The organism is Candidatus Stoquefichus massiliensis AP9 (genome assembly GCF_000455285.1).
GTDB lineage: Bacteria > Bacillota_I > Bacilli_A > Erysipelotrichales > Coprobacillaceae > Stoquefichus > Stoquefichus massiliensis.
In genome coordinates this window covers 13395-71065 of record NZ_HG005288.1, presented here as the reverse complement: position 1 = coordinate 71065, position 57671 = coordinate 13395, and the positions used below count along the sequence as shown (strand labels likewise).

Below are 57671 nucleotides of genomic sequence, written 5' to 3'. Positions count from 1 at the left end.
TGCATAAAAGTTTAAAAATTTAATAAGAAGTGATATAAATCTTGACCATGGTAATGATAATACATTCTTTCTATTGTGGTTTATCACTTATAATTATAAGGTGTATTACTTTTTTGTATAGAAAATCATGTCAGGTTATATATCCGTTCCTAGGGAGAGATTGATAAAAATATAGATAGTATAAGAGCTTCTAATGAAATTATCATTAAAATAATTAATTGTTTTTGACACTACCATATAGTCGAAGGAGGAGATAAAAATGTATGACTTAGTATCAGTGATAGTTCCTATATACAACGCAGAAAAAACTTTAGAGTTATGTGTAGAGAGTATTATTAATCAAACTTATAGAAAATTGGAAATAATTTTAGTTAATGATGGTTCATTAGATAACTCATTAAATATTTGCAATAGTTATAAGAAAGTTGATAGAAGAATTATTGTCATAAATCAAATTAATAAGGGTGAAGGTGCTGCAAGAAACGCGGGATTGGAGGTGTGTTCAGGAAAGTATGTTACATTTTTAGATAGTGATGATGAATTACCAAGTAACTCAATAGCGACACTTACAGAGAATTTTGATTGCCAATTAGTTATAGGAGGATTAAAGAAAAGAACAAAGAAATCAGAAAAAATATATTATCCATACCCAAAAAAGGTCAAAGGAAAAATTGAAATATCTAATGTAATAACTGACCCGAAATATATATATTTTATAAATTGTATTGCATCTAAATTGTTTTTAAATGATGTAATTATAACAAATAAGTTACAGTTTACAAGAAAAAAATATGGTGCAGATACGCATTTTATATATTCATATTTAAAATGTATTAATGATGTCAAATTTATAGATAGTATTGTATATATTGTAAATTCTGTAGAAAATTCTATATCTAATAGAATTGTTGTAGATTCGTGGAAAGAAATGGTCGAATTATATGAGTTAGGAGTTGAGGTAATAAATAACGAATGTAAAAAAAGTAAGTATTTATTACTACTTAGAAGTATAAAAACATCATTATTTTTAGAATATAAAATATCCTACTCTAGCTTTAAAAAAACTTGTAATTTAATTAATCAATACTTGTTACAAAACAACTTAAATAAATTAAAAAGGGAAGGGAATAAGTATGATAATTATATTTATTTTATGATAACACATAAATTATATATATTTATATATGCTATATTAATATTTAGAAATTATATTAGAAAGTGATGGTAACATAAATGCATTCACATAAAGCAATAAAAAATGTAGTAATTTCTTTAATTTATCAGTTTATAAATTTATTATTTGGTTTTTTTGTGCCTAGAGCCCTGATTTTTACTTATGGATCTGATGTAAATGGATTAACTTCTACAATGACACAAATATTAAATTTAGTTAGTTTACTTCAAACTGGAATGGTTGGAGCTTCAATATTTGAAATGTATAAACCTATAATTAATAACGATTTAGAAATTGAGGCATCAATATACAATTCTTCAAAAAAATATTTTAAAAAAATGAGTTTGTGGTTTTTATTAGTATTATCACTTATGATACCTTATTTATTATTGACTAATAGTTCTAAGATTACTTCATATGAAATTATTGTATCAGTTTTATTTTTAACCTGTAATTCATATATTAATTTCAGATTTTATACTTGTTTTGATATTGTTTTTTCTGCACATGAAGATAAATATTTAATTATTTATTCTCAAGTAATTGAAAGGGTTACATATTATTTTTTTATTATTTTATCTATTTCATTGAAATTAAACTTTATATTTATTTATTTTGGAATGTTAAGTGGAGGAGTGCTTAAGACGATATATTGTCATATACATTTTAATAAGACATATAAAGATAGATATAGAAAAATAATTCCAAAAGAATATAAGATAAAAAACCAATATTATTTATTTTGTAATCAAATTGTTCAGCAAGTATTGGAAAGTATACCTATAATACTTATTACAGGTATATATGATCTTTCTCATTCAAGCATTTATTCTATATATTTAATGATAATGAATGTAATTAAATTATGTATAAATACAATACTAAATGCATTGTCAGCAAGTTTTGGACAGAAAACTGTAGAGTTAGATATTGATGGAATTAGTGAGGTATATGATTTTTTGAATTTCATAATTTTCTTGATTACTGTTGTTTCATTACCGCTTTTTTCTGCATTAATAAATGGATTTATACAAATTTATACTTCTGGATTAAATCATATAAATTATATAAATACTACCATTTCGTTATTATGTATTTTTTATTTGATATCGTATGTCTTTTATTCTATTTCCGATTTTGTTGTTGTGAATTTAGGATTGTTTAAAAAGACATTTAAATCAACTGTATTTGTTGGAAGTATATCAGTACTTATTACTTTTATTTTTACAATTATTGACTTTTCTTGTACCTTTATTGGGTTAATTGTATTTTATATTATATTATCAGTATTAAGATTCCGAATAACAAGCTATAAATTAAATTATAAGTATAGATTAATATTAGGTAGAGCGGTACTTATTATTGTAATGTCTTTGATTTTTTACAGAATTTCATATTTAATTTTAATAAATTCATTAAAAATGTTTATATGTGTAGGAATGGTATCTTTAATCTTAATTCTTTTATGTACTATGATTTACTGTGTGTTATTTGAAAAAAGAAATTTGAAATTAGTAATATTTTTCTTGAAAAATAATTTTTATAGGAGGAATTGAAAAATGAAGTATGTATTTATTGCAAGTGATAGGGATATTGATAGAATTCTATTTAATGATGTAATCAATAAAGAGAATGTTCATTATACATATTTAACAGAAGAATTTACGAAATTGGAAATGTTTTTTTACAGGATACATTTCTCAAAAAAAATCAATTCATTATTTAATATTCCATTTAAAAAGATTTGGAATAAAAGATATAGATTTGTATCTTTATACAATAAATCTGATAGTTTAATTTTTATATATTTTATAGACACTTTTGAGGCTGTAAAACATGGACTAGTTGATTCTTTAAAAAAGAAATATACAAGTTCCAAACATATATCATATAGTCTTGATATACATGCATTTAGAAATAGTTGTTTTGAAATTATTAAAGATAAATTTGACAAATCATATATTTTTGATGAAAGTGAAGCCAAACGTTGTAAAATAGGCTATTACCCAATACCATATTCAAAAATTGAAATTAACAATCAGTATTCTGATATTAAGCAAGCTGATTTGTTTTTTGTTGGATATGGAAAAAGTAGATTTAATGAACTTATTAAGATTTATGAATTTTGTAAGAATAATAAAATAAGCACAAATTTTTATATACTTGGAATTGATGAGAAAGATCAAGTATACTCTGATGATATTAATTATTGCAATAATATTCCATATGAAAAAACCATTGCAATTTTAAATATGTCTAATTGTGGATTGGAACTTAAAGTATCTGATTGTGACTCATATTCTCAAAGAGTCTTTGAAACTCTTTTTTATAATAAAAAATTATTGACAAATAATTATTCTGTTTATAAATCAAAGTATTTTGATAAACAATCAATGATGTTTTTTCGTAATATAGATGAAATAAATGTAGATTTTGTTAAAATTCAAAAAGCATCCACAACAGAAAAATTAGCTATATGCAATGAATTGTCGCCAATAAAATTTTTGGATTTTATTAGTAATGATTAATTTTCATAGGTAATAATAACTGTAAATATTTTTTTGATTGAGTCTTAGATATATATAGTAAAATATAGTTATAAAGATTTCTGAAAAAAATTTCTTCAATGAGACTTATTGTATTTAGGTAATTTTTAATAAAAATTATGCCATAATGGTATTTATTAAAAAGCAGAAAAGAGGGAAATTAATATGTATGATTATATAGTTGTTGGTGCAGGCTTTGCTGGATCGGTATGTGCTAGGGAACTTGCCGAAAGAGGAAAAAAAGTTTTATTATTAGAAAAAAGGAGACATATTGCTGGTAACATGTATGATTATTTTGATAATAATCATTTGCTTATACATAAGTATGGACCACATGTTATTATGACTAATAACGATGAAGTTTTAAATTATATTGAAAAATATGACAATATTGTCAATATTGATGTGAAAATGGAAGTAAATATTGGTAGAGCAATAGTTCCATTACCAATTAATTTGAATTCAATTAAGTTAATGTATGATGAAAAAATAGCTAATGAAATAATAAAAAGGTTAGTTAATAAATATGGGTTAGAATCAGAAATAAATATTATAGATTTATTAAATACTGATGATTTATTTTTAAAAGAGATAGGACAAGATATTTATCAAAAGGTATTTATTGGCTATAATGCAAAGATGTGGGGTAAAAAGCCAGAAGAAATAGATAAAAATATTGTTGGTAGAGCACCAGTCAGAGTATCTTACAATAATATAAGAAGTAAGAAAAAATATAATTTTGTTCCTAAAAATGGATATACAAAAATGTTTGAAAATATATTAACACATAAAAATATTGTTTTAAAAACGAATTGTAATGGTTCTAGATGTATAAAAATTATAAAAAATAAAATCTTTTATAATGGCTCAGAATTTAATGGCAAACTTATATACACTGCTCCGTTAGATGAGTTTTTTAATTATAAATATGGTTGTCTTCCATATAGATCAGTTTTTTTTAAAAAAACAATTATAAAAAACAATACTTACTTTAATGGATTGGCTCTTACTTTTCCACTGAAATATAAAAAATTTAGGACTTCTGATATGAGTAGAGTAACGGGCGTTTATAAAGAAAATAAAGTTGCATTACTTTCAGAATACTCAGAGAACTATAATAGAGATAAAAAGTACAACATACCATCATATCCATTAATTAATGAATGTAATCTTGAGCTATTTAATAAATATAAATTGTTAGCTGATAAAGTTAATGATTTTTTTTATTTAGGAAGACTTGCAGAATTTAAATATTATGATATGTCACAGGTTATAGAAAAAGCTTTTGAGTTAGTCAATAGATTGGAGGATTAAAGATGACTCAATTTAGAGATAAGATATTAATGATTACTGGTGGAACAGGATCATTTGGGAATGCGGTTTTAAACCGCTTTTTAAATACAGATATAAAGGAAATAAGAATATTCAGTAGAGATGAATTAAAGCAGGATAATATGCGTCATGAATATCAGGCAAAATATCCCGAAGTCTCTGATAAGATTAAATTCTATATTGGTGATGTAAGAGATATAAATTCGGTAAGAAATGCGATGAATGGGGTAGATTACATATTTCATGCTGCAGCACTAAAACAGGTTCCTAGTTGTGAATTCTTTCCTATTGAAGCAGTTAAGACAAATGTTTTAGGAACAGAAAATGTATTAACTGCAGCCATAGAATGTGGCGTTAAAAGGGTAGTATGCTTATCTACAGATAAAGCTGCCTATCCTGTGAATGCAATGGGAACATCTAAGGCAATGATGGAAAAGGTCATTGTTGCGAAAAGCAGAACAGTTGATTCTCAAAAAACTAGTATTATGTGTACAAGATATGGAAATGTTATGTGTTCAAGAGGTTCAGTTATACCTCTTTTTATTAATCAAATTAAAGAGAATAAGCCACTAACATTAACTGATCCAAACATGACAAGATTTATCATGTCATTAGACGAAGCGGTAGATCTTGTTTTATTTGCATTTGAGCACGGAACAAGTGGAGACATTTTGGTTCAAAAAGCATCTGCAACGACTGTTGAAGTTTTGGCAGAGGCAATTAAGAAACTATTTAAATATGAGGTTGAAAATAAAATTATTGGAATTCGTCATGGTGAGAAAACATATGAAACTCTTTTAACTAATGAAGAATGTTCAAAGGCTATAGATATGGGAGACTTCTACAGAGTTCCAGCAGATAGAAGAGACTTAAACTATGATAACTATTTATCTAAAGGTACCAATAGAAATGGGTTAACTGAATTTAATAGCAATAACACTGAATTATTAAATATTGATCAAACTGTGGAAAAACTTTTAACTTTAAAAGAAATACGAGAAGAAGTATTAAAATGGGAGAATAAATTAAAATGAAATATTTAGTTTTAGGTGCTGCAGGAATGGCAGGACATTTAATAGCATGTTATCTGAAAGAACAGGGTGAAGAAGTAGAAGGAATAGACTTGCATGAGTCACCTTGTTGTTATACACATGTTATGGATATATGTGAATTTAATGATTTAGAAGAAATTATTAAGAAAAATAATTATGATGTCATTATAAATTGTGTAGGTATTCTTAATCAGGCTGCTGATGAACATAAGGAATTGGCAGTACTTCTTAATTCCTATCTTCCTCACTTTTTAGCAAAAGTGACAAAAACAATGAAAACAATGGTTATACAAATGAGTACAGATTGTGTATTTTCTGGAAAGGAAGGGAATTATTCAGAAAATGATGTACCTGATGGAGAAACATTTTATGATCGTTCAAAAGCTCTAGGTGAATTAAATGACAACAAGAATTTAACTTTTAGAAATTCTATTATTGGACCAGATATTAATGTAAAAGGGATAGGACTGTTTAACTGGTTTATGAAACAGTCAGGAGAAATAAATGGATATGATAAATCCTTGTGGACAGGAGTTACAACATTGACGCTTGCCAAGGCAATGCATAAAGCAAGTTATGATAATCTTACAGGCTTATACAATCTTGTCAATAACAAGAAAATAAGCAAATACAACCTTGTTAAACTATTTAATAAATATTCATGTAAGAATCTAAAAATTCAGAAGGTGGATGGTATAGTTCATGATAAATCATTATATTGTACAAGAAATGACTTTGACTTTATAGTACCTGATTATGAAACACAGGTATATGAGATGTTTGATTGGGTAAAAAATCACAAATACTTATACAATTATTTAAATGACGATAATATCAAAATTGCCGGGGGGGGGGGTACTAAGTAGATTTATATACAATGCATATAGACCCTTAGTTATTGGGGGAACAGTAGCATGAAACTTCTAATAACAGGTTCAAGTGGTTTTGTAGGAAGAAATCTTATAGAAGCCTTAAAGACTATTAGAGATGATAAATGTAGTATCTATGATTTGACTAAAGATATTAATATACATAAATATGATTTAGATTCATCATTGGATGATCTAAAAAAGTATACAAAAAACTGTGATGTTATTGTTCATCTTGCAGGTGTTAATAGACCTAAAGATGTCAATGAATTCTATGATGGAAATTATGGATTCACTGAAACATTATGTCAACTATTAAAAGAAAACAATAATCAATGTCCTATTATTGTCTCTTCAAGCATTCAGGCTGAAAGAGATAATGATTATGGCAAGTCAAAGAAACAGGGGGAGGATTATCTTTTGCAGTTTGGTAAAGATAATGGAAATCCTGTTTTTATATACAGATTTGCCAATCTCTTTGGCAAGTGGTGTAGGCCAAACTACAATAGTGTTGTTGCAACATGGTGCTATAACATTGCTCATGATATGGATATACAGATTAATAATCCCAATGCAGTTATTCCTCTATGCTATATAGATGATGTTATAGAGGAAATCATTCACTGTATTATGGGTCATCCATCAATGAAGGCTGATGGATATTATATGATGGAACCTATATATAATGTTTCTCTTAAGAAATTAAGTGAACTGTTATATTCATTCAAGGATTCAAGAAAGAATCTTAATATTCCTGATCAGAGCGATGACTTTACAAGAAAATTATACGCAACTTATTTGAGCTATCTTCCAGAAGATAGTTTTTCATATCCACTGAAAATGAACGCTGATGAAAGAGGATCATTTACGGAGTTCATCAGAACAGAGGAGCATGGACAGGTTTCTATTAATATATCAAAACCAGGCATTACAAAAGGACAGCACTGGCATCATACCAAGAATGAGAAGTTTCTGGTTGTCAGTGGAGAAGGGCTTATTCAGTTTAGAAGAATAGGTGATGACAAAATTATTGAATATAAGGTATCAGGAGATAAGCTGGAAGTCATAGATATCCCAACTGGATATACACATAACATCATTAATACTGGAGAAACAGATATGGTGACAGTTATGTGGGCTAATGAACCATTTAATCCAGACAAGCCTGATACATATTTTGAAAAGGTAGAAAAATAGACGAAATGTCTGTCTAATGTTTTTTAGATGGGAACAGAAATTAAATTAATATGTCTAAATTGAAGTAGAAGGTTATTGTAAATTTTAGGGAGGTAATATTCTTTGTATATTGATACTAAATCAGAAGAGACAATAAGAAAATCATTAAATGTATTGTTAAATGTGAGTAACAATGAAATAGATGGTTTGTTAGAAAATTGTTATAAAAAGCTTCAAATGAATCATCAATTTTTAGATATGGACAATCTTTATGAATATTTTGCATTGTTTGTAAAAGAACATCTATGTAACAATGTAGATGAAGTAATGCTTATTCATTTATCAAGAAGATTGAATAATGATACTAATAACGATGGTTATAATTTAATTGATGTATTAACAAAAGATTCATCGTTATCTCATTTTCTTAAAAGTTATGGGTTAACATTTCAATATGACCAATATATTAAAATGTATATTAAAGATAGAGAAATTGATATATCAGATAGTTTATATCTAAAAGATAGATTTGGATATAGATTTCAGGATTATTCTATAGGTGGATATGCATTTATGGATCATATAGAGGATAGTGATTATTATAATATTGCTTGTGGAGGACCTGAATTCTTTGGATATCTATATCCTTATGATATAGATATAGATGCTATTATTGATGATTTTATTGCTAATAGTACATTTTATCAGTTTAAATATGTTTTACCTTTGAAAGATATTGAGTTTGAATCTTATGAAGAGTTAGATGAAGATGAAAAAATGTATCATATCATTATTAGAACATTACAACGTTTATATTTTGATAAATATGATCCTCTATTTAATAAACAAGATAATACAATTATGAAAATGAAAGGTGACAGAGTTCTTTCAAGTCAATACTTAATCAATAAAATTGAACTTAATAACAAATAAGACACTTTATATTATGATCAGTCATATGAAGTGTCTTTTATTGTTTTTGATGAATTTAATTATTATTTTAGCAACTGAAAATCTATTAACTAGATAGTTATAAAAATGATTTTGTTATGCAGAATATGACAAAAATAACGCATATACAAACTATCAAATTTAGAGTATAATTATTTTATAGGAATCTAGGAAATGGACATGGGGTGAAAATGATAAATGACTTCAATATAAATGATATGGCTGGGAAAATTACTTTATAAGTAAGAAGTCATGAAAGAACAGAGTGCATTATTATTGAATAATAAATGCCAACTTGTACTTGGCATAACAGAATAGATATATCATGAAAAGTTAGGAGGATTGACAATGAGCGTTTATTTAAATCCAGGAAACGAAATGTTTTTACAAGCACTAAGGAATCAGATTTATGTAGATAAATCATTACTTATAGAAAAAACAAATGAATTAATTGGCAGAGGAGAATGTAAGATATGTGTCTCAAGACCAAGAAGATTTGGTAAATCTACAGATGCCAATATGTTGGTTGCCTATTATTCAAAAGGCTGCGATTCATTTGCTATGTTTAGTCCTTTGAAAATCAGTCAAAATGCTTGTTATGAGAATCATTTAAATAAGTATAATGTCATTCATTTGAATATGCAGGATTTTTTAAGCAAGACACATCATATTGGACAGATGCTAGAACTCATAACAAAACTCATTTTTAGAGAAGTCAAGAAACAATATGTTGATATAGATTATTTTGATATTAATAATTTGGTACAGATTTTTGAAGATATTCATAGTGAAACGAAAGAGAAATTTATCTTTATTATAGATGAATGGGATTGTGTTTTTAGAAGTACAGCCAAAGAAGACTATGAGAAATATCTTGATTTTCTAAGAAATCTTTTAAAAGATAAACCTTATGTAGACCTTGCCTATATGACAGGAATATTGCCAATTAAGAAATATGGAACACATAGTGCTTTGAATATGTTTAAAGAAATCTCTATGATAGAGCCGTTTGAGTATTCTAAATTCATGGGATTTACTGAACAGGAAGTCAAAGAATTATGTGAACAGTATCAGATGAATTTTAAAGATATGCAGACATGGTACAATGGCTATCAGTTAGCAGACAATATATCAGTTTATAATCCACGCTCAGTTGTCTATGCCATAGAATCCAAGAAATATGGAAACTACTGGACAAGCACAGAGACATATGAAGCATTGAGCAAATATATCAATATGAATTATGATGGCTTAAAGGATATGATAGTGAGATTATTGGCTAATGAACAGATATCTGTAGATACAGGTTCATTTCTTAATGATATGACAAATTTTAAATCAGTAGATGACATATTAACATTGCTTATCCATTTAGGGTATTTAGGATATCATGAAGGTAAGGCATATATTCCTAATCAGGAAGTTGTAGATTCATTTGTACAGTCTGTTAAGACAAGTCATTGGGATCATGTAAGTGAATCATTAATGGATTCACAGGAACTGTTAGAAGCTATATGGAATAAAGATGAAAAAAGAGTGGCAGCTATCATTCAAAAGAATCACTATATATCAAGCGTCTTAGAATACAATAACGAAAAAGCACTGGCATTTACAATCCTGTTTTCTCTCTACACAGCAAGAAATCATTATACAATCATAAGAGAATGTCCAGTAGGAAAAGGTTTTGCAGATATTGCTTATATACCATTGGGAGATAAGCCGGCAATGATTGTTGAACTGAAATGGGATCAGAGTGCCTTAACTGCAATCAATCAAATGAAAAATAATGAATATCCAGAAGTCTTAAAGAATTATAAAGATAATTTATTAATTGTAGGAATTAACTATGATAAAGAAACAAAGGAACATATTTGTTGTATTGAATAGTATTTCATGAAAAGTGACAAATCGAATGATTTGTCACTTGTTCTTTATTTCACAAGAGTGATAAAATAAAGTCAGGAAAGAAATAAAGGAGATTAGAAATATGGCAAACAGATTTATTTTAAATGAAACAAGTTATCATGGAAGTGGAGCAATCAATGAAATTCCTACTGAAGTAAAAGCAAGAGGATTTCAAAAAGCAATGGTTTGTTCTGATCCAGATTTGATTAAATTCGGAGTGACTAAAAAAGTGACTGATTTATTAGATGAAGCAGGATTAGAATATGTGATTTATTCTGATATTAAAGCTAATCCAACAATTGAAAATGTTCAAAAAGGTGTGAAGGCGTTACAAGATGCAAAAGCTGATTATATTATTGCAATTGGTGGAGGATCATCAATGGATACTGCTAAAGGTATTGGTATTATAGATAGAAACCCTGAATTTGCTGATGTGAGAAGTTTAGAAGGAGTTGCTGATACAAAGAATCCTTGTACACCTATTTTAGCAGTGCCTACGACAGCAGGAACAGCAGCAGAGGTCACTATTAACTATGTTATTACAGATGCCCAGAAAGACCGTAAAATGGTATGTGTAGACCCTCATGACTTACCAATCGTTGCATTCGTTGATCCTGATATGATGTCAAGTATGCCTAAAGGTTTAACTGCAGCTACAGGAATGGATGCATTAACTCATGCGATAGAAGGATATATTACTGCTGGAGCATGGGAAATGAGTGATATGTTCCATATCAAAGCAATTGAATTAATTGCAAAACATTTACGTGGAGCTGTTGAAAACACACCTGAAGGTAGAGAAGGTATGGCTTTAGGACAATATATTGCTGGTATGGGATTTTCTAATGTAGGGTTAGGTATTGTTCATTCAATGGCTCATCCATTAGGAGCTTTGTATGATACCCCTCATGGTGTTGCAAATGCAATTATCTTACCAACAGTTATGGAATATAATGCTCCTGCAACAGGTACAAAATATAAAGATATTGCAGAAGCAATGGGTGTAGATACAACTGGTATGTCACAAGAAGAATATAGAAAAGCAGCGATTGATGCTGTTAAGAAATTATCACAAGATGTTGGTATTCCTACTGACTTAAAAGACATTGTTAAAACAGAAGATTTAGATTTCTTATCTGAATCAGCATATGCTGATGCTTGCAGACCAGGTAACCCAAGAGAAACAAGTGTTGCGGAAATCAAAGAATTATATCAATCATTATTATAAAAGGCTATTAGCCTTTTTTCTTTCGTTTGATTATGGTAAAATATAAAAATGGATTACTACTTTTTAGTATATGATAAATAATGTTATTTAGTTTACTGTATGGGGAGAATAATCATGAAATTTAAAATTTGTATGTATAATGTTTGGTTTGGCGACTGTTTTAAAATCGAAAGTGATAGTACAAAATTAATTGTAGATTTTGGAATACATCGAAATTCATATATTAATAACTGTTGTAAAAGGATTTATAGTAGAAATGATGCTCATCAAGTTATTTCTAAATATATTTTATCTTTAAATTCACCAGATCTATTAATTACACATTATCATGAAGATCATATATCTGGATTGAAGTATATGAAAATGCATAAAAGTAAGCTTTCATTAATCCCATCAAAAAAGTTGTTTAGAAAAGTATATATTCCAGATATCTGGAATGCAACTCATGCAAGTAAAATTGTAGCTATTCATTTGTTAAGAGATTTATTGGATAAATCTTATCTATCATCAGGTAAAAGAAGTATGAGTTTACTAGATTTAGTTGAATTTTTATGTAATGATGTTAAGAACGTTACACTTGTTAAAAGAGGAACTGTGTTTGAAAAAGACAAATATATTGCATTATGGCCAGATCCTAATATGGTTGGTGCTGAAGCTGTTTTGCTATTGAATAATTTACAACTTCCAACAGCTTTTTTTAATGAATTATTGGAAATATCAAGAAAATTATGCGATTTAATTAATGGTTTCGATGATTTGAAAAATAATAGTAATTTTATACAAGATATTTTAGGTGATATACGCTCTCGTATGAATATACTTTCTGAATACAAAGGTGTTATTGATGAAATTAAAAAAATAACTACCATAGATGACGATTTAGATAGCAATTATCTTAATAGTTTTGGTAATCGAATAAGCATTGTTTTTCACAATTTGAATAATGATATTGAAAATAATATATTGTTTACTGGTGGATTTGGAAGCAAAATATTTAGAAAAAATAAAAAATAACTATGATGGTAAATATAAAATGCACGATACATATATTGTTATAAAAATACCTCATCATGGCACTAAAGGAATGAATATGGAACACTATTTTGATTTCACGTCATTTCATCCAAAAACTTATTTAATTCCCAATGGAATGTGTGGGAAAAACTGGAAAATATATTCCAAATACTGTAATGATATCAAAGATAACAAAATTAAAGTATATTGTTCAAATTCTAATTTTTGTGAAATGAATACTAAAAAAATTTTTTCAAAATGTAAATGCAAAGATAAAGTAATTGTGTTTCCAAATATATCAAAAGAAGTTAAATATTAAAACGATTAAATTATTTGTTTGTTTTTAATAGTAATAAGAAGTAGTAATGTTAAGGAGTTGAAAAGTATGGAACTGATTAATCAAACATTAATTATGGCTTTTTTAGGAATCATTGCAACATGCAGTGTTGTTTTTCCAATCTTGTTTTTGGTGCAAAGACATAAACAACATAAAGCTATAATAGAAATATTAGCACATGATAAAGACTCCAATCAGTAATTGGAGTCTTTATTTGCAGTTATAAAATGAATCATCATATCTAGAAATTGCTTTTGATGCAGAGAATCCATTCTTTCAGGATGCCATTGCACTGCAATTATTTGATGATTTTCTATTCCTTCAATGAAACCATCTTCACTTATTGCACTGATATGCAAGAGGGAAGATACTTCCTTAATATTTTGATGATGAAATGAATTGACTTTCATTTGAGATGGAAAGTATTGCTGGATAAGAGAATTTGGCATTAAGTTAACGAAATGTTCCTTTTGATGATTAATTGTTGTTTGAGATTGTGTTGGAATATCTTGATAAAGTGTTCCTTTAAAAAAGACATTAATGACCTGAATACCACGGCATATGCCAATAATAGGTTTATGTGCATGATAAAACTGTTGTAACAATGCAAAATCCATAGTTTCAATCAATTGATCTTCTTGAATGTTTGAAATATGGGAAGTCTGGTGATAATAATTAGGGTTAATATCATTGCCTCCACAAATCAGCAATGCATCATTATTTTGAACAATATCGAGGTATTGATGATCTAATTTTGGAACAACAAGTTGGATATCAAAATAAGGACAAAGAAATTGATAATAGGTTTCATTCATAAAAAAAGTCATATGATCATCTTTTTTTCTTAAAGTTATGGCAATTTTTAACATATTTCCCCCTAAATGCATTTTATTTATTGATAATTCATAAAAATTGATTATACTATAATATATGTAATTATCAGAAGAATTTGACAATTCTTTTGAATTATATTACTATTGAATAAATTTAATCATAAGGAGATTTATAATAGATGGACCCGAGTCAGATAGTGATGATTTTCATGTTTATTTTATTAATAGCAATGTCAGCCCTTTTTTCAATGAGTGAGACAGCATTTATGGCTGTTAATAAAATAAGAGTAAGAACTTTAGCAGAAGAAGATGATAATAAGAAAGCAAAGATTGTAGATAGTTTATTGGAAAACCAAGACCGTTTATTAAGCTCTATATTGGTTGGTAATAATCTTGTCAATATTGCTGCATCTTCATTAACAACTTCATTTGTCATTTCGATATTTGGAAATGAAGGGACGGGTGTTGCGATTGCAACAGGTGTTGTTACATTAATGATTTTAATCTTTGGTGAGATTACTCCCAAATCATTAGCAACTAAGAATGCTGAATCTATCTCATTTGCAATATGTCGTTTTATTAAGTTTATTACAATTATCTTTTCACCTGTTGTTGTTATATTAAATGTTATTTCCAGTGTTTTTATTCATTTGCTTGGTGGAGATATGGAAAGTGGACCAACTATGACAGAAGAAGATTTAAAGACAATCGTAACTGTTTCTCATGAAGAAGGCGTCTTGGAAGATGAAGAGAAAGAAATGATTCATAATGTTTTTGAATTTGGTGAAACCGAAATCAAAGAAATTATGACACCAAGAATTCATGTTGTGAGTGTTGCTGATGATGTTTCTTATAATGATTTGATGAAAATCTTTAAAGAAAGTCAATTTTCTAGAATTCCTGTTCATTCTGATTCATATGATGAAATTATAGGAGTTTTGCATATTAAAGATTTGATGTTATCTAAAGTTGTGAAATCTAAATTTGATGTGAAAGATTTTATGCGTGAAACTTTTGTAGTGTATGAGTTTAATCATATATCAGATGTTTTTGAATCAATGCGTAAGGAACATGTTTCTTTGGCGATTGTTCTTGATGAATATGGTGTTATGAGTGGGATTGTAACATTAGAAGATATTGTTGAAGAAATTGTTGGTGAGATTGATGATGAGTATGATGAAGTTGAAAATTCTATTGTGAATTTAGGTAATGGTATTTATTTAATTGATGGTAGTTTAAATATTGATGAAGTTAATGATACTTGTGGGACTATATTTGATTCAGATGATTTTGAGTCTATTGGTGGACTTGTTTTGGGACAATGTAATGGTAGTCCTGAATTAAATCAAGTATTGAAAATAGATAATGTCTTATTAACGATTAAAGAAATTGATAAGAATAGAATTGTTTTGTTACAATTAGAACTTCTCAATGAAGAAGAAAGTGAAGAAAATGAAGAGGAGGAAAAGCATGATTAATGTTTTTCCTTTCTTAATCAATGGAGGGAGACATCATGATGGCTTTTTATGAACGTTGTGTTAAAATATATGATGATTATCGTGAAGCAGTACCACCATATGCAGCTGCGGCATTATCATTTTATTTGCTTTTAATCCTCATTCCAGCATTTTCACTACTGGCTGTTGGAACATCACTTTTAAATATAGATATGAGTTTAATAGAAACACTTATTCAGCGTATTGTGATGCCAGATTATTCTCAGATGCTCATTGATATTTTAGAGTCACGTTCTTTAAATACTGTTGCCTTAGTGACAATGATTATTTCAATCTATACTGTATCAAGAGGAATTGGAAATATATATGAGATTTCTAAGAATATGTATCATCAGCATATTGAAGAAACAATTATTGGTTATTATATTTATACATTTAAAGTGACTATCTTTTTGTTATTGTTGTTTATAGGAATTATTGCTATTTTAGCTTTAGGTCCTTTGGCATATATTTTTAATTTTTTATATAAATATTTCGGAATTAGACATATTGTCCTCTATTTTTTAATGGTTTTTTGTTTAATGAGTATTTATTTGATTGTCCCTCGTATTCGAATTCATTATAGTGATGCTTTTCAAGGTGCTTTAGTCGCAAGTGCACTGATGCTTGTATTGTATTATGGATTAAATATTTATTTTCAATTTGCCGATTTTCAATCTGTTTATGGGCCATTAGCATCCATTGTTGTTATATTGTTTGTTTTTGATTGGGCAGCAGAAATCTTTTATATCGGTATGTATATTACAAATATTTTATATTTAAGGAGAGAAAAATGAGAAAAGAAGAAGTAGAAATTAAGAAGTTGGGTATTAATGGAGAAGGAATAGGATATATTAATAAGAAGATATGTTTTGTTGAAAATGCTATGCCTGAAGAAATTGTTGAGGTAGAAATTATAGCAGAAAATCCTAAGTTTTTAAAAGGACGTGTTTTACAATATCTTCAAAAATCAAAAGATCGTGTAGAAACGATATGTCAAGAAGATCGTCATTGTCAAGGATGTTCTTTAACATCATTAGCATATGCGAAGCATCTTCCTTATAAAAAAGGAGTTTTAAAAGATGCATTAAAAAAATATACAAATTTTGATGTTGATAAGTTACCTATTAAGGCAACGTATCCTTCACCAGTAGAAAAAGGATATCGTCATGTTGTTTCTTTACCATTAACATATTTTAAAGGGAAGGTTCATGCTGGAATTTATCAAAGAGAAACAAAGTATTTAACATTAATGAATGGATGTGGAATGCAAGATCCACTTATTAATGAATGTTTAGTTGAGATTGAAAATATTATTAATAAACATAAAGCAAGAGATTATAATGATAAAATAAAAAAAGGTTTGCGTTTTATACGATTAAAGAATATAGATGGAAAAATACAAATTTTATTTGTGACTGGAGAAGATGGCTTAAAACAGGAAATTATTAACGATTTAAGTCAGATAGATGCTATTAAGAGTATTTGGTTTACTATCAATACAACAAGACATCAGGAATTTGAATTACAAGGATATAAGAAAGTGTATGGATTATCAACATTACCATTTCAATATGCAAATCAACAATATTTATATTCAGTTAAATCAGATTTTCCAGTGAATCCTGTGATGGAAAAAGTGAAGTTAGATATGATTCGTTCATTTATACCAGAAGATGCATTAGTGTTGTCACTTAATTGTGGAATAGGATTATTAGAATTATCAATGAATAATGAAATTGTAGTCATTGATGAAAAGAATTATCATATTAAAGATGCAAAAGAGAATGCAAAATTCTTACATAAAGATAATGTTGAATTTTTATGTAAAAATATTAACGAAGGAACAATTTCACAATGTAAAAAGAAGTCATTTGATTATATTATTGTGAGAAGTGAAGAATTAAGTCCTGCCATGAAACAAAGTTTTGTTTTATCTAAATCTAAGAATGTTATTTATGTAAGTGATCATCCTTCGTCATTGGCTAAAGATATTGAGGAGTTGAGTCAATACTTTAAAGTAGAATCAATCATACCTTTAGATACATATCCATATACAGCTAAGATGGAAACAATTGTTAAGTTAAAAAGAAAATAAGAAACTGTTTTTAGGTGGTCTTCCATAAAGAGTATCGTTATAATGAACGCATAGTCAGTTTTGACTATGCTGTTTTGTTGTCTTAATAAATTAAGCACACCGACATAGTTATAGATGATTTCTACAAACTCATTGAATGGAGGTTTCCCTTTTAGATATTCATTCACTTATGCTTGTTTATTGATGAACTAACACTTTTTTGTGGCTCAGCCTGTATATTCAAATGGCTGGAAAATGTGATTAAATACACAATGTATATATGCTGTTAGATTTGTATTAAAATGAAAGTAACAAAATAGGAAATGAGGAGGATAGATTCTATATTCAACGAATCAGGAAATTATAGGAGTATTACTTTTGTAGAACTACCAATTGAAAAGTTTGATATTCCAACCCTTTCAATATTAAAATTTTCACTATGATGATGTTATTTAGGACAATCATTTGCGATTCTGGAAGGTAATCACCAGGTTGGCGAAGGGAAAATTCTTTCGATTGAAAAATAAAAAGTACACGCATTTGCTGTAAACTGTATTTAATATTATTTTCATGAGGCATTCAGGACAGCATAACTTTAACAATCCAACGACGACTTAAAACCTGTGTGAAACGCGGACAGTTTACAGAGCAGCTCCATCTTTCTAAGGTAACGTTGGGCAGCGATGAAGTGGATAACTTCAAGGACAGAAATCATCTCTATACAAAAGACGGACTATCATTAATAAACTGATAGTCCGTCTTTTGTTATAATTCTGATGATTGCACAGCCCGAATGTTTCTCAATAATTCTTTATTGAGTGTTAGTCTTAAGACAGTTTCTTTTCTAATGGGAATGAACATGAAGTTCATTTTTGTTGAGTTCTTTTCCGCATTTTTTACATACATAGATTATTTCAATATCACCATCGCAGTTTTGATGGTGCAAGCATTTATAACTTTTTTCTAGATGTTTATCTCCCCAAATAATTAGTGCATTATAAATATCATCAAGATCTGCACTTTTTTCAGTGAGATTGTATTGATATCGTGGAGGATGTTGTGAATAAAGTTCACATTCAAGTAAATCATCTTCACATAACGATTTTAAACGATTAGATAAGAGATTTGTAGGAATACCTGGGAGATTCTCCTGAAGATCTTTATATGTCTGATAACCACTTTTTACAGCGTGTAAAATAAGCAGTGTCCATTTATCACCTATCAGATTTAATGTTTGAGCAATATTACATTCAATATCATATTGTTTTTTCACAATCAATTACCTCACTTTTCTTTGACCTCTTTAATCATTGATTCCATAATTTCTAAGTTCAATTGTCCAATGGCATAGCCATATGGTTTTCCATTTTCATCAATCATAAATGTTGTTGGGAGACTAGAGACTTGAAAATAACTTGATAATTCGCCAGAATCAAAGAGGACAGGCATATTATAACCTTTTTCATTTAAGAATTCTATAATCTCTGTTTGATTTTTTTCTCTACCACCAGGATGAACGACAGTCAATATGGCAACATCTTGACTATTTTTATATTTTTCATACAATTTTTGAATCTCAGGAAGTTCTGCTTGACATGGAGGACACCATGTTGCCCAGAAGTTTAAGAAAATGACTTTCCCTTTGAAATCTGCAAAAGAAATATCTTGATTATGTTGATCTTTTAATGTATAGGGTAAAGGAAATTGTTCTTTTTCAACAGTTTCTTTTTGAGAGGCAGTAGGTGTTGAGATTTGGCCCATATAACTAGAAATATCATTCATTTGACCAGTTATCATCGTTATACCAATAATAATAAGTAATGTAGCTCCAGCTTTCACAGCAATATTCATCCATTTTTTACGTTTATTTAACCATTCTAATGCTTGATCAGTGAATAACCCTACAATAAAGAATGGTAAAGTTAAACCAATTGCATAAATGATGACTAATAAATTACTTACTAAGAAACTGCCCGAACTGCTACCAAGAATTAAAATTGAGGCAAGTGCTGGACCAATACATGGTGTCCATGCAAAACCAAAAGTAAAACCAAGGATAAAAGCAAATAGAAATTGGGAAGGAAAATGTTTGTTAAAAGAGAAACGCTTGGTTTGACTTAATTTATTTGATTTTAATATACCAAATTGATAGAGTCCAAGTAATATAATGAGGACACCACCCATTCTTGTTATAAGAGTCATATGCTCTTTAAAGAAAGAACTAATGAATTGAACTGAAACATTCAATAAAAATATAGCTATAAAAATACCAATAATAAAACAAGTTGTGAGAAAAAATAATTTTTTTCGTGTTGGTTTTTCTTCATTGTGATTCTGACCAGATAAATAACCAACATATAAGGGAATCAGTGGAAGGACACAGGGAGAGAAAAAAGAGAAAAGTCCTTCAAAGAATACTAAAATAAAATTCACAAATTAATCTCCTAGCATCTTTTCTAAAGCAGGATATGGTATAAATCCTAATTGTCTTTGTGTTATATTCCCTTTTTTCACCACAAATAAACTAGGAATAGATTGTACATGAAATTTTGCTGCTAGCTGTGGATATTGATCGACATCAACCTTGATAACAGTGACTTCGGGATGTTCATTGGCTAATCTATCAATATTAGGAGCAAGCATTTTGCATGGTCCACACCACCCTGCAAAGAAATCTATAAATAATAAATCACTATTTTGATATAATTCTAAAAACTCTTTTTCATTAGGATGTAATACTTTTGACATAATAATCTTCCTTTCTATTGGAATGTACTAAACAAATCATTAAGAGCTTCACTCATTGATGGATGAGTAAAAATGTGATTAGCAATATCTTGATATTTTAAGTTTTGGTTCATAGCCAATTGAACAAAGTTAATCATTTCTTCACTACGCTCACATAACAAAACACAGCCTAAAATAGAATCAGTCTTTGCATCAATAATGGCTTTTAAAATACCTTCAGGTTTTCCATCAACATTTGCACGTGGAATTGCGGCAGTTGGTAACTTAGCAACTTTGACATCATAACCTTGTTGTATAGCTTCTTGTTCGCTTAATCCAACACGAGAAAAAGTTGGTGAAATGAAAACAGAATAAGGGATATAACCACGATTATGAATTGTTCTTTGTTTATTTCCAAATAAATGATCTTTGACAATACGATAATCATCTAAAGAAATATATGTGAATTGAAGTCCACCTTTGACATCACCCATAGCATAAATATGAGATACAGTTGTCTGTAAGTATTCATTGACAATGACTTGTCCTCTTTGATCTAATTTTACATCAGTATTTTCTAAACCAAGATCAGCAGTATTCGCTTTTCTACCAGTTGCTAATAAGACAGCATCAAAGTGTTCAGATAAATCAGAATTTTCTTTTTGATATTGAATAATCACTTCTTCACCTTGATTAGATAAATTTTGAACTTGACTGTTAAAATGGAATGTAACACCTTGATTCTCAAGAATATGCTGAATTTCTAAAGCAATGTCTTCATCTTCACGACCAACTAAGCGTTGATTATATTCAAATACTGTTACTTGACTACCATAGCGGGCATACATACTCGCAAATTCTAAACCAATATATCCACCACCAATAATAGCAAGTTTTTTTGGTAATTGTGTTTCTTTCATCATTGAAGCACTTGTATAAATATGTTTTGTTTCTTTTAATCCTTGAATTGGTGGGATAATCGATTGTGATCCTGTATTGATAAAGATATAATCAGCCGTGAATTTTTCTTGGCCAATCACTTCTATTGTTTGATTGTCAATAAATTTTGCAGTACCATCGATAATATCAATATTATCTAATTGTGCTAATTTATCATAATTTTTTTGACGTAATTTTGTAATTAAGTTTTCCTTTTGAACAATTGCATCAGCATAGGCTCTCGTCCCAGCTTGGACAATTAACGATTTTGATGGAATACATCCTTCGTTAATACATGTTCCACCATACATTTCTTTTGATTTTTCAATCAATGCAACAGTTTTTCCCTGTTTTGCAAGTTCTCCTGCTAAAGTTTTTCCGCCTTTTCCAAAGCCAATAATAATTGTATCATAATGTTTCATAACCTAAATCCTCCTTGTTGATATCTTCACTTTATCATAGTTACTTTAAAATATCAAGTTATATGATTAAATAAAGTATTAAAAGTTTTTAATGTCTATATTTATATAGATTTATTAGATAAATTTGATAAAATGAAAATAGGAGGATGACGCATGATTGTATCTACATGATTAATGTATTTAAGTAAGAAAATAGGCAAAGCTTTAAGGTTTATTTTTTGTGGATGTTTCAGTATATTTATCTTGAATGTTAGTAAGTATAGAGAGTCAGCTTTTGGCTATTTGAGAGTGATATGGAATGAGTAGCTAATGCAATGTTTTTAAAAGTTGAAGAGAATGTATGATGATTATTTTGGCTTTACCTTATTATAAGCAACGTTAGTTGATTGATATTTGGTAGAAATGTTGATGATAGCATTCAAGAGTCAAAAGAACAATTAAAGAAAAAAACTTTAAAATTTGGTGTCAATGCTGTTTTAAGTGTCAGCATGATTATGACAGAGACATTGTGTGGGATGTTATGAGGCTGTTATTAACTGAGGAAGAATAAAATCGGGATTTGTAAATATATAAAAGATAGTGACAGAGAATCAATAATTGGAAAATATTGTTGATTCTTTTTCAATATCTTGCTTAATAATTATTTATCGTATAAAAAAAGTCTTCTTTTGGTTTTCTAAATAAGAAATTGCGTCTTGAAAAGGTTCCCAAAATGAAAAGTTGATGTTATAATGAATAAGTAAAAAGATATGGAGGGATACAATGTCGATTTTATCTGGAAAAGGAAAAGTCAAATTAGATGGACAAAAAGGTTTGACAAAAGATAAACCTATTTTGTCGATTGAAGCACCTGACGTTGTTTATATTCCCCTTGTTTTAGGAGTCGCTACTGATTTTGACGTTCATGTCAAAGAAGGCGATCATGTATGTATAGGAACAAAAATTGCTACTCGTAAGAGTATGTATGTACCTATTTATTCATCTGTTTCTGGAACAGTTAAGGGAATTGAAAAACGTATGCATGCTTCAAAACGATTACAGCAACATATTGTTATTGAAAATGACCATAAAAATGAGAGAGTAAAAGCTTATGTTGTGAATGATCCTGATCATATGAGTCAGGAGGATGTCTTCAATGCCATCAAGGAATTAGGAATTGTTGGTTTAGGTGGGTCAGGATTCCCAACTTATATCAAATATTCTCATCCTGAAAATATTGAAACAATCTTAATTAATGGTGTAGAATGTGAACCATTCTTAACAAGTGATCATCTAGCAATGAAAAGAGATATCAAAGCATTGTTTGATGGGACACATTATTTAATCAAGGCTGCTGGTGCTAAAAAAGGAATTATTGCGATTAAAGAGCATAAGCCTGATTTAATGGAGTTATTAGTTGAAGAAGCAAAAAATTATGACAACATTGAGCCAAGAGAAGTCCCAGATCGTTATCCAATGGGTTGGGAAAGGGTTTTAGTAGAAACAGTATTTAAGAAAGAATATGATAAGTTACCTGCTGAAATTGGTGTCATTGTTAATAACTCATCAACTGCAATTGCTTTATCTAAAGGAATTAGAAAAGGTGAACCAATTACTCATCGTGTTGTAACATTCTCTGGTAATGGGTTGAAAAATCCACAAAATGTAGATGTCGCAATTGGAACACCAGTCAACTATATTGTTGAAAAAATTGGTGGATATATTGATGAAGATTGTGATGGATTCTTAGTTGGTGGTGGGCCTATGATGGGAAAATCAGTCATGAATGATACATTTGTGATTTATTCTCATAACAATGCCATTACAGTTATGAAAAAAGAAGATATCAAACCTTTACCATGTTTAAAATGTGGTGAATGTACTTTACATTGTCCTGCTCATTTACAGCCTGTACGTATTATGCAAGGTGAAAAAGCAGCTAATGTGGAATTAATCGAAAAATTAGAAGCTGATCGTTGTGTTGAATGTGGTATGTGTACTTATATTTGTCCAAGTAAGATTGAAGTGACAGATATGGTGGCTAAGGCTAAACGTCGCCTACAATTGGCTCAAAAAAGAAAGAATGCGTAGGGAGGATGCTATAGATGAAGATTACTTTACAAAGAACATCACCAAATTATAAACAAAAACTCTCTACACATCGAATTATGAGAGATTTAACAATCGGATTATTGGTGATTGTTGCTTATTCATTATACAATTTATATTATAACTATACATCTAATGAACCATTGATTACTGCTATATTGATTTATGCTGTATCAATTGTGGTAGGTTTGGTAACTGAAGCTGTATGGGGGCTTGTACACAAGACAAATGTTTTAGAACAAATAAAAAATGGATTTCCTTGGGTAACATCAATTATTTTTGCTTTAACATTACCTATAGGAACACCACTATATGTTGTTGCGATTGGATCATTTATTTCTATTTTCTTAGGAAAATTAGTTTTTGGTGGTTTTGGTCATAACATTTTCAATCCTGCCTTAGTAGGGCGTGTGATTGTTCACTTATCATTTGGTGATAAATTATTACCTTATATAGAAGCTATGAAAGGTGCTGGTGGAGCAATTGATATTACAACATCTGCAACACCTGCAGCAATGTTAGCAAGTACAAATTGGATGGGTGGAGATGGATTTAGTTATACACTCACTGATTTGTTATTAGGTAATCATGGTGGAACACTGGGTGAAACATGTATTTGGCTAATTTTATTGGTTGGAGTTATTTTAGTATTGAGACGTGTTTTTGATGCGAGAATTCCACTTGCCTATTTAGGAACAATTCTTGTTTTAAGTGAAATCTTTGCACTTGTCTGTGGGTTAGATCCTTTAACTTATCCATTGATTCATTTATGCTTAGGTGGAGCTGTTTTTGGAGCTGTCTTTATGGCGACAGATCCGGTGACATCACCAACGAGTCCACTTGGTAAAATTATCTATGGTATTTGTTTAGGATTCTTAACAATGATTATTCGTTTAAAAGCAAATTATCCTGAAGGTGTTTTATTCTCAATCTTGATTATGAATATGTTAACACCATTAATTGATTCATTTATTCTTGGTAGAACAAACACAAGAATTGCAAAACAATGGATTTCTGTTGGTCTTTGCTTAGCAATCGGTGCTGGATGTGTTGCTGGTATTGGTAATGGAATCCAAAATGATATTGCAGCCGCTGAGGCAAAAGCCGCAGAAGATGCAAAGAAAAAAGAAGAAGCTGAAAAGAAAAAAGCTGAAGAAGAAGCTGCTGCTTTCAACTTTAAAGTGTTAGAAGAAATTGCTGGTGGTTATATTATGGAAACAACAGGATATACTGCTGACAAACCAATGAAGATTGAAGTAAAGATTTCTGGTGATACTGTTCAATCTGTTAAAGTTTTAGAAGCTCCTGGTGAAACGGAATACTACGGTGCTGAACTTGTTCATGGAACAAATAAGATGTCTACTGAGGCAAAAGCTTTCTATGACAAATATTTAGCTGCAGAATTTAAGACAAGTGATCTTGATGGTGTAGATACAAAAACTGGTGCAACTATGACAACAAAAGGTATTGTGAATGCTATTAAAGGTGCTATTGTGATGTCACAAATGGAACGTGAAGTCAAAGGGGATACTTATGTTTATACTATTAGTGAAACAGGATATAGTACAGATAAACCGATGAAAATGAAAATCACAATTGATAAAGCAAAAGAAACAGTTACAAAGATTGAATTTATAGATGCATCTGGTGAAACTGAATACTATGGCGCTGAACTTGTTCATGGTACTGATAAAGCTTCAGTAAAAGCTAAGGCATTCTATGATAAATATTTAGCTCAGCCATTCAAATATGCTGATATTGATGGTGTTGATACATCAACAGGAGCAACAATGACAACGAAAGGAATCGTCACTGCAATTAGAAAAGCAATTGCAGCTACGAAATAGGTGAATAATTTATGAAAAAAATTATAACATTGGCTCTTTTCCTTGCAGTTGTTGCTGGACTTTCTGGTGCAGCTTTGTCGTTCGTTTATGAAATGACTGATCCTATTATTCAGGAAGCAAAAATTGCAAGCGAGAAAGAGAATCTTGTCAAAATCTATACAGCTGGCGAAGAATTTAAAGCTGTTGAAACAAACTTGGCAGATTATCCTGCAATAGAAGGCGTTTACGAAGCAAGTAGTGGTGGGTCAGCAAAAGGTTATGTTTATAAATGTAGCGTTGTAGGATATGGTGGAGCAGGTACTCCAATCAAATTTTTAATTGCTTTAGATCAAGATGGAACTTATAAAGGTTTTGAAACGCTTGATATAAGTGGAGAAACTCCAAACTTTGGTTCTAAAGTAGGAGATCCAGAATTTAAGAGTGGTATTGTTGGAAAAAATATTGGTGATGGAATTGATACAATTTCTGGTGCAACAATTTCATCAAGTGCAGTTGTAGATGGAATTTCTCAGGCAGTTGCACATTATGAAGCAAATTTTAAATAGGAGGGAACATAGATGAAAAAATTTGATATTTTCAAAAAAGGTTTATTTGTTGAAAACCCAATCTTTGTCTTATTGTTAGGTCTATGTTCAGCTCTAGCAATTACGACAACACTTACCAATGCAATTGGTATGGGGATGGCTGTTATTTGTGTCTTAATTATGAGTAATGTGATTATTTCATTATTAAGAAAGATTATTCCAAGTGAAATCAGAATTCCTGTTTTCATTGTGATTATTGCAACATTGGTTAAATGTGTGCAAATGTTAATGAATGCTTATACACCTGCTTTATATGAATCATTAGGTGTTTTCATTCCATTAATTGTTGTGAATTGTATTATTCTTGGAAGAGCAGAAAGTTTTGCTTCTAAGAATGGTGTCATTGATTCATTATTGGATGCGATTGGAATGGGGTTAGGATATACTTTTGCAGTTGTTGTGATTTCATTCTTTAGAGAATTAATTGGTACTGGAGGTTTATCTTTATATAATCCTTTTGATGCTAGTCAAGTAATTTTTGATTTAAAGATTTTTAGTGATTATGCAATCTCATTATTTACACAACCTGCAGGTGCATTTATCACTTTAGGTTGTATCCTTGCTTTTATTCAATTCTTAAGAGTAAGAAAAGAAAACAAAGCAAAGAAAGCGGAGGTAAAATAGTATGGAATTAGTCAGTTTATTTATTGGATTAACATTTGTGAATAACGTTGTATTAAGTAAATTCTATGCTGTTTGTCCATTATTAGGTGTTTCTAAGAAACCTAAAAATGCTTTGAACATGGGATATGCTGTTACATTTGTTATCTTTGTTGCATCAATTGTAACTTGGTGCTTATACAATTTTGTATTAGAACCACTAGAAATTACTTATTTAGATTTGATTACATTTATTTTGGTTATTGCTTCTTTGGTTCAATTTGTTGAAATGTTCTTAAAGAAGACAAGTCCAGAAATTTATAAATCAATGGGTGTTTATTTACCATTAATTACAACAAACTGTGCAGTATTAGGTGTTGCTTTGGATAATATCAGCGCTGGATACAATCTTATGCAAGCAGCAGTTGCTGGTTTGGCTGTACCTATTGGATTTACAATTGTTATTTATGTTTTTGCAACAATTAGAGAAAGATTAGAAATTGCAAATGTTCCTGAAAGTTTTAAAGGAACACCAATTGCATTAATTACTGCTGGTCTTATGGCATGTGCTCTTGCCGGAATCGCAGGTCTTGTTTAATGAATATTTGGGCTTTTATTTGGATGGGACTATTGGTTGCTGTCTTTATTGGAACATATTTATTAAATAAAAACACGCCTAAACCTGAGGGGTGTGAGGATTTGAGTGAGTGTGGTGGGTGCAATAATATTGCTTGTTCTCACAACTCTGCTCATCATAAGGAGGAAGACTAATATGAATATAAATGCTATTTTATCATTGTTAGCCATTGGTGCGGTTTTGGGTGCGATTTTAGGTATTGCTAATAAGTATCTCATTGTTGAAGAAGATAATCGTATTGGTGAAGTTATGGAAATGCTTCCTGGTGCAAACTGTGGTGGATGTGGATATCCTGGTTGCTCTGGGTTTGCGAATGCTCTTGTTGAAGGAGAAGCAAAAAAAGTCTCTGCTTGTGTTGTAAGTAATCAAGAAACAAGAGAAAAAATTTCGACTTATTTAAATGAAACACCTGGACCAGATGGTCAACCTGTTAAGGTTACAGTTTAATAAGAAAGAGAGAACTGTGAATCAAATTCATGGTTCTTTTTTGTTTTATAAACTTTAGAATGATCTAATATTTTATGAAATATATGTGACTTATTGCATAGTCAAGTCATTATTGATAAAGAAAATATAAAGTGAAGACAAAATGAATATGTTTGTATAAGTCATATATATGACTGATTTAAATAACAAGAAATTGATAAGATATTATGGTTATAAAAGAAATAGAAAAACAATTTTCATTATTTTATTCTTGTTGAGCAAATCTTTTGATATTGGGTATACTAAAGTGTAGAATAGTTAGCGAGGTGAGTAGAAATGAATGTAACTGATTCAATAAAATATATTGGTGTTTATGATAAGGATTTAGATTTGTTTGAGGGACAGTATCCACTATCCCATGGTGTAACCTATAATTCATATATGATTATGGATGAAAAGATTGCCATTATGGATACAGTAGATAGAAGAGGAAAAGATGCTTGGCTTGCAAACCTAGAAAAAGCATTGGCAGGAAGAAATCCTGATTATTTAATTGTATCACATATGGAACCAGATCATGGCGCTTGTGTACAGATTGCTGCCAAAAAGTATCCACATATGAAAATTGTGGGAAATGTGAAAACATTTACAATGATTGATGAATATTTTGAACTTAATGATCAAACAAAGCGTGTTTTGGTTAAAGAGGGTGATACATTGGAACTTGGAAAACATATTTTGCAGTTTATGATGGCTCCGATGGTTCATTGGCCAGAAGTCATGATGACATATGATCAAACGGAAAATATTTTATTTTCAGCTGATGCTTTTGGTACGTTTTATGACGATACTCACCCATGGATCAATGAAGCAAGAAGATATTATACAAATATAGTTGGAAAATATGGGCTACAAGTTAAAAATGTTTTAAAGAAAGCTCAAAAATTGAAGATAGATATGATTTGTCCATTGCATGGTCCAGTCTTAAAAGAAGATATTGCTCAATATATAAGATATTATGAATTATGGAGTACATATACACCAGAAGAGAGTGGTATTCTTATTGCTTGTGCTTCTATACATGGACATACAATGGAAGCAGCACAGATCTTAGCTTCTTTGTTAGAAGAACAAGGTGAGAAAGTTATATTACGTGATTTGTCACGTACGGATGTGTCTTATGTGATTGCCGATGCATTTATGTATGATCGTATTGTTTTAGCAGCATCAAGTTATGATGGTGGTGTGTTCTGTCCAATGGAACAGTTCATTCATCATTTGAAGAGCAAGAATTTTCAAAATAGATCTATTGCTTTTATTGAGAATGGAACATGGGCTCCGAGTGCAAATAAAGCAATGAAAGAAGTTCTTGATTGTTTGAAAGGATTGGATTATATGGAACCATCAATAACTATTCGAGGTGCTTTAAAGGAAGAAAGCGTAGAGGAACTAAAGTCTCTCGCAAAAATAATTATGGAAGGTGGATGTATTGATGAAGTATGTGTGTGATGTATGTGGATATATTTATGATGAAGCATTAGGAGATCCAGATCAAGGTGTAGAACCAGGTACAAAGTTTGAAGATATACCTGATGAATGGGTATGTCCATTATGTGGTTTAGGGACTGATGTTTTTTCTAAAATTGAAGAATAATTAATAAAATTGCCAAGTCTATTAATCTTGGCTTTTTTGTATAATAATAAATGAAATTATTATAAATAGATTGAAAGTTATGCTTTACAATTATGAATTGTTGTGATAGTATATGTTCGTAACCGAACAATAGGAAGTGAGACAATGTATCGAGATCCAGTAGGACACAGAATTAAAACATTAAATAATTTATTGAAAAGAAATATGGATAAACATTTTGGTCATCGTCCAGATCATGCCACATTAATGCATACATGGATTATTGGCTTTTTACAGGATCGTGAGGATTTAGGTATTGATACATTTCAAAAAGATATTGAAGCAGAGTTTTCAATTAATCGTTCAACCACTTCTGAAATGTTAAAATTAATGTGTAAAAAAGGAATGATTCAAAGAGTTGCTGTTTCACATGATGCAAGATTAAAGAAAATTGTTTTAACAGAACAAAGTCGTCATTTTAATGCAATGATGAGTCAGGAAATGAGAAAATTACATGAAATATTAGTTGATGGATTAACGGGTGAGGAAATTGATATGTTTGTTCACTTATCTGATAAATTAATTGAAAATGTTAAAAAGAATTTATAAATCAGGAAATTCCTGATTTTTATTCAATTATATAGTTCGTTAGCGAATAGTTTGGTTGCGTACTAAAAAAGAAAGGATGATCATATGATTAAAACTTTAATGAAACAAATTAAAGAATATAAAAAGGATTCATTTTTAACAATGTTCTATGCAGTTGTGGAAGTTATACTTGAAATTACGATTCCATTACTGATGGCTGCATTGATTGACAGAGGTATTGAAGCACAGAATATGAATGCTGTGACAAGATATGGTATCATGATGTTTGTGATTGCGATTGGGACATTATTACTTGGATTTTTAGCTGGTAAATATGCTGCTAGAGCATCAACTGGATTTGCAGCGAATTTAAGAGATGCAATGTTTACCCATATTCAGACTTTTGCATTTTCCAATATTGATAAATACAGTACAGCAGGACTCGTAACACGTTTAACAACGGATGTAACCAATGTTCAAATTGCTTATCAGATGTTAATACGTATGTGTATACGTGCTCCAATGAGTATGCTTTCAGCACTTGCAATGGCATTGATGATTAATGTTGAACTGAGTATGATATTTGTTTTTGCAATTATCTTTTTGATTATTGTATTAGGTTTTATTATGTATAAAGCTATGCGTTATTTTAATGAAGTTTTTCCAAAATATGATGACTTAAATGAAAGTGTTCAGGAAAATGTTGTTGGCATTCGCGTTGTCAAATCTTTTGTGCGTGAAAAACATGAAAATGTAAAATTTCAAAAAGCTGCACAAAACATTTACAAGATGTTTGTTAAAGCAGAGGGAATCTTAGCATTCAATAACCCTGCCATGATGCTTGCTGTTTATGGTTGTATACTTTTATTATCATGGTTGGGAGCACAAAGCGTTGTAGCCGGAAACTTAACAACAGGAGAACTGACAAGTTTATTTAGTTATACGATGAATATTTTAATGTCGTTAATGATGTTATCTATGGTATTTGTCATGATAACAATGTCTCTTGCTTCAGCTAGACGTATTGCTGAAGTCATTAATGAACAATCTGATTTGGTATCACCAGAAAAAGCATTAACATCTGTTAAAGATGGATCTATTGATTTCAACATGGTTAGTTTTTCATACAAACATGGTGATGGGGAACCAGTTTTAAGAGATATTGATTTGCATATTCACACTGGCGAAACAATTGGAATTATTGGTGGAACAGGAAGTGCCAAAAGTAGTTTGGTTAATCTGATTAGTCGTTTGTATGATGTGGAATCAGGAAGTGTATGTGTTGGTGGACAAGATGTACGCTTTTATGATTTAGAAGTTCTAAGGGATGAGGTTGCTGTCGTTTTACAAAACAATGTCTTATTTAGTGGCACAATTTTACAAAATTTGAAATGGGGTAATGAGAATGCAACGCTAGAAGAATGTCAGGAAGCCTGTCGTTTAGCTTGTGCAGATGAGTTTATTCAACGTTTTGAAGACGGCTATAACACCTATATTGAACAAGGTGGAACGAATGTTTCAGGAGGTCAGAAACAAAGATTGTGTATTGCTAGAGCTTTGTTAAAGAAACCTAAAATATTGATTTTAGATGACTCTACAAGTGCTGTTGATACAGCCACAGATGCCAGTATTCAGCAATCATTTGAAGAACGTATTCCTGATACAACAAAATTAATTATTTCACAGCGTATCTCAAGCGTTCAAAGTGCTGACCGTATCATTGTTTTAAATGATGGTATTGTTGATGGTTTTGATAAACATGAGAACTTACTTAAAACAAATGAAATTTATCAAACAATATATGAAACACAAATGAAAGGGAAGGAGGAAGCCTAATGAAAAAACAAAATGTATTAGCGCGACTATTAAAAGATATTTTTAAACAATATAAGATTCATTTAATGATTGTTTTCTTATGTATTATTGGAAATGCTTTTGCAACAGTTCAAGGGACATTATTTATGCAGGTTTTGATAGATGATTATATCGTACCATTGATTGGTAATCCATCTCCTGACTTTAGTGGCTTATTTCAAGCTTTGATTCGTGTGGCTTGTTTCTTTGGTATTGGAGTGATCTGTGCTTTTTCTTTTAATCGTATTATGGTTACTGTTACACAAGGGTATTTAAGAAATTTAAGAATGCAGTTGTTTGAACATATGGAATCTTTACCAATTCGTTATTTTGATCGCACATCACATGGTGATATCATGTCTGTTTATACTAATGATACAGATACATTAAGACAGTTAATTAGTCAATCAATTCCTCAACTGCTTTCTAGTGCGATAACGATTATAACAGTTTTTGTTTCAATGCTGACTTTAAGTTTACCACTCACAGGTGTGAGTTTAGTGATGTTATGTGTGATGATGGTAACATCGAAAAAATTGGGTAGTCTATCAGGTCGTTATTTTGTGAAACAACAAAATGATTTAGGGAAAGTCAATGGATATATAGAAGAAATGATTTCCGGTCAAAAGGTTGTGAAAGTCTTTAATCATGAAGAAAAAGCAATTGAAGGATTTAGAAAAATGAATAATGAATTAAAAGAAAGTGCTTTTCAGGCTAATAAATTTGCTAATATTTTAATGCCAGTAACAGTTCAAACAGGAAATATATCTTATATCATTTGTGCTATTGTAGGAGCCGTTATGAGTTTAAGTGGTTATGCAGGACTTACAATTGGAACACTTGTTTCGTTTTTAACATTGAATAAAAACTTTAATCAGCCAGTAGGTCAAATTTCTCAGCAAATTAATAGTGTTGCAATGGCACAGGCAGGAGCAAAACGTATCTTTGATTTATTAGATCAAGAAAGTGAAGTTGATCAAGGAATTGTGACTTTATGTCGTGTAAAATATGTAGATAATCAAATGGTAGAAACAAATGAAAGAACTGGACATTGGGCATGGCGTCATCCTCGTTCTAGTGGTGAAGTGGAACTTGTTCCAATGATTGGTGATATTCGACTTGAAAATGTTGACTTTGGTTATTTTGATGATCGTATGGTTTTGCACGATGTGAGTGTTTTTGCTAATCCAGGTGAAAAGATTGCTTTTGTTGGTGCAACAGGAGCAGGAAAAACAACCATTACCAATTTGATTAATCGTTTTTATGATATTCAAAATGGGACAATAACATATGATGGTATTGATATTAAGCTCATTAAGAAAGATGATCTAAGAAGATCATTGGGTGTTGTCTTACAGGATACGCATTTATTTACAGGAACTGTACTTGATAATATCCGTTATGGGAGATTAGATGCAACTGATGAAGAATGTATAGAGGCTGCAAAATTAGCAAATGCTGATACTTTTATCAAACATCTTCCTAATGGTTATCAAACAATGCTAACAGGTGATGGGGGGAATTTATCTCAAGGGCAAAGACAGTTATTGGCAATTGCGAGAGCTGCGGTTGCTAATCCTCCCGCTTTAATTCTTGATGAAGCGACTTCATCTATTGATTCACGTACAGAAAAACTCGTTCAAAATGGTATGGATAAACTGATGGATGGAAGAACAACATTGGTTATTGCCCATAGACTTTCTACAATTAAAAATAGTGATTGTATTATGGTTTTGGAACAAGGGCATATTATTGAACGTGGTAACCACGAATCATTAATGAAAGAAAAAGGTAAGTATTACCAGCTATATACTGGTGCTATTGAAATGGACTAAGGCCGTAAGACTTTTTTATAAACTTATTATTAATAATGAGTTTAACTATCATATTAATGAATTTAATAGAATAATTTAAGAAGAAATGAATATAATAAAGTTTACTTTATTTAAAACCAGGAAATAGTAATGTAGATGACATTATTAATTTCCTGGTTATCTTTTTATGTATATTTTATTGGACCTTATTGTTTGGTAGAAATATAAATTATGCAATAATCTTTAAAACATCTTCTTCTGTTTGAATGTCAGATAATGAATCAGTTAATAATTCTAACTGTTTATCTTCACTTTTTTCAATCTGCTTCTCAGTCTTTACCACGATTTTCACCAATCATTATTCCATGATTCTCTCCAATCTTTTCACCCTCTGCTCTAAATTCTCTCATTGCTGTACACATACTTATTTCCTCCTTTTCTTCTTTTTTTATGTAGCCAATCAGTTCTTTCACTCTTATAATTGTGAAAACCACTATTGCCTCTTCCTTGCTTAATAATATTGTCATGACAATCTTCTGATTGCTTGTGCATCTTAGTTTTGCATAATCCATTTCCTTCATATCCATAATGTTCCCATTCCAGTCATTCATCTTATCATTGATCACTTTAGGAATATACATGCGATCCTTAAGCGTTCTTGGCTTTATCCAGTAGCTTTCACCAGTATAGATGACAATCGTTACAACTGGTATAAAATGCAGATATTGTCTTTTATTAACATCACATAAGTTGAACTGCTGATTGTAGATTGCATGATCATAGGTGAAGACACGCTTGCACATGGAATCGTCAATTCTCTGCTGATGTTCAATCGCAATGAGAACAGATATTCTGTCAATCTCAGTCAGCATGATGTTGTCTTTTCTTCTTTCAACAGACTCGATGACATTTCTGTCATGGAGTCTGTTGAGCCATCACTGTCCCACTGATGAAGCATATCCGGCTTAATGATTTCTTTGCCGTTAAAAAGGGCAAGATTGGCAAAATCAGCAAATACTTCAGGCTTCTTATAGATTTTTATAGTTAGAGAAACAAAACATATTTATGAGGTATATCCTAAGGGTATTATACAATTATTGCTTAAAGAAAATGGTTATCAATGATAAAAATACCCTTCTTTTATTTGAAAAAAATGAATTTTTTTACATTTTTTAATATTCTACAATAAAATGAGAAACAAATAACAGATAAAATAAGTTATTTAAGAATGCCGTTTCAATTATTTATGATGTGTTTTAGTGATTATTAATAATATTAATTAAAATTTATTTTGAGGTTTGTGATAATATTAGTGATGATTTCTATAAATTTAAGCATTATGTATTACGTTATTTTAGAATGAAGTACGAGTTTAAGGATTATACGAAAAGACATACAATGGCAATTGTAACATAGATTTTATTGATAAATAAATGCTCATGTGGTAGACTCAACGTATATAGAAATGAGGTAGCAATATGTCAAAAATATTAGTATTAGCAGAAAAACCTTCTGTAGGTCGTGATATAGCAAGAGTGTTAAATTGTCATAAAAAAATCAATGGAGCTATGGAAGGAAATCAGTATATTGTCACTTGGGCATTAGGTCATCTAGTTACTTTGGCTGACCCAGAAAAATATGATAAAAATTATAAAAGTTGGAATATGAATGATTTACCTATTATGCCTGAAAGAATGTCATTGGTTGTAATAGGAAAAACAAGTAAACAATTCAATGCTGTTAAAACACAATTGTTAAGAAATGATGTTTCAGAGATTGTCATTGCAACTGATGCAGGAAGAGAAGGCGAGTTGGTTGCTCGCTGGATTATTCAAAAAGCTGGAATTAAGAAACCTTTAAAGCGTTTATGGATTTCATCAGTAACTGATAAAGCAATTAAAGATGGCTTTAGACATCTAAAAGATGCCAAAGAATATGAACCATTATATTATAGTGCTTATAGTCGAAGTGTTGCAGACTGGTTAGTTGGAATTAATGCAACAAGAGCCTTGACATGTAAATATAATGCACAGTTAGCTTGTGGAAGAGTGCAAACACCTACGCTTGCAATGATAGCGGCGCAAGAAGAAAAAATCCGTCAATTCAAACCACAGAATTTTTATGGTATTCAAGTGAATACTGATTCTATTCGCTGGACATGGCATTCATCTAAAAATGAAACACATCTCTTTAACGAAGAAAAAATAGACCATTTAATTGAAAATATAAGCAATCAGTCTATGCAAGTCACAGATATAAAAAAGACTGCTAAAAAAACATATTCACCACAATTATATGATTTAACTGAATTGCAAAGAGATGCGAACCAAATGTATGGATATTCAGCTAAAGAAACATTATCAATTATGCAAAATTTATATGAATATCATAAATTATTAACCTATCCACGTACAGATTCTCGTTATCTAACAGATGATATTGTTCCAACACTCAAAGAACGTTTAGAAGCATCACTTGGTGGAAATCATGATCTTGTGATTCATAAGATTTTATCAAAACCAATCAAAAAACAATCACATTTTGTGAATAATAGTAAGGTCAGTGATCATCATGCGATTATACCAACTGAACAGCCTGCTTATTTAGGAGAACTCAATAATAGTGAATTAAAAATTTATGAATTGGTACTAAAAAGATTTTTATCTGTTTTATTACCACCTTATGAATATGAACAAACGACTATAACGGCTGTCATGAAACAAGAGCATTTTTATGCAAATGGAAAGATTGAAAAATCCTTAGGCTGGAAAGAAGTCTATGGACATATTTTAGATGATAATGAAGAGAATAATCAAACGTTACCTGTTTTGACGGTTGGACAAAAACTCTCTGTTATTGATTTAAAGAAAACAATGGGTCAAACGCAGCCACCTGCTTATTTTAATGAGGCATCTCTTTTATCAGCAATGGAAAATCCTATTCGTTTTATGGAATCTTCAACACAGTCATTGAATAAAATGTTGGTGAATACAGGTGGTTTAGGGACTGTTGCGACAAGAGCAGACATTATTGAAAAATTATTTAATACATTTTTAATTGAAAAACGTGGACAGGAGATTCATGTCACACAAAAAGGAAAACAATTGTTAGGACTTGTTCCTCGTGATTTACGTTCACCAGAACTCACTGCTAAATGGGAAACAGAATTGGCACTTATAGCCCAAAAGAAAAAACATTCAAAAGAATTTATTCAAAATATCCGTCAATATACAACAAGAATTATTGATGAGATTGAAAATAGTGAAGGTCAGTTTAAACATGATAATATAACTTCCAAGAAATGTCCAGAATGTGGAGAACCATTATTAGAAGTGAATGGAAAAAAAGGAAAAATGTTAGTCTGTTCATCACGTGAATGTCATTATCGAGAAACTTTATCTGTTATTACAAATGCGCGTTGTCCAAATTGTCATAAGAAATTAGAACTTGTTGGAAAAGGTGACAAACAGATGTTTGTATGTAAAACATGTGGTTATCGTATTGGTATGAAAGCTTTCCAAAAGGAAAGAGATGAAAGAAAACAAAGTGCTGGCAAAAGTGATGTAAAAAAATATTTACAAAAACAAAAGAAAGAAACACAGACTAGTGTAGAAGATTCACCTTTTGCAGCCTTGTTAAATCTAAAGGATCAATTGAAATAGGAAAGAGGAATATTATGGATATATGGCAGGCTATAGAAGACAGACATTCCGTACGTCAATATGAGTTAAAACCTATTGAAGAAGATATCATTCATCAATTGAATCATGAAATTGCATTATGTCAGCAAGAATCTGGGTTAAAGATTCAACTCATCTGTAATGAACCACAAGCTTTTCAAAGTTTCTTTGTTCATTATGGTAGATTTAAGAATGTTCATAATTATATAGCATTTATTATAAAGAGTGATGATGATAATGAAAAAGTTGGATACTTTGGTGAAAGAGTTGTCCTCAAAGCCCAACAATTAGGTTTAAATACATGCTGGGTTGGAGCAACTTATCATGCTAAAAAAGTTCCTTGTTCATTACATGCTGAGGAGAAAATTGCTTGTGTGATAACAGTTGGTTATGGAATAACACAAGGGAAACCACACAAAAGTCTACCAATGGAAAAGTGCTGTTTATGCATTGATGAAAAAACAGAATGGTTTGAAAAAGGTATGCAAGCCGTGATGTTAGCACCAACAGCTATGAACAGTCAAAAGTTTTTTTTAACCTTGAAAGATCATCATGTAGACATATCTAGTCATGGATCTTATGATAAAATTAACTTAGGAATTGTGAAATATCATTTCGAACAGGGATCGCAAAAGGATTCATCAATTTGGTTATAAATGGAAGAAAAAAAGCACATTTATTGAAAATGTACATAGTCTATGTTAGACTCTGTATAGATTGATACCGAAGTATCATAATAAAGAGTGAAAGGATGATAAATATGTCAAATGTAATACATGCAAATGGTAGTGAATTTAATGATTTGATTGCAAATAATGAATTGGTTTTTGTAGATTTCTTTGCCCAATGGTGTGGGCCTTGTAAAATGTTAGCACCTAGCATTGATAAATTAGCAGATGAACATCCAAAAGTAAAAGTCTTAAAGATTGATGTTGATCAGGAAAATGGTTTAGCTATGCAATATGGAGTTCAATCCATTCCTACATTAATTGTCTTTAAAAATGGACAACCAGTGAATCGTCAAATGGGATTCATGCCTTATGAAGCATTAGAACAAATGTTAAAGTAATCAAAAACGATATAGCAATGAACTATATCGTTTTTCTATGTGATTTTAGCTAAATAATTGAAAATTGATTCTATTTTCATATAATATGACTAGGAGGTTACATATGAAGAAAACAATACAATTCTTGTTAGGTCTATTTCTTATTGTCATAATGATAGGATGTAAGGAAAAAACAGTAAATAATTTAGATTTCTGGTCAGCAACTTTACAGGCTCTTGATTTAAAATTAGAGAATAATCGTTATGTTAAAGGAAACTGGGATATTCAAGTCCAAGATCAATCACAGGCTGAAGATGAATCTCATAGAAGTCTTTTGATTCGCCAAGTTCATACGAACAAAGATATAAAGGAAACAATAACCTATTCTTTACAAAATAATGATAGAAAAAAACAAATATCATATATTTATGTAAAGAGTGAAACCAATCAAGAAAATCGTTATGATTATACTGTCGAATTACAATCAATAGATGAATCATATCAAAGTTATAAAATCACTTATCAATATGAAAAATATCAAAGTGGCAATTATAAAGATGGTAAAGAAGCTAACGGAAAATTGATGATTCATAATGATGATCAGATTCAGTATGATAATGTTCCTTTACTTAAAGAAGCAATCAGTGCTTATCTCTCTTTACTCAACGATTTTCAAAAAGAATTTGATATCCATTATCAAGATTATGATTTTATCAACTTACCTGAATTAGTAAATCGTTTAGACATTCCTGAATTAAAGACAGTTAGTGAAGAAGCATCATTAACAACTGATTATTATGAGCAAGTTCATATTAATGCAAAAGGATTCCAGTTAATTTCATTTTTAAAAGTGAATAAAGATATAACGTCTGCACAATTTGGAACTTATAATGTTGAAAGGGAAGATTACGAAAGTAATGTTACCGTGACATTAGAAAAACGTGATATAGAAAATTGTTATGATATTATTCAGAAAAATGATCCAGATGTGAATTATGCAGTTTATTTTGATAAAGAGGCAGCCTATGTCTATTTACAATCATTTACTGATCAGGAAATAAAGGATGATAGTGTTGATCAGGCTAGTAAAGCCAGTTTTATTTTAAAAACAACAAATCCAAGTTATTAAAAAAAGAGACTTTTTGATGAAGTCTCTTTACTCTTATTCTATCATGATCTCTTTAATAGAAATCTTGTTTATTTTTTCAGCATAAACATACATAATCAATTCATAAATTATCACAAATGCAATAAAAGAAATGATCATACTTATAAAATCAAAATGTACTTCAGGAACTCCAACAATATCTTTAAACACAATATTAACCATTATTTTTATTAACGCATATTGATAGAATGTCCCAATTATAAATCCAATATAAGTAAGAGGACGATATCCACCAAGTAAAGCATGACAACATTGCTTTTGAGAATAACCAAAGACACGCATCATAGCAATGGTTTTGGTATTTCCATTTATGACTGTTGTAATAGCTAAGAAAAGTGTTGTACAAGCCAATGTGATTCCAATTAATAAAATCATGGCACCCATCATAAAACTTGATAACTCAGGCATACGGGCAGACATTTGAGTCATTGAAGAAAAACAAAATGAAGCAAAAACAATAAAGAAAACAAGTGTTTTTCGACTTTTTAATGTAGCACTTTTTAATTCATCTAAAAAAGAATGATTTTTATTCTTTTGTGAATGTTTTGAGATATGAACATTTTGTTGGTCATTATCTTTCATTAATGTCATCACCGGTTTCTTTAATTGTCTATAGCTATAGAAAATAGAAATTATAGCAAAGAAAACGCTTGGAATGATAATTAAACAAAAGAATAGTCCTGGATGAAAATGAATAGCAATTTCAGGAAGAACTTTATCTTCATTTTGAATTCCATAAAAGAGTGGCATCAGCAGATGACCACCTGCATATCCTATTAGAGTTCCTATGAGAACACTCAATCCAAAAACCCAAAAATCTTTTGCGATTGTTAAATTTGAATAACCAATAACCTTTAAAATTCCTAGTTCCTTTTTATGAGTGTTTATATAATGTTTTATATAAAATAATAACATAACTATTGACGTCATCAATAAACATCCACCACTTACAGAACTAACAACAAAAGCCGTTGATACCTGAGCATCATAGAAAGCCATCACCGGTGGTGAGATAATTTGATCTTTGATGTTTAAGATATCTAGGTAAAAATTTAAAAACATGGTACAAACAAGTACAGCACAACAAGCAATGATAGTGATTCCAATCAGTTTTGTTGCATCTTTTATTCCAACAATCATATCATCACCATCCAATCTCAAAGGCATTTTTTGTATAAGCATTTGTATAAATATCTGAAATCTTACCACTATTCATTTTAATCACCGTATTAGCCATTTCAGCAATGTTCTGATTGTGTGTAACCATGACAATGGTAAAAACATACTCTTTTTGTAATTGTGAGATATAATTAAGTAGTTTACGACCCATTTCTTCATCTAAAGCACCAGTTGGTTCATCAAGAAATAAAACTTCTGGTTTCTTAGCTAATGCTCTGGCAACAGAGACTCTTTGTTGTTCACCACCAGAAAGTTCCCCTGGAAACTTATTACATTTATTTTCAAGTCCGACTGCCTTGATAATCTTATGATAATCTTTATTACTAATTAAATCAGCACCCATTTTGACATTTTTATCAACATTTAAATGGGGTAAAAGATAATATTGCTGAAAGATGAAACCAATATACTTTTTTCTAAAGTCAGTTAATTGTATATCTGATAGTGTTGTTATATCTGTTTGATCATAATAAATATGACCTTCATCTGGTTTTTCTAATCCAGAAATAACATTTAATAATGTTGATTTACCAGAACCAGAAGCCCCTAAAATAACAACAAAATCACCTGTGTGAATCTTTAAATCAATTCCTTTTAAGACTGGGAATACATTATCTTTATTTCCATAAGATTTTTTTAAATTCTTAACTTCTATCATTTGTCTTGCTCCTTTTTATATTTTTTTAAAAGACTTATAAATATATCTGCCATCATCTCTGTAATCTCATGAGCACTAAAGTAACACATTTTTGTTGCACATAATGATGCAATACCATGTGTATAAATCCATAAATGCTGATATAACTTAATGGATGATTTATGACTGATATGGTATTCATCTTCAATTGAAGCTAATATGGCATCATAATTCTCATCAATAAGTGGAAGAATACCAGATAAATCTGGTAAATGATCCTGTTCTTTCATAAATAAAAGTTGAAATAATTTAGGCTCATGGATTGAAAAGAGAATATACTGCTGACCAACACTTTCAAAATGATGTTGTGATGAATGGGTCAACGCATCTTGTATATGATGATTGTATAATTTTCTTGCTGCTTTGATCACCTCTTGTTGAACTTCATCCATATTTTGGAATGATGTAAATATAGGTCTTGAAGAACTTCCAAGTTTTGTTCCTAAAGATCTAGCAGTTAACGCTTGAATACCTTCATTTCTCACAATATCTAGAGCTGCTTTAACGATTTCTTCTTTCGTGAACTTTGCTTTTGGTGGCATAGACTTCCTCCTTTTGTAATAAAACAAACGTTATGCAACATATGTTTTAGATTGTATATGATAAAATACGTTTTGTCAATGAGTCTTGATAATTCTTTTAAAATAGTTGATATATATAGAAAAAGGTAAGGAGCTGACCTTACCTTGCAATATATTGATTTAAACGTTTTTGAGAATCAGCTTTTAAGATGATGTCAGGTTCAGCGAAATATTGTGCCAAAACATCTGCATCTTTTAAAATCTCACTATACTGATCATCAATTCTTGTTTTATCACTATGATGAGCAATCGCTTGAATAATCATTTGTCTTTCATTATCATTGAAATTATCAAGTAAAGGAACTACCATTTCACTGCTTCTTTTTGCATGATCAAAAGATGAATGGTGAATAAACTGTGCATAGTCATGAAATAATCCTATAATAGCAGCTAATTCAATATCAAGATCTTTTTCTAATGCTAATTTTTGACAAAGAGTAGAAACAGACAAACTATGAAAATAAGCTTTTTGCTTATAAATTCCATGACATTTTTCTTCAATGTTTTGAAAAAAAATGTTTTTCAAATTTTCATATCTATTCATCGTCTTAACCCCTTTGGATATAGATTTTTTGCCTGTTGATTGCTTTCTTTATAAAATGATAAAGGATAATCTTCCACAAAGAGAACTCCATATCCTTTTTGATTACTACCAATAATCGTTTCACCATGTAAATAATCAAGGATTTGCTGATCAGTTTCATGATATGTATAGAGTTGTTTGACTTCATCTTTATGTAAAGTGAGTGCTAAAGCAAGACTTGGTTCAAAACGATTTTTCTTACATTCACCTAGATATAATCCATTTCTTAAAACACGAATACCTCTGAGTTCTGGGAACTGTGGTAATAGTGCATAAATATGACTGTTGTTATCATAGAGATATGCAGGAATTTTAATATTGAGATATTGTTTATAAAAGTCTTGTACAAGTTGTTGGTTCTGTTTTGAAATACGAGGTTTCATTGCTTTAACTTTCGTTTTCTTTTCTTCACCATGTTTTTGAATCAAAGCAATAAAATGGCCTTCTCCCTGATAATGATGCGGATATAATCTCACTGTTTCTGACATATTTATTCCTGGTTGCATACCATGACTTTTTTCTAATGGAATTAATGAACAATCATAGTGATCTATAAGATATTCAATTTGTTGCTCATTTTCAATTGTGTTGTATGTACATGTTGAGTAAATTAATTGACCTCCAGGTTTTAATAATGTCATCGCAGCATCAATTAATTGCCTTTGAATATAAGCACATTCATTGACCTTATCTAATGACCATGTTTCAATAGCCTGATCACTTTTTCTAAACATACCCTCACCACTACAAGGAGCATCCAAGATAATCTTGTCAAAGAAACCTGACAGGACTTTCGTTAATTGTACAGGATCACAATTCGTTACAATTGTGTTTGTTAAACCAAATCGTTCTACATTCTCAGAAAGAATCTTTGCTCGCAAAGGAACAATATCATTAGCAATCATTAATCCTTGTTGTGATAATCGGCTAGCCACTGCACATGTTTTTCCACCTGGAGCAGCACACATATCTAAAATATAATCATCATCTTGTATATCTAAGAAATGTGAAACAAGCATTGCACTTGGCTCCTGTATATAATAGATCCCACAAGAAAAAAAAGGGGACTTTCCTAAAGGATAATTTTGATAATCAAAATAAAATCCATCTTTAACAATAACATGTGGCTGAATATATTTTTTATCTAAATATTTTAAACCATCTTTTTTAAGGGGATTGAGATAAAATGCTTTCACATTAGGTTGTTCTAATGCCTGCATAAAATCATCATATTCATCTTTTAATAAGTCCTTCATTTGTTTTTCAAATAATTTATTCATTGTCTTCACCTGTTACCATTATACAAATCAAAAGAGGATGTGTAAATAAAGAATATATGATATACTTAAATTGGTGATGAAAATGAAAAGATGTGTATGGGCATATAGTGATGAATTAAGGGAATATCATGATCATGTATGGGGAATTCCTCAGCATGATGAAGTGATGTTATATAAAATGTTAATATTGGAAGGACTTCAGGCAGGACTCAGTTGGGAAATTATTTTAAAGAAAGAAAAAGCTTATGAAGAAGCACTAGATAATTTTGATTATCAAAAAATAGCTCAATATGATGAGGATAAATATAATGAACTCATGAATACGCCATTACTCATTAAGAATAAATTAAAGATGAGAGCAATTATTTCTAATGCTAAAGCATTTATAGCAGTTCAAAAAGAGTTTAATCATTTTGATAATTATATTTGGTCTTTTGTTGATTTTCGGCCAATAAAACATTGTTATGAATCATCAAAAGATGTCCCTGCATATGATGAACTTTCAGAACATATTTCTAAAGATTTAAAAAAGCGAGGATTTAAATTTGTTGGTCCAACAATTATTTATAGTTATTTACAGGCTATTGGTATATATAATGATCATGAAAGAAGTTGTGATTTTTATTGATGAATTCAATATTTTACCAACCTTAAATATATCATAATGTAAAATATACTGATTATATCAATCTAATTTCGATTTAATATCATTATCAGATAAATTCTTATTTACTTGGTAAAAATCTTAAATTATCTTCTATATATCATCGTAATTCCATTCTAGACTCTATAAAAATCTATATGTTTTCTAGGATTAATATCAACATATGATGTTTTGAAATTAATTTAATTCCAGTTGGAACCTATCTATAGCACATGATTAATATCAACATATGATGTTTTGAAATTTAACTATAGTTTTTATATTTTGATTTATATCTATAGATTAATATCAACATATGATGTTTTGAAATATTGAATTAAAAACAATCAATTCATTTCCACAAAACGATTAATATCAACATATGATGTTTTGAAATGCATATGCGACCTTATTTAGTGCATCCAACACAACCGATTAATATCAACATATGATGTTTTGAAATATAAATGGTTCTAAGAAATCTAACTGTGTCTGAGATGATTAATATCAACATATGATGTTTTGAAATTTTATTTGGAAGATTCTATTTAGTAAGAAAATATAGGGTTAATATCAACATACAATCTTTAATAATGACATCTCATATCCTATATATGAGAAATCAAATAAAAGATTTACATTTTTTGAAAATAATGAATCTTGTTGTTGATTTCTTTTTGGTTGTATTTATTGTATAATATACTTATCAAAGAAATTAAAGGAGGTAATATAATGGGATTTCCAAATGATTTTTTATGGGGTGGGGCAGTTGCTGCTAACCAATGTGAAGGTGCATACTTAGAAGATGGGAAAGGATTATCAGTGCCTGATATGTTGTTAGGTGGAGATGTCAATACACCAAGAACTTTTTTACCAAAAACTGATCCAGATGCTTTTTATCCAAGCCATGAAGCAATAGACTTCTACCATCACTATAAGGAAGATATTGCAATGTTTGCTGAGATGGGATGGAATGTTTTTAGATTGTCTATTAACTGGGGACGTATTTTTCCAAATGGTGATGATGAAGAACCTAATGAAGCAGGTTTAGCATTCTATGATAAAGTTTTTGACGAATGTCACAAGTATGGAATGGAACCTTTAGTTACACTTTGTCACTATGAAATACCTTGGAATATTGTGACAAAATATAATGGGTTCTCTGATCGTAGAGTTATTGATTTGTTTGTCAAATATGCAACAACATGTTTTGAACGTTACAAAGATAAAGTTAAATATTGGTTAACATTTAATGAAATTAATATTCCTTGTATGGGTGAAGGTGGAATTGGTAACCTTTATGGCTTAGGAATTATGGATCCTGAAGATGTTAATTCTGATTATAGAATTCCATTAAATAAATTAAAATCAAATGATCAAATAACGTTTGAAGCACTACATAATGAGTTTGTTGCAAGTGCTTTAACAGTTAAAGCAGGGCATGCGATTAATCCAAATTTTATGATTGGGAATATGATTGCTCATACAACACTCTATCCATTAACACCAAATCCAAAAGATGTTTTGGCAGCATTTGATGAAGAAAACTTTAAGAATAATTTCTGTGGTGATGTTCAGGTTCGTGGAGAATATCCAAGTTTTATGTTTAGATATTTTAAGGACCATGGAATTGATACTTCGTTTATTACAGAACAGGATAAGAAGATTTTACTTGAAGGAAAAGTTGATTTTTATACATTCTCTTATTATATGTCTAACTGTGTAACAGTTGATGAAAATGCTGAAAAGACACAAGGAAATATGTCAGTAGGAGCAAAGAATCCATATTTGAAGGCATCTGATTGGGGATGGCAGATTGATCCAGATGGACTGAGATATACATTGAATATTTTACATGATCGTTATCCACATACACCATTGATGATTGTAGAGAATGGTTTTGGAGCATTTGATAAAGTAGAAGAAGATGGAACTATTCATGATGACTATCGTATTGATTATTTTAGAGGGCATATTCAAGCAATGAGTGAGGCTATTGAAGATGGTGTGCCATTAATTGGATACACAACATGGGGACCAATTGATTTGGTTTCTGCAGGAACAGGGCAATATGCTAAACGTTATGGATTTATTTATGTTGATAGACATGATGATGGAACTGGTGATTTCTCAAGAAGTAAGAAAGATTCATTCTATTGGTATAAGAAAGTGATTGAATCAAATGGTGAAGATTTAGATTAATCATTATGAACCAACCTTTGATAGGGTTGGTTTTCTTGTTGAAATTAATTCTAATTTCTATTGCATTTTATAAAAAATTATAATATAATAATTGAGCAACTTACAGATGCCCGAGTGGCGAAATTGGTATACGCACAGCACTCAAAATGCTGCGACTCACGTCATGTCGGTTCGAGTCCGACCTCGGGCACCAATTGATATATGAAATCCAAAACTTTGTGTTTTGGATTTTTTCTTTGTGATAAAAAAGAATAACTTAATGAAACGATTGTCCAATAAAGACAATCATTTTAAAATAATCTGTTTGAAAAAAGCATATTTTGTATATTTAAAAGGAAATATGTCTTGATAAATATCTTGGTTGTTCAACAAAAAAAGACAAATCTGGATATGATTTGCTATAAAGCAGATTGATTTTGCAGTGTTTTTTCGCTATATAAGTATATAATTCTAGGAATTTATTCAAAGTATAGTAAAATATGAGTAGGAGGACGAGAATTATGATATTAGAACATGTAGTTAATTGTATAAATGAGGTTTATGAAGATGTGGTGAATAGTCCATCAGTTGATATCCAAAAATGGGTTTATAAACTTCAGGAAATGATGGATCAAGATGATACACAAATGATAATGAAGAAGGCAATAATGAATGCGATGACTTTATGTTTGTCACAGGGAATTATTGATGATGATTTTTTTGAAAGTACGTTGTTACATAACTTTGAATTTATTGCAAAAAAAGTGCCTGAAATGAAAAAGAGTATGTTGCTTAAAATAGAACTAGAAGGATTAGAAAAACAGATTTACCGTACAATGAAAGTTCCTTATGGTATTATCCTTGCTGATTTGGCATATTTAATTTTGGCATCAATGAATGCTGAGGGTAGTCATTTATTTTCTTTAAGTATAAATGGACAAAATCAATATGGATGTGATGCTTGTGATGAGGAGTTTATAGATGATTATGCAGCAGATGTAACGATACCAGAGTTACATATCGAAAAAGGTGATCAAATTGAATTATGGTATGATTTTGGTGATAATTATTATTTTCAAATCGAAGTATTAGATATTGAAGAACATGAAGATATTCAATCATTTGATAATCTTGAGATTATTAAAGGACAGGGATATGGAATATGGGAAGATGAACACCAATTTTTAGATATGTATTATCATGACAGAGAGGAATTCATTAGAACAATTGAAGATTATGGATTATCTGAGGATGATTTCATTTTTGAAGATTTTGATTTAGATGCATCTAATGAGATGATTATTGAGGATTTTGAATTTTTAAAAATGGCTTATGAAACACCAGAAGAAATAGATATGTAAAAAAACTTGACTTGAAGTGGACTTTAAGTTGTATACTTAATCATAGGAGGTTAACTATGATTCGAAAATTTGAAGTTTTAATAACACCTTTTCAATTAACAAGAAAAATTCATTTATATTTACCTGATGATTATGAGCAAAGTGAAGAAAGATATCCTGTTATTTATATGTATGATGGACATAATGTGTTTCATGATGAAGATGCAACGTATGGAAAATCATGGGGTATGGAAAGGTTTTTGCAATATTATGATAAGAACTTTATTGTTGTTGGAATGGAATGTAATCATGAAGGTCAAAAACGTTTGGATGAGTATTGCCCATATTATGTTGAAAATTCTTATTTTGGTACAATTCATGGTCAAGGACAAGAATATATGCAATGGGTTGTAGATGAGTTAAAACCAATGATTGATTTGCATTATCGAACAATTCCATTTCGTGAATGCACAATGATTGCAGGAAGTTCGATGGGTGGGTTGATGGCCATTTATTCAGCTATTAAGTATAATACCTATTTTTCTAAAGCCGCTTGTCTATCTTCGGCTATTGGATTTTGTTTTCAGGAGTTACTTGCTGAGATTAATCACTCGGTTTTATTACCAGATACAAAAATATACATGGATTGGGGAAGTGATGAATCAAGAAATAAACGAGGACTTGCTTATACAACTTCTCAAAATCTAGAAATATCACATCAATTACAATTAAAAGGCATTCAAACATATTTACGTTGTATTATTAATGGTAAACATAACGAAGCAACATGGGAACAACAAATTCCTATCTTTATGGAATATTTATGGAAATAGAAAGGACCTTCATGAGATGAAGGTCCTTTATGACATTTTCGTTTTCTTAGCCTCTAGCCATAACATGTGTAAAACTTCAATTAACATTTTACGTGTTTTTGAATCAAACAATGTTAGTTCTTTAATGGCATTTAAAATATGTTTATAAGAAATATGTGATAAATCAGAAAATGTGTACAAATTAAGTGAATCAAATAAACCAAACATAGCTTCTACGAATTGGTGTTTCTCATCATTTGTTAATTTTTCTAAGAAGAGTATAACTTTTATAGCAAATTGAACACTTTCAAAAGATAATTCATCATCTATAAATTGATAAGGACCTATTTCCCATGAAAAGCCATTATGTTGCATCATACCAGTAAAATGACTATGAACAACCGTATATTTTTCTTCATGCCCTAAAACAATACCAAAGAAAGAATAGTGGGGAATATAACTATGAATACGTGGTAACATGTCTTTATATTGTGAAGATAACATAATTTCATCCTGAAATCCAGGACCATCAAAATTATCAACTTGAACAATTCGTTGTTTAACATTATCTTTTACAAAACAGGCAGCATACATAGCTAAATTACCGCCTTTAGAATGCCCAACTAACCAGATAGGACGATTTTTTTTGTATTGAAAATGTTTCTTTATTCTTTGCAGCCATGATGAATCTAAATGTTTATTTTGCAGGGAATTTACCAAAGTCAGTTGACTTTGGTATTGAGCAATGTATTGTAGATACTGAGCAGATGATATTTGAGCTGGAACGACATTCTCACATAACATTAAGAAATCTTCGTGCCATCCAACTAATGTATCATCAGTACCACGATATGCTACAACAATTCTTTGATCTTCTAATAATAAAGTCATTGCTGAAAATTGTTTAACTAATTCTTTATCAATATCATTGACATAACTTAAAATCTGAATATTCTGATAGCGAGGAGCATGTGCCATCTTTTCAAAAAGAAAATGACTTTCTATCATAATAGAACGTAGAGTATCTTCATTAAGTGTTTCATTTCTTTTGATATAAAGATCATAAACCTGATTTAATGTTAAAACATTATGAAAATCAATATCAATTAAATTATCTAAATTAACATAGGCTAGTTCACTAAAAATGAGTGCATCAACTTCATTATATGGATATTGGATAGGAGAAAGATCTCCACGTAAATCTACATAATCAAAAATAGTATTCTTCATAATGACCCTCTTTCCATATTTTGAAAACATTCTACACGATTTCCATCGAAAAATCAAATCATGGTATGAGTATGATTTGCCAAAACATACGAAATATGATACCCTTACAAAGAGGAAGTGAAAATAATGAAGGCTTTTGATAATAAATACTTAAAAAGAATTGTTTTTAGTATCCAACTCATTTCAATGATGTTAATAATGATTGTTGCTTATACAATCCAACTTATACCTATGAAATATTTAATTTATGTAGGTATTTTATTTGTTTTGTTATTGATTGGAGAATATTTTTTAATTTTCTACAAAAAAGAAAGAAGTAAGAGATCTTTAATTACACAAATAATTAGTATGATTTTAAGCTGTACAATGGTAGTAGGTGCATTTTATATTTATAAAACTGGGCAGGTTGTTGATTTAATGACTGAAAGTAAATTTCAAAAAAGAGCAATTTCTGTAATTGTATTGAAAGATTCAGAAATTAAGAATCAAGATCAGCTTCCTAAACATAAGACAGGTTATATTTCTGCTATTGATTCTCAAACAATGACTTATGTTACTGATGAAATAAAGAAAGATATTGGAAGTATCCAGTTAAAGGATTATAAAGATTTTACAAAATTGGTTAAAGGTCTTTATGATAAACAGGTTGATGCTATTATATTAGATGAAGCATTCAGAAGTTTGGTTGAACAAACGGATGAAAGTTTCAGTGATGATACACGTGTTATTTATCAGGTGACTAAAGATGAAGCTGCTGTTAGTGCAAAAAATGTCAATGTAACTGAAAAGCCATTCTTGGTTTTTGTAAGTGGTAATGATGAATATGGTGCTTTATCTGCAGTATCACGTAGTGATGTGAATATGCTTATTGGAATTAACCCAAAAACACATCAGATACTTTTGATCAGTATTCCTAGGGATACCTATTATCCTCTACATATGAATGGACAATTAGATAAATTTACACATGCAGGTATTTATGGCTTACAGGAAAGTGTTAATACTTTACAAGATATGATTAATGAAGATATTAATTATTATGTAAAAATGAATTTTACATCATTTATTAATATTGTTGATGCTTTAGGAGGAATTACTGTAAATTCTCCAGCCGCTTTTACAACGAAGATAGGAAAGTATGAAATTAAAGAAGGCGAAAATCATTTGAATGCGAAACAGGCACTTTCATTTGTGCGAGAAAGAAAGTCCTTTGTTGATGGTGATTTTGCCAGAGGACGCAATCAACAGAGAATGATATCAGCGATTGTTAAAAAAGTATGTTCACCTGCTATCTTAACATCATTTTCTGCAGTTTTAGATACAGTGAGTCAAAGTGTTGAAACAAACTTTTCAAGCAGTGAGATTAATTCTCTTGTCCAATTACAATTATCAGATATGCCAAATTGGGATATTCAATCTTATCAAATAATAGGGGAACCTAATAAACTTCCTTGTTATTCTATGGGTGGTGTATCTGCTTCAGTTGTTCAACCATCTGCAACATCTATACAACAGGCAACACAATATATTGATGCCTTAATGTCTAATCAAAAGGTTCAAACAGAATCTGGTGATTTAAATCAATAGAAAGGAGAACATATGCAAGAAACATTACTATTATTTCATGTTCAGCAACCACTTTTTGATAAAATTAAAGAAATTGCTGATCAATTAAATATTCGTATACAAATTATTGAAGAACATCAAGTTCATGAAACAATGGGTTGCCTTTTAGGAATTGAAGGATATTCAGCAACACCTATACAAAAAATTGATGAAGATATGAGTCAGGAATTTGTATTCTTTGCTGGAATGAGTGATCAGCAATTAGATATTCTTTTACAACTCTTTAAAATGAATGGAGTACCACCTATCCCATATAAAGCTATGCTGACACAGCATAATCTTCAATATACATTTACACAGTTATATCTTAATGTTAAAGATGAATATCAGCAAATGTCTCAGATGAATCAATAAGATTCTATATTGATAACATATTATTATGCAATAGGAAAAGGTAGAAAGTTTATGAATAAAACTTTTTACCTTTTATAAATTGTTTTATAGAAAATAATGATTATTTTTGCATTGTAACTACACAAGTTTTTGAAAGATAATCATGTAACATACAGTGATTTGAATTAAGCAGACTTAAAATTGATAATATAACGGAAGAAATTGATGTTTTAAACATAATATTGATTAATTCCCAAAAATAAATTGAACAACTATAAAATATTCCTTCGATTAAAATTAATCTAATTCTATTCCTAATAAATAATGTTTTTAAATCTATATTATTTTCATCATCTCTAATAATCTTTAAACCAAAAATTTTTTTACCAATTGTTTGTCCATTATATTTGTAAGGAAGATAAACCAAATATAATAAAGAAAATAGTAACCCAATTAAAAATGCACAAATTGCGAGATATACTGGAAGATTAACGATTGAACTTATAAAGCTTTTTTGGTGATAAATCATACTATATATGAAGTTGATTGATAAAATCGTTAGAACACTAACAACATACCAATTAAAAAAATATGCAAGTCATCGTTTAAAAAATGAAATATGTTTTTTTGTGATGACTGATGAAATGTTTTATTCATGATTGATGCTCCTCTATATTCTTTTTATAATTTGAGTATATACTGTTTTAGAAAAAAATATCCTTACAGATAATTGCTTTAAGATTGGTAAAAAAACTATAAGGACAAATGATTGTTAATGAGGTATATTTATTATAGATGAGGAGAAATATAGATGTTAAGTGAAAGACAGAAACAACTATTTTTATGCTTAGAATATTGGGTTTATTCTTATCATTAATTCATTTATCATGATTTTTTAGTTACAAACAAGTGTGAAAAGCCAACATACTTTAGACGTTGGAGTGTCAGTAAGATAGAGAAAGGATAAAACAAAGATACATATATATTCATTTTATTCTCGAAAGCTTTCATATTCAGACAATTTCACAATCAGCAACCATTTCTTGCTTTATCTTGATGAATCCAAAATTTATATAAATAAAAAAATCCTAAGCACTAGCGTACTTAGGATCGCATGTTAAATTCATTTGTAAATTTCTAAGCGTTGCCATATCTTTATTGCTAAGGATAACTGTAGAATGAATCTCACAGTCTTTTAATAATGGCAGGACTTCTAAACATTTTTTTGCATTAGGTTCTGTTGATGATGCTATTGTTAATGTTAATAAGACTTCATCAATATCTAATAATGGATTTTTAATATTAAGATAGTTATTTTTTAATGATAAGATTGAGTGAAGCATGGTAGGAGAAATTAATTCTATTTCTTGATTGATACCTGCTAAATATTTTAATGCATTAAGCATAGCTGCGCTTGATGCACGTAATAGCGATGATGTTTTTCCGCTGATTAACTGACCATCATTTAATTCAATAGCACATGCTGGAACTTGTTTGAGTTCTGCTTTTTCTTTTGCAACAATAGCACACTTACGATTTTTTGCATCAACGTTTGCCTGTGATAATAACATCTGCATTTTTTCTAATGATTTATTGTTGATTTTTCCCATGAGATAATCAACTTGGGCATGATAATAACGTCTTACAATTTCACGACAGCTGGCATCTTTTGCAGCTTCATCATCAATAATTGCATAACCAGCCATATTAACTCCCATATCTGTAGGAGAAGCATATGGTGAATTTCCAAATATTTTTTTAAACATAGCATTTAAAACAGGGAAAATTTCTATATCACGATTATAATTGACAGTTGTTACATTATATTTTTCTAAATGGAATGGATCAATCATATTAACATCATTTAAATCAATTGTTGCTGCTTCATAAGCTAAGTTAACAGGATGTTTTAATGGTAGATTCCAAATAGGAAATGTTTCAAATTTAGCATATCCTGCATTTACACCATGAAGATGTTCATGATATAACTGTGATAAACATGTTGCCATTTTTCCTGAACCTGGTCCTGGAGCAGTTACAACAACTAATGGTTTTTCTGTTGTTATGTAATCATTCTTTCCAAATCCCTCAGATGAAATAATTGAATCAACATCATGAGGATATCCTTCAATAGGATATTGTAAAAAGACTTTAACCCCATTATTTTCAATTTTCTTTTTAAAAGTATCAGCTGCATTTTGATGCTGATACTGAGTAATCGTTACGCTTCCAACATATAATCCTACTCGACGATATTCATCAATTAATCTTAAAACTTCATCATCATAGGAAATTCCTAAATCTCTTCTAACTTTACGACGCTCTAAGTCCTTTGCACATACAGCAATGATGACTTCAACTTTATCTTTTAAAGTCAATAACATCTTTAATTTACTATCTGGCTCAAAACCAGGTAAAACACGTGATGCATGATTATCATCAAATAGCTTTCCTCCAAATTCCAAATAAAGCTTGTTGTCAAATTGATCAATTCTTTCTTGAATATGTTTTGATTGTAATTCTACATATAATTCATTACTAAATGCCTTTTTCATTCTCTTTCACTCCTAGATTTCATTATATAGAAAATGACTTGAAGATAAAGAAAATAATAAGATTTTATCAATATAAAAAATATTATTTATTGTGTATTTTTTTCTTTTCAGTTTTGCTTGGTTGTTATTGAATTTAAAATGTGGTATATTGTAAAAGATAAAATATGTATAAAGGAGTCTAATTATGTTTACGATGATATTTTTGAGAATAGTTCTTAATTTTATTGTGGCTTTTGTGCTTGTTATGGTTGTTATGCCTAAGTCTATTCGATATTTAAAGAAATTAAAATTTGGTCAAATTGAAAGAGAAGAAGGATTAGAGTCTCATAAGGCAAAAGGTGGAACACCAACAATGGGTGGAATTGTCTTTATTCTTTGTTCTGTTTTAGTAGTTTATGTCTTAAATTTTTCATTTTTACAAAATGTATATGTTCATTTAATGACATTTGCTTTTGTTGGATTTGGATTAATTGGTTTTTTAGATGATTATTTAATTGTTGTAAGAAAAACAAATGATGGATTAAAGCCATTATATAAATATACATTACAATCAGTGGTTGCTATTGCTTTTTATGTTCTTGCAAAGTATTTGATTCCAGAATTTGACACAGCAATATCTATTCCTTTATTACATATGGATGTGGATTTGGGATGGTTTTATCCAGTTTTGGTTTATTTTATGTTTACAGCTGGCAGCAATGCAGTCAATTTAACTGATGGATTAGATGGTTTAGCAACAGGGTTATCAATGATTGCGACATCAGTTTTTGTTATTTTTGCAATTATGAATAAAAATTACGAAATAGCTATTTATGCGATGATTATTGTTGGAGCATTACTAGGATTTATGTATTTTAATTATCATCCAGCACGTATATTTATGGGAGATACAGGATCTCTTGCACTAGGTGGTATGTTGGCAGCTTTAGCTGTTTTAACGAATCAGGAATTATTATTTATTTTAATTGGTGGTGTATTTTTGTTGGAAACGTTATCTGTGATTATTCAAGTTGTTTCATTTAAGACAAGGGGAAAGAGAGTCTTTAAGATGGCACCCATTCATCATCATTTTGAAATGTTAGGATGGAGTGAACAGCAGGTTGTTATTTCGTTTTGGTTTTTAGGTTTTATTTGTGGGATTATTAGTATTGTGTTAGGGGTTATGTAAAATGCTAAAAGGAAAGAGAGTATTGGTTTTAGGTCTTGCAAAGAGTGGAAAAGCGGCAGTTGAACTATTGGATCATTTACATGCAAATATCACTGTTAATGAGTTTGCACCTCGAGATAAAATTGACTGTTATGATGATTATATAACAAGAGGTATTGAAATGGTTGTTGGAGGACATCCTGATGAATTATTTGAAAGAGATTTTGATTTTGTTGTTAAGAATCCAGGAATCAATTATCATAAACCCTTTATTTTAAGACTCAAAGAGAGAGGGCTTCCTATCTATACAGAAATAGAACTGGCTTTTCAAGTTTCAAAACCTCAAAACTATATTGCGGTGACTGGCACAAATGGGAAAACAACAACTGTGACTTTGATTCATGAAATTTTTAAAAATGCAAAACGTCATGTTTGTCTAGCTGGAAATGTGGGGGTTCCTCTATCAAAATTAGTCTTAGAACATGATTTGATTCATAATGCTGGTTATGATATTATTCTAGAAATGTCAAACTTTCAATTATTAGATATAGATAAGTTTCATCCACATATTTCTACAATCATTAATTTAACACCAGATCATTTAGATTATATGGATTCATTGGAAGAATATTATGCATCAAAAACACGTGTTTATATGAATCAAAATCAGAAAGACTATTATTTAGAAAATAAGGATGATTCAAATATTCAGAGTTATTTATCACAATATCCCTGCTATGGACAATCTATAAGTTTCTCTTTAGATAAAGAAGCAGACTGTATGATAAAAAATCAAGCCATTTATTTTCAAAACCATCATATCATTGATTTAGATGAAATCAAGATTGTTGGTCGTCATAATATCCAAAATATGATGATTGCAATTATGTCAGCTATGTTATCAGGAGTGAATAGAGATTGTGTCTATGAAACACTTTTTAATTTTAAGGGTGTTGAACATCGTATTGAATTTGTGAGAGAATTTAATGGTGTTCAATATTATAATGATTCTAAAGCAACCAATACAGATGCTGCAATCATTGCATTAAAAGCCTTTGAAAAACCTGTTATCTTATTGATGGGAGGACATGAAAAAGGCTTAGATTTGACAGAAATGTCAGGTTATCAAGAATGCATTTCTCATTTAATTTGTTTTGGAGAGGCTGGTCAAAGATTTGCAGAAGATATGAAATGTCCACAAACGTATAGAGTAGAGCATCTGAAAGATGCTATTATGAAGGCCAGAGAACTTGCTCAAACTGGTGATATTGTCTTACTTTCTCCATCTACAAGTTCATATGACGAATTTAGCGGTTATGAAGAAAGAGGTAATGTCTTTAAAAAGATTATTAATGAATTTTAAGAGGATGGAAACATCTTCTTTTTACTTACGATTTTGTAAGGTCAAAATGACTAGAAATCATGTATAATAAAGGGGA

General features: G+C 29.9%; 53 protein-coding genes, 1 tRNA gene, 1 pseudogene and 1 CRISPR repeat array. Of the genes and pseudogenes, 41 read left to right on the top strand and 14 right to left on the bottom strand.

The features are described 5' to 3' along the window. Window positions 1-259 precede the first annotated feature (259 nt). From BN350_RS19930 to BN350_RS20930, 13 genes are all read left to right on the top strand, one after another. Window positions 260-1222, top strand: a complete 963-nt coding sequence (locus BN350_RS19930; protein ID WP_049945535.1) for a glycosyltransferase family 2 protein — start codon at window positions 260-262, stop codon at window positions 1220-1222. Window positions 1223-1233: 11 nt separating this feature from the next. Then, window positions 1234-2730, top strand: coding sequence for a hypothetical protein (locus BN350_RS08060; RefSeq protein WP_028043141.1), 1497 nt, complete (start codon window positions 1234-1236; stop codon window positions 2728-2730). Between the two features lie 3 nt (window positions 2731-2733). Beyond that, entirely contained in the window at window positions 2734-3702 is a 969-nt protein-coding gene (locus tag BN350_RS08055) for a WaaS/CpsH family glycosyltransferase (protein ID WP_028043140.1), read from the top strand. 183 nt (window positions 3703-3885) lie between these two features. After that, window positions 3886-5034, top strand: coding sequence for a UDP-galactopyranose mutase (glf, locus tag BN350_RS08050; RefSeq protein WP_028043139.1), 1149 nt, complete (start codon window positions 3886-3888; stop codon window positions 5032-5034). Window positions 5035-5036: 2 nt separating this feature from the next. Continuing rightward, a complete protein-coding gene (locus tag BN350_RS08045; RefSeq protein WP_028043138.1) occupies window positions 5037-6086 on the top strand; it encodes a polysaccharide biosynthesis protein in 1050 nt (349 codons plus the stop codon). Beyond that, window positions 6083-6970 (top strand): sugar nucleotide-binding protein, encoded by an 888-nt coding sequence (locus BN350_RS18765; RefSeq protein WP_044600209.1) that lies wholly within the window; start codon window positions 6083-6085, stop codon window positions 6968-6970. The genes BN350_RS08045 and BN350_RS18765 overlap by 4 nt, the downstream gene beginning before the upstream one ends. 48 nt (window positions 6971-7018) lie before the next feature. Beyond that, complete coding sequence (locus BN350_RS08035; RefSeq protein WP_028043137.1) at window positions 7019-8170, top strand: polysaccharide biosynthesis C-terminal domain-containing protein; 1152 nt, start codon at window positions 7019-7021, stop codon at window positions 8168-8170. A gap of 102 nt (window positions 8171-8272) precedes the next feature. Next, window positions 8273-9082 carry a hypothetical protein gene (locus BN350_RS08030; protein WP_028043136.1) on the top strand — a complete coding sequence of 270 codons (810 nt, stop codon included), beginning with the start codon at window positions 8273-8275 and terminating at the stop codon, window positions 9080-9082. A gap of 366 nt (window positions 9083-9448) precedes the next feature. After that, a complete protein-coding gene (locus BN350_RS08025; protein ID WP_028043135.1) occupies window positions 9449-10987 on the top strand; it encodes an AAA family ATPase in 1539 nt (512 codons plus the stop codon). 100 nt (window positions 10988-11087) lie between these two features. Further along, on the top strand, window positions 11088-12233 hold the full coding sequence (gene fucO, locus BN350_RS08020; protein ID WP_028043134.1) for a lactaldehyde reductase: 1146 nt from the start codon (window positions 11088-11090) through the stop codon (window positions 12231-12233). Between the two features lie 114 nt (window positions 12234-12347). Beyond that, window positions 12348-13247: an MBL fold metallo-hydrolase gene (locus BN350_RS08015; protein ID WP_028043133.1), complete on the top strand. Its 900-nt coding sequence runs from the start codon at window positions 12348-12350 to the stop codon at window positions 13245-13247. Beyond that, window positions 13213-13566 (top strand): hypothetical protein, encoded by a 354-nt coding sequence (locus tag BN350_RS08010; RefSeq protein WP_028043132.1) that lies wholly within the window; start codon window positions 13213-13215, stop codon window positions 13564-13566. The genes BN350_RS08015 and BN350_RS08010 overlap by 35 nt, the downstream gene beginning before the upstream one ends. 66 nt (window positions 13567-13632) lie before the next feature. Beyond that, window positions 13633-13785, top strand: a complete 153-nt coding sequence (locus BN350_RS20930) for a hypothetical protein (protein ID WP_187117119.1) — start codon at window positions 13633-13635, stop codon at window positions 13783-13785. On the opposite strand, the gene BN350_RS08000 is transcribed toward BN350_RS20930, so the two are convergent. Next, a complete protein-coding gene (locus tag BN350_RS08000; protein ID WP_028043131.1) occupies window positions 13779-14453 on the bottom strand; it encodes a gamma-glutamyl-gamma-aminobutyrate hydrolase family protein in 675 nt (224 codons plus the stop codon). The genes BN350_RS20930 and BN350_RS08000 overlap by 7 nt on opposite strands. Before the next feature lie 143 nt (window positions 14454-14596). Between BN350_RS08000 and BN350_RS07995 the strand changes: the two genes are divergently transcribed. Genes BN350_RS07995 through rlmD form a run of 3 tightly spaced genes read left to right on the top strand, consistent with a single transcriptional unit; the run spans window position 14597 to window position 18011 of the window. Further along, window positions 14597-15895 (top strand): HlyC/CorC family transporter, encoded by a 1299-nt coding sequence (locus tag BN350_RS07995; protein WP_028043130.1) that lies wholly within the window; start codon window positions 14597-14599, stop codon window positions 15893-15895. Window positions 15896-15933: 38 nt separating this feature from the next. Continuing rightward, complete coding sequence (locus BN350_RS07990) at window positions 15934-16710, top strand: YihY/virulence factor BrkB family protein (RefSeq protein WP_231385250.1); 777 nt, start codon at window positions 15934-15936, stop codon at window positions 16708-16710. Next, window positions 16707-18011 carry a 23S rRNA (uracil(1939)-C(5))-methyltransferase RlmD gene (gene rlmD / locus BN350_RS07985; RefSeq protein ID WP_028043128.1) on the top strand — a complete coding sequence of 435 codons (1305 nt, stop codon included), beginning with the start codon at window positions 16707-16709 and terminating at the stop codon, window positions 18009-18011. Before BN350_RS07990 ends, rlmD begins: the two co-directional genes overlap by 4 nt. Before the next feature lie 823 nt (window positions 18012-18834). Here the strand turns inward: rlmD and BN350_RS07980 are convergent. The 4 genes from BN350_RS07980 to BN350_RS07965 are packed head-to-tail and all read right to left on the bottom strand — an operon-like array spanning window position 18835 to window position 22078. Then, window positions 18835-19263 carry a winged helix-turn-helix transcriptional regulator gene (locus BN350_RS07980; protein ID WP_028043127.1) on the bottom strand — a complete coding sequence of 143 codons (429 nt, stop codon included), beginning with the start codon at window positions 19261-19263 and terminating at the stop codon, window positions 18835-18837. Between the two features lie 11 nt (window positions 19264-19274). Next, a complete protein-coding gene (locus BN350_RS07975) occupies window positions 19275-20423 on the bottom strand; it encodes a cytochrome c biogenesis protein/redoxin (protein WP_028043126.1) in 1149 nt (382 codons plus the stop codon). Between the two features lie 3 nt (window positions 20424-20426). Beyond that, entirely contained in the window at window positions 20427-20738 is a 312-nt protein-coding gene (trxA, locus tag BN350_RS07970) for a thioredoxin (RefSeq protein WP_028043125.1), read from the bottom strand. A 14-nt stretch (window positions 20739-20752) separates the two neighbouring features. Further along, window positions 20753-22078 (bottom strand): FAD-dependent oxidoreductase, encoded by a 1326-nt coding sequence (locus BN350_RS07965; RefSeq protein WP_028043124.1) that lies wholly within the window; start codon window positions 22076-22078, stop codon window positions 20753-20755. A gap of 762 nt (window positions 22079-22840) precedes the next feature. On the opposite strand from BN350_RS07965, the gene BN350_RS07960 reads away from it, so the two are divergent. The 12 genes from BN350_RS07960 (at window position 22841) to BN350_RS07905 (ending at window position 34170) form a co-directional block, all read left to right on the top strand. Next, the gene (locus tag BN350_RS07960) at window positions 22841-24148 is read left to right on the top strand and encodes an RnfABCDGE type electron transport complex subunit C (protein ID WP_028043123.1); all 1308 of its coding nucleotides are present in this window, start codon (window positions 22841-22843) and stop codon (window positions 24146-24148) included. A 14-nt stretch (window positions 24149-24162) separates the two neighbouring features. Then, a complete protein-coding gene (locus tag BN350_RS07955; RefSeq protein WP_028043122.1) occupies window positions 24163-26013 on the top strand; it encodes an RnfABCDGE type electron transport complex subunit D in 1851 nt (616 codons plus the stop codon). 11 nt (window positions 26014-26024) lie between these two features. Next, window positions 26025-26558 carry an RnfABCDGE type electron transport complex subunit G gene (locus tag BN350_RS07950; protein ID WP_028043121.1) on the top strand — a complete coding sequence of 178 codons (534 nt, stop codon included), beginning with the start codon at window positions 26025-26027 and terminating at the stop codon, window positions 26556-26558. A gap of 12 nt (window positions 26559-26570) precedes the next feature. Then, window positions 26571-27221 carry an electron transport complex subunit RsxE gene (rsxE, locus tag BN350_RS07945; protein WP_028043120.1) on the top strand — a complete coding sequence of 217 codons (651 nt, stop codon included), beginning with the start codon at window positions 26571-26573 and terminating at the stop codon, window positions 27219-27221. Window position 27222: 1 nt separating this feature from the next. Then, window positions 27223-27795, top strand: a complete 573-nt coding sequence (locus BN350_RS07940; protein ID WP_028043119.1) for an electron transport complex protein RnfA — start codon at window positions 27223-27225, stop codon at window positions 27793-27795. Continuing rightward, window positions 27795-27968: a hypothetical protein gene (locus tag BN350_RS20925; RefSeq protein WP_187117118.1), complete on the top strand. Its 174-nt coding sequence runs from the start codon at window positions 27795-27797 to the stop codon at window positions 27966-27968. The genes BN350_RS07940 and BN350_RS20925 overlap by 1 nt, the downstream gene beginning before the upstream one ends. Window position 27969: 1 nt before the next feature. Further along, window positions 27970-28281 carry a (Fe-S)-binding protein gene (locus BN350_RS07930; protein WP_028043118.1) on the top strand — a complete coding sequence of 104 codons (312 nt, stop codon included), beginning with the start codon at window positions 27970-27972 and terminating at the stop codon, window positions 28279-28281. A 315-nt stretch (window positions 28282-28596) separates the two neighbouring features. Further along, a complete protein-coding gene (locus tag BN350_RS07925) occupies window positions 28597-29769 on the top strand; it encodes an FprA family A-type flavoprotein (protein WP_028043117.1) in 1173 nt (390 codons plus the stop codon). Beyond that, window positions 29753-29914 carry a rubredoxin gene (gene rd / locus BN350_RS20255; RefSeq protein WP_187117117.1) on the top strand — a complete coding sequence of 54 codons (162 nt, stop codon included), beginning with the start codon at window positions 29753-29755 and terminating at the stop codon, window positions 29912-29914. Before BN350_RS07925 ends, rd begins: the two co-directional genes overlap by 17 nt. A gap of 144 nt (window positions 29915-30058) precedes the next feature. Then, window positions 30059-30502, top strand: a complete 444-nt coding sequence (locus BN350_RS07915; RefSeq protein WP_028043116.1) for a MarR family winged helix-turn-helix transcriptional regulator — start codon at window positions 30059-30061, stop codon at window positions 30500-30502. An 84-nt stretch (window positions 30503-30586) separates the two neighbouring features. Beyond that, window positions 30587-32317: an ABC transporter ATP-binding protein gene (locus BN350_RS07910; RefSeq protein ID WP_028043115.1), complete on the top strand. Its 1731-nt coding sequence runs from the start codon at window positions 30587-30589 to the stop codon at window positions 32315-32317. Next, window positions 32317-34170 (top strand): ABC transporter ATP-binding protein, encoded by a 1854-nt coding sequence (locus BN350_RS07905; RefSeq protein ID WP_028043114.1) that lies wholly within the window; start codon window positions 32317-32319, stop codon window positions 34168-34170. The genes BN350_RS07910 and BN350_RS07905 overlap by 1 nt, the downstream gene beginning before the upstream one ends. A gap of 308 nt (window positions 34171-34478) precedes the next feature. On the opposite strand, the gene BN350_RS07895 is transcribed toward BN350_RS07905, so the two are convergent. Continuing rightward, entirely contained in the window at window positions 34479-35021 is a 543-nt protein-coding gene (locus tag BN350_RS07895) for an Rpn family recombination-promoting nuclease/putative transposase (protein ID WP_028043113.1), read from the bottom strand. Window positions 35022-35627: 606 nt separating this feature from the next. Between BN350_RS07895 and BN350_RS07890 the strand changes: the two genes are divergently transcribed. The 4 genes from BN350_RS07890 (at window position 35628) to BN350_RS07875 (ending at window position 40006) form a co-directional block, all read left to right on the top strand. Then, window positions 35628-37811: a DNA topoisomerase III gene (locus tag BN350_RS07890; protein WP_028043112.1), complete on the top strand. Its 2184-nt coding sequence runs from the start codon at window positions 35628-35630 to the stop codon at window positions 37809-37811. A gap of 14 nt (window positions 37812-37825) precedes the next feature. Further along, a complete protein-coding gene (locus tag BN350_RS07885) occupies window positions 37826-38485 on the top strand; it encodes a nitroreductase family protein (protein ID WP_028043111.1) in 660 nt (219 codons plus the stop codon). 104 nt (window positions 38486-38589) lie between these two features. Then, entirely contained in the window at window positions 38590-38898 is a 309-nt protein-coding gene (gene trxA, locus BN350_RS07880; RefSeq protein WP_028043110.1) for a thioredoxin, read from the top strand. A gap of 103 nt (window positions 38899-39001) precedes the next feature. Then, on the top strand, window positions 39002-40006 hold the full coding sequence (locus BN350_RS07875) for a hypothetical protein (protein ID WP_028043109.1): 1005 nt from the start codon (window positions 39002-39004) through the stop codon (window positions 40004-40006). 33 nt (window positions 40007-40039) lie between these two features. Here BN350_RS07875 and BN350_RS07870 read toward each other — a convergent pair whose 3' ends face one another. The 5 genes from BN350_RS07870 to BN350_RS07850 form a co-directional block, all read right to left on the bottom strand. Beyond that, window positions 40040-41185, bottom strand: a complete 1146-nt coding sequence (locus tag BN350_RS07870; protein WP_028043108.1) for an ABC transporter permease — start codon at window positions 41183-41185, stop codon at window positions 40040-40042. Between the two features lie 4 nt (window positions 41186-41189). Further along, window positions 41190-41882, bottom strand: coding sequence for an ABC transporter ATP-binding protein (locus tag BN350_RS07865; RefSeq protein ID WP_028043107.1), 693 nt, complete (start codon window positions 41880-41882; stop codon window positions 41190-41192). Then, on the bottom strand, window positions 41879-42463 hold the full coding sequence (locus BN350_RS07860; protein ID WP_028043106.1) for a TetR/AcrR family transcriptional regulator: 585 nt from the start codon (window positions 42461-42463) through the stop codon (window positions 41879-41881). The genes BN350_RS07865 and BN350_RS07860 overlap by 4 nt, the downstream gene beginning before the upstream one ends. A 139-nt stretch (window positions 42464-42602) precedes the next feature. Further along, window positions 42603-43046 carry an HD domain-containing protein gene (locus tag BN350_RS07855; protein WP_028043105.1) on the bottom strand — a complete coding sequence of 148 codons (444 nt, stop codon included), beginning with the start codon at window positions 43044-43046 and terminating at the stop codon, window positions 42603-42605. Beyond that, a complete protein-coding gene (locus BN350_RS07850) occupies window positions 43043-44365 on the bottom strand; it encodes an RsmF rRNA methyltransferase first C-terminal domain-containing protein (protein ID WP_028043104.1) in 1323 nt (440 codons plus the stop codon). The genes BN350_RS07855 and BN350_RS07850 overlap by 4 nt, the downstream gene beginning before the upstream one ends. A gap of 82 nt (window positions 44366-44447) precedes the next feature. Between BN350_RS07850 and BN350_RS07845 the strand changes: the two genes are divergently transcribed. The 5 genes from BN350_RS07845 to BN350_RS07820 all read left to right on the top strand — a co-directional run bounded on the left by BN350_RS07845 (window position 44448) and on the right by BN350_RS07820 (window position 49362). Then, complete coding sequence (locus tag BN350_RS07845) at window positions 44448-44993, top strand: DNA-3-methyladenine glycosylase I (RefSeq protein WP_028043103.1); 546 nt, start codon at window positions 44448-44450, stop codon at window positions 44991-44993. Between the two features lie 184 nt (window positions 44994-45177). After that, window positions 45178-45537: direct repeats of the CRISPR family, unit length 30 nt; unit sequence GATTAATATCAACATATGATGTTTTGAAAT. A 203-nt stretch (window positions 45538-45740) separates the two neighbouring features. Then, window positions 45741-47210: a glycoside hydrolase family 1 protein gene (locus tag BN350_RS07835; RefSeq protein ID WP_028043102.1), complete on the top strand. Its 1470-nt coding sequence runs from the start codon at window positions 45741-45743 to the stop codon at window positions 47208-47210. A 108-nt stretch (window positions 47211-47318) separates the two neighbouring features. Then, window positions 47319-47403, top strand: a tRNA-Leu gene (locus tag BN350_RS07830). 307 nt (window positions 47404-47710) lie between these two features. After that, window positions 47711-48550: an IS1096 element passenger TnpR family protein gene (locus BN350_RS07825; protein ID WP_028043101.1), complete on the top strand. Its 840-nt coding sequence runs from the start codon at window positions 47711-47713 to the stop codon at window positions 48548-48550. A gap of 56 nt (window positions 48551-48606) precedes the next feature. Next, complete coding sequence (locus tag BN350_RS07820) at window positions 48607-49362, top strand: alpha/beta hydrolase (protein ID WP_028043100.1); 756 nt, start codon at window positions 48607-48609, stop codon at window positions 49360-49362. A 27-nt stretch (window positions 49363-49389) separates the two neighbouring features. Here the strand turns inward: BN350_RS07820 and BN350_RS07815 are convergent, their stop codons facing one another. Beyond that, entirely contained in the window at window positions 49390-50571 is a 1182-nt protein-coding gene (locus BN350_RS07815; RefSeq protein ID WP_028043099.1) for an Mbeg1-like protein, read from the bottom strand. Window positions 50572-50697: 126 nt separating this feature from the next. On the opposite strand from BN350_RS07815, the gene BN350_RS07810 reads away from it, so the two are divergent. Next, window positions 50698-52158 carry an LCP family protein gene (locus BN350_RS07810; protein ID WP_028043098.1) on the top strand — a complete coding sequence of 487 codons (1461 nt, stop codon included), beginning with the start codon at window positions 50698-50700 and terminating at the stop codon, window positions 52156-52158. Between the two features lie 12 nt (window positions 52159-52170). Then, complete coding sequence (locus tag BN350_RS07805; RefSeq protein WP_028043097.1) at window positions 52171-52551, top strand: DUF3783 domain-containing protein; 381 nt, start codon at window positions 52171-52173, stop codon at window positions 52549-52551. Between the two features lie 100 nt (window positions 52552-52651). On the opposite strand, the pseudogene BN350_RS18760 reads toward BN350_RS07805, so the two are convergent. Together BN350_RS18760 and BN350_RS07795 are read right to left on the bottom strand one after the other, a co-directional pair. Further along, a pseudogene (locus tag BN350_RS18760) lies at window positions 52652-53092 on the bottom strand (RDD family protein); the annotation flags it as partial. Between the two features lie 526 nt (window positions 53093-53618). Further along, window positions 53619-55085 (bottom strand): DUF1846 domain-containing protein, encoded by a 1467-nt coding sequence (locus BN350_RS07795; RefSeq protein WP_028043096.1) that lies wholly within the window; start codon window positions 55083-55085, stop codon window positions 53619-53621. Between the two features lie 184 nt (window positions 55086-55269). On the opposite strand from BN350_RS07795, the gene mraY reads away from it, so the two are divergent. Both mraY and murD read left to right on the top strand, forming a co-directional pair. Continuing rightward, window positions 55270-56253, top strand: coding sequence for a phospho-N-acetylmuramoyl-pentapeptide-transferase (gene mraY, locus BN350_RS07790; protein ID WP_044600208.1), 984 nt, complete (start codon window positions 55270-55272; stop codon window positions 56251-56253). Window position 56254: 1 nt separating this feature from the next. After that, window positions 56255-57595, top strand: a complete 1341-nt coding sequence (murD, locus tag BN350_RS07785; protein WP_028043094.1) for a UDP-N-acetylmuramoyl-L-alanine--D-glutamate ligase — start codon at window positions 56255-56257, stop codon at window positions 57593-57595. Window positions 57596-57671: the final 76 nt, after the last annotated feature.

Bases quoted from the DNA above. Each gene is read 5' to 3' on its own strand.
- BN350_RS19930 (WP_049945535.1), top strand. From the start codon at position 260: ATGTATGACTTAGTATCAGTGATAGTTCCTATATACAACGCAGAAAAA.
- BN350_RS08060 (WP_028043141.1), top strand. From the start codon at position 1,234: ATGCATTCACATAAAGCAATAAAAAATGTAGTAATTTCTTTAATTTAT.
- BN350_RS08055 (WP_028043140.1), top strand. From the start codon at position 2,734: ATGAAGTATGTATTTATTGCAAGTGATAGGGATATTGATAGAATTCTA.
- glf (WP_028043139.1), top strand. From the start codon at position 3,886: ATGTATGATTATATAGTTGTTGGTGCAGGCTTTGCTGGATCGGTATGT.
- BN350_RS08045 (WP_028043138.1), top strand. From the start codon at position 5,037: ATGACTCAATTTAGAGATAAGATATTAATGATTACTGGTGGAACAGGA.
- BN350_RS18765 (WP_044600209.1), top strand. From the start codon at position 6,083: ATGAAATATTTAGTTTTAGGTGCTGCAGGAATGGCAGGACATTTAATA.
- BN350_RS08035 (WP_028043137.1), top strand. From the start codon at position 7,019: ATGAAACTTCTAATAACAGGTTCAAGTGGTTTTGTAGGAAGAAATCTT.
- BN350_RS08025 (WP_028043135.1), top strand. From the start codon at position 9,449: ATGAGCGTTTATTTAAATCCAGGAAACGAAATGTTTTTACAAGCACTA.
- fucO (WP_028043134.1), top strand. From the start codon at position 11,088: ATGGCAAACAGATTTATTTTAAATGAAACAAGTTATCATGGAAGTGGA.
- BN350_RS08015 (WP_028043133.1), top strand. From the start codon at position 12,348: ATGAAATTTAAAATTTGTATGTATAATGTTTGGTTTGGCGACTGTTTT.
- BN350_RS20930 (WP_187117119.1), top strand. From the start codon at position 13,633: ATGGAACTGATTAATCAAACATTAATTATGGCTTTTTTAGGAATCATT.
- BN350_RS08000 (WP_028043131.1), bottom strand. From the start codon at position 14,453: ATGTTAAAAATTGCCATAACTTTAAGAAAAAAAGATGATCATATGACT.
- BN350_RS07995 (WP_028043130.1), top strand. From the start codon at position 14,597: ATGGACCCGAGTCAGATAGTGATGATTTTCATGTTTATTTTATTAATA.
- BN350_RS07990 (WP_231385250.1), top strand. From the start codon at position 15,934: ATGGCTTTTTATGAACGTTGTGTTAAAATATATGATGATTATCGTGAA.
- rlmD (WP_028043128.1), top strand. From the start codon at position 16,707: ATGAGAAAAGAAGAAGTAGAAATTAAGAAGTTGGGTATTAATGGAGAA.
- trxA (WP_028043125.1), bottom strand. From the start codon at position 20,738: ATGTCAAAAGTATTACATCCTAATGAAAAAGAGTTTTTAGAATTATAT.
- BN350_RS07965 (WP_028043124.1), bottom strand. From the start codon at position 22,078: ATGAAACATTATGATACAATTATTATTGGCTTTGGAAAAGGCGGAAAA.
- BN350_RS07960 (WP_028043123.1), top strand. From the start codon at position 22,841: ATGTCGATTTTATCTGGAAAAGGAAAAGTCAAATTAGATGGACAAAAA.
- BN350_RS07955 (WP_028043122.1), top strand. From the start codon at position 24,163: ATGAAGATTACTTTACAAAGAACATCACCAAATTATAAACAAAAACTC.
- BN350_RS07950 (WP_028043121.1), top strand. From the start codon at position 26,025: ATGAAAAAAATTATAACATTGGCTCTTTTCCTTGCAGTTGTTGCTGGA.
- rsxE (WP_028043120.1), top strand. From the start codon at position 26,571: ATGAAAAAATTTGATATTTTCAAAAAAGGTTTATTTGTTGAAAACCCA.
- BN350_RS07940 (WP_028043119.1), top strand. From the start codon at position 27,223: ATGGAATTAGTCAGTTTATTTATTGGATTAACATTTGTGAATAACGTT.
- BN350_RS20925 (WP_187117118.1), top strand. From the start codon at position 27,795: ATGAATATTTGGGCTTTTATTTGGATGGGACTATTGGTTGCTGTCTTT.
- BN350_RS07930 (WP_028043118.1), top strand. From the start codon at position 27,970: ATGAATATAAATGCTATTTTATCATTGTTAGCCATTGGTGCGGTTTTG.
- BN350_RS07925 (WP_028043117.1), top strand. From the start codon at position 28,597: ATGAATGTAACTGATTCAATAAAATATATTGGTGTTTATGATAAGGAT.
- rd (WP_187117117.1), top strand. From the start codon at position 29,753: ATGAAGTATGTGTGTGATGTATGTGGATATATTTATGATGAAGCATTA.
- BN350_RS07915 (WP_028043116.1), top strand. From the start codon at position 30,059: ATGTATCGAGATCCAGTAGGACACAGAATTAAAACATTAAATAATTTA.
- BN350_RS07910 (WP_028043115.1), top strand. From the start codon at position 30,587: ATGATTAAAACTTTAATGAAACAAATTAAAGAATATAAAAAGGATTCA.
- BN350_RS07905 (WP_028043114.1), top strand. From the start codon at position 32,317: ATGAAAAAACAAAATGTATTAGCGCGACTATTAAAAGATATTTTTAAA.
- BN350_RS07895 (WP_028043113.1), bottom strand. From the start codon at position 35,021: ATGCTGACTGAGATTGACAGAATATCTGTTCTCATTGCGATTGAACAT.
- BN350_RS07890 (WP_028043112.1), top strand. From the start codon at position 35,628: ATGTCAAAAATATTAGTATTAGCAGAAAAACCTTCTGTAGGTCGTGAT.
- BN350_RS07885 (WP_028043111.1), top strand. From the start codon at position 37,826: ATGGATATATGGCAGGCTATAGAAGACAGACATTCCGTACGTCAATAT.
- trxA (WP_028043110.1), top strand. From the start codon at position 38,590: ATGTCAAATGTAATACATGCAAATGGTAGTGAATTTAATGATTTGATT.
- BN350_RS07875 (WP_028043109.1), top strand. From the start codon at position 39,002: ATGAAGAAAACAATACAATTCTTGTTAGGTCTATTTCTTATTGTCATA.
- BN350_RS07870 (WP_028043108.1), bottom strand. From the start codon at position 41,185: ATGATTGTTGGAATAAAAGATGCAACAAAACTGATTGGAATCACTATC.
- BN350_RS07865 (WP_028043107.1), bottom strand. From the start codon at position 41,882: ATGATAGAAGTTAAGAATTTAAAAAAATCTTATGGAAATAAAGATAAT.
- BN350_RS07860 (WP_028043106.1), bottom strand. From the start codon at position 42,463: ATGCCACCAAAAGCAAAGTTCACGAAAGAAGAAATCGTTAAAGCAGCT.
- BN350_RS07855 (WP_028043105.1), bottom strand. From the start codon at position 43,046: ATGAATAGATATGAAAATTTGAAAAACATTTTTTTTCAAAACATTGAA.
- BN350_RS07850 (WP_028043104.1), bottom strand. From the start codon at position 44,365: ATGAATAAATTATTTGAAAAACAAATGAAGGACTTATTAAAAGATGAA.
- BN350_RS07845 (WP_028043103.1), top strand. From the start codon at position 44,448: ATGAAAAGATGTGTATGGGCATATAGTGATGAATTAAGGGAATATCAT.
- BN350_RS07835 (WP_028043102.1), top strand. From the start codon at position 45,741: ATGGGATTTCCAAATGATTTTTTATGGGGTGGGGCAGTTGCTGCTAAC.
- BN350_RS07825 (WP_028043101.1), top strand. From the start codon at position 47,711: ATGATATTAGAACATGTAGTTAATTGTATAAATGAGGTTTATGAAGAT.
- BN350_RS07820 (WP_028043100.1), top strand. From the start codon at position 48,607: ATGATTCGAAAATTTGAAGTTTTAATAACACCTTTTCAATTAACAAGA.
- BN350_RS07815 (WP_028043099.1), bottom strand. From the start codon at position 50,571: ATGAAGAATACTATTTTTGATTATGTAGATTTACGTGGAGATCTTTCT.
- BN350_RS07810 (WP_028043098.1), top strand. From the start codon at position 50,698: ATGAAGGCTTTTGATAATAAATACTTAAAAAGAATTGTTTTTAGTATC.
- BN350_RS07805 (WP_028043097.1), top strand. From the start codon at position 52,171: ATGCAAGAAACATTACTATTATTTCATGTTCAGCAACCACTTTTTGAT.
- BN350_RS07795 (WP_028043096.1), bottom strand. From the start codon at position 55,085: ATGAAAAAGGCATTTAGTAATGAATTATATGTAGAATTACAATCAAAA.
- mraY (WP_044600208.1), top strand. From the start codon at position 55,270: ATGTTTACGATGATATTTTTGAGAATAGTTCTTAATTTTATTGTGGCT.
- murD (WP_028043094.1), top strand. From the start codon at position 56,255: ATGCTAAAAGGAAAGAGAGTATTGGTTTTAGGTCTTGCAAAGAGTGGA.